Genomic DNA, 57,505 nt, shown 5'->3' on the forward strand with positions numbered 1-57,505 from the left:
AGACTCGCGACCACCGCTAGCACAATAATGCCTAGTACATCGTCGAGTACCGCCGCGCCGATAATAATTTGGCCTTCTCTCGAGCTGAGTTTTTGCATTTCAGCCAGCACCTTGGCAGTAATACCAATGCTGGTGGCGGTGAGCGCTGCCCCGGCGAATACAGCTGGAATGGTGTCGATGCCAAAGATGGCAATTAGCCCAGCTGTACCGGCAGCGAAGGGGGCTACCACTCCGACGACGGCCACCGCCGCCGCCTGGGGGCCAACACGGATGAGTTCTTTCAGGTCTGACTCTAGGCCAATTTCAAACAGCAGAATGATCACCCCTAGCTCAGCTAGGACAGAGATGACCTCACTTTCTCCCTGAAAGACCCGCAGCAGCTCGCTCGGCGTTTGCCCTGTGGTCATACCGACTAGGTTCATCAGCAGCGACTGCGCTTCACCGCCACCTTCGGGAAACACAATCAGGTGCATGGCAGAGACGCCAACGATGACGCCTCCGATCAGCTCTCCCAAAACGGCGGGTAGGTTAATGCGGGCGCACAGCTCGCCGCCGATCTTGGCTGCGAGGTACACCACCACTAGACTTAGCAATACACTGGCTAGCACCAGAGGCTCCACCTCGGCCTCTGGAATCTCTGCCAGCCAGGGGCTGACCGTAGATTTTATCTGGAAAAAATCGATGGGAAGATTGCTAATCAGGCCGCTGCCGATGAGGGCACTCATCCAATTTGCCATGCAGACCGCTACAACTCGTCCCGTCCAATGTACATGAAATTACTTCCGCTGAAGAGTTCACAGGGATCGTTCCCACGACTGTTCTGTCGGAGGAAATAGGTTTTAGGGAAAGACCCGGTGGGCTAGTGAGGGCATTTGGCGACGCACCTGGGAAATGCGATCGGGGTTGATTTCGGCGATCGCAACCCCCTTCTCAACTCCAGCATCGGCCAGCACCATCCCCCAGGGGTCGATGATCATGGCGTGTCCGTGGGACTGACGGCGGGCGTTGTGGAACCCGGTTTGGGCTGGGGCGATCACGTAGCAGGTATTCTCGATGGCGCGGGCTTGCAGCAGAATTTGCCAGTGGTCTTTACCCGTAAATTCGGTAAAGGCAGCAGGGATCACCAGCACCTCAGCCCCTTGCTGCGACAGGTGACGGTACAGCTCTGGAAAACGCACGTCGTAGCACACCGACAGGCCCAAAATGCCAAAGGGTTTAGAGGGAAACACATCGGGCAGCAGGTGGCCAGAAATAACGGTGTTGGACTCGCGGTAGGTGTTGCCGTCGGGCAGGTTGACGTCGAACAGGTGAACTTTTTCGTAGCGCAGCAGCTCTTGGCCCTCGGGGGAGACCAGCAGGGCGGTATTAAAGACTTTGCCTTCTTTAGCGGGAACGGGGTAGCCGCCGCCGATCAGGGTCACCTGGTAACGCTGGGCCATGGTCTTAAGAAACGCTTCGCTGGCCTGGCTAATGGTGTCGGCCTGGGCAATTTTGGCCTCTTCGTTGCCCAAAAACGAAAAATTTTCGGGGAGACTGACCAGTTCGGCCCCCTGGCGCACCGCCAGGTCGATTAGCTCTTCGGCCTGGGCCAAATTTTTGGCCAAGTCTGGCACACTGGTCATCTGTACGGCGGCGGCCCGATACGCTCTCATAAATTACCTGGCTGGAGTTGAAGAAACCTGGAACCGCTGGAGTTCCATGAACTTCAATTTTATTCGCTTGGGGGAACGGTTTGCCCAGTTGCCCCAAAACAGCCGGGGAATTACCGAGAGTTACGGTTCAGTCACCACGGTAATGGTGAGGGACTCTGGCCCAGCGCTGAGAGTGACCGGGGCATTGGTGGGAATCGTAGGGGGCTGGTTGCGCTGCACATTGTGCAGGCTCTCTAGCAGCCAGGGCTGACTATTGGTATCTGGGGCGGCAAGGGTTAAAAACTGGTTGGCATAGACCACCTGGGCCATGGTTAGCGCTGCCCCCGGTTCGGGACGAGGCAAGACCAGGGTGGCGCGATCGCTACCCAACTCCACCGTCGCCAGACCATCGGCAGATTGCCCCACGGTACGAGCGCTAGGGCCGGGAGCAAAGGTAAAAGCGGGTTCGGCGGCGACCAGGGCTGCTTGCAGGGCGCTGGCAGGGGTGGCCGCACTGGGGACAGGGCTGGCTTTGCCGAGGCGATCGCCCGCGATCGCTCGATTGCCCCGATACTCCTCGGCCTTAGCCTTAGCCTGGGCAAAGTTGGCGTCGGTGGCTGGCACAGTCTCTAGGGCGGCGATCGCCTGCTCCCACAGATCGCTCACCCGCTGCCAGTCGGCCTGGGTCTGCGCTGTCTGAGCCTCGACCGCCGCCTGCCAGCCGAGGTCAGTACCCTGCTGCCAGGGTGAAAGGGTGGGCCTGTTGATGGTCTGCTCGGGGACTGGGCCGCTAGCCATCGGTAGGTAGGACATACCGATGATGATGGCGGCAATCGCCCCCACCCCGCCAATACTTTTCGCCAAGGGCGACTTCGCCAGATTGAGCACCATAAAAACCTCGGCCAGGGTAGACCCTTAGTTTTTCAGTGGTGCTCAGGTATTAACCGGGCGATTTTGGCAACATCGGTGCGGGTTCAGGAAACAGGCAAAGGCCAGCGTGCAATCGCCTACAGATAAGGTTCAACCTGCCAACTTGCCAATCTGCCACCCGCCCATTCACGCGTCTTGCAGCTCCAAATTGTGCCCTAGATCAAACAGCTCAAATCGCCCGCTTTTTGGCTAAATAGCAGATTCTCGCGGTAGTCCACCGGGCAGTCGATCACCGCTGGCACATCATCTTCCAATGCCTGCTTCAGGGTGGGGATAAAGTCCTCTGCCGACTCAATCCGGTAGCCCTTTAGCCCCATGGCCTCCGCCAGCTTGACAAAGTCGGGGTTAGTGAAGTGAATATAAGTCGATTCGCCGTAGTAGTTCATCTGCTTCCACTCGATCAGGCCATAGCCGCCGTCGTTAAAGATGATGGTGACAAAGGGCGTGCCCACTCGCAGAGCAGTTTCTAATTCCTGGCAGTTCATCATAAAGCCGCCGTCGCCAGTCACCGCCACCACCTTGCGGTTGGGGTGCACCAGCTTGGCCGCCAGCGCCCCTGGCAGGGCAATGCCCATGGCCGCAAAGCCGTTGGAGATCAGGCAGGTATTGGGCCGCAGGCAGTGATAGTTGCGGGCCATCCACATTTTGTGAGCCCCCACGTCTGAAATCACAATATCCTCGGCGTCAAGCACCTGGCGCAGGTCATAGATCAGCTTTTGGGGCTTGATTGGAAAGCCGTAGTCGTCGGCGTACTGCTCGTAGTCAGCGCGAATTTCGTCGCGAATCTTGAGGCTAGAGGGCTCAGGGCGACCCTGACGCTTCACCCGCTTGAGAATTTCTTCTAGCGAGTCTGAGATATCGCCAATCACTTCGACCTTGGGAATGTAGCTGCTGTCAACTTCGGCGTGGGTGAGGTTGATGTGCAGGATGGGCAGTTTGCCGTCGGGGTTCCACTTCTTGGGCGAATACTCAATCAGGTCGTAGCCCACGGCGATGATTAAATCGGTCTGCTCCATGGCGCAGGTGATGTAGTCGCGCTGCTGCAAACCCAGCGACCACAGCGCCAGCGGGTGGGTGTAGGGAATCACGCCCTTGCCCATGAAGGTGTTGGCGACGGGAATATTCAGCTGGGTGGCAAACTCAGTAAGGGCTTCGCTGGCGCTGGCTCGAATCGCCCCATTGCCCACCAAAATCATCGGGTTGCTGGCCTGGGAAATCGCCACCGCCGCTTGCTGAATGCTCTGCAAGGAGGCGTAGGTTTTCTCCTGGCTGTCTTTGCGCAGGGCAGCCCCGTCAACATCCATTTCGGCGATATTTTCGGGCAGATCGATGTGCACCGCGCCGGGTTTTTCGCTCTGGGCTAGCTTAAAGGCTTTGCGCACAATTTCGGGGGTAATGCTGGGCCGCACAATTTGGGCATTCCACTTGGTAACTGGGGCAAACATGGCCACCAGATCGAGGTACTGGTGCGACTCGATGTGCATGCGATCAGTGCCCACCTGGCCCGTGATCGCCACCAGAGGGGCGCGATCTAGCGTCGCATCGGCCACCCCGGTCATTAGGTTCGTCGCTCCCGGCCCCAAGGTCGAAAGGCACACCCCGGCCTTGCCCGTCAGCCGCCCGTAGACATCGGCCATAAAGGCCGCCCCTTGCTCGTGACGGGTGGTGATGAACTGAATCGACGATCGCTTTAGGGCCTGGAGCAGCTGAAGGTTTTCTTCACCGGGCAGACCAAAAATGTATTCGACGCCTTCGTTCTCAAGGCACTGGACGAGCAGTTCAGCGGTGTTCATAGGGTGGTGTTGGGGGTTAGAGGGTAGGGGGGAAAGGTTGGAAGGTTAGAAAGTTAAAAGGTTAGGAGGTTGAAAAGTTGGAAGGTTGGAATTTCTGAACCTGCAAACCTTCTAACCTGCCAACCTCGGAAAGTGGGGCTACTTAACCCAGACGGTTTTGATGTTGACGAATTCGTGGATGCCATGGCGGCCCAGCTCGCGCCCGTAGCCCGATCGCTTGATGCCGCCAAAGGGCAGGCGCGGGTCAGACTTGACCAATCCATTAATAAAGACTGCCCCAGCCTCTAGCTCGGCCATCAGCCGTTCCTGCTCGGCGGGGTCCTGGCTCCAGGCGCTAGCTCCGAGGCCAAAGGGAATGTCGTTGGCCCGCGCGATCGCCTCATCTAAACTACCCACGCGAAACACCAGGGCCACGGGGCCAAAGAACTCCTCCTGGTCGGCGGGGGTGCCGGGCGGCAGAGCGGCGAGAATGGTGGGCGGGAACCAGTTGCCGTTTTGCAATTTGGCGGGTAGCTGAGCTTTCAGCGCCGCGACATCACCGCCAATCAGCGCGGTGCCTCCCTGGGCCAGGCAGGCCTTGACCTGTTGCTCTAACTCGGCAGCGATGTCGGGGGTGGCCAGGGGGCCAACGGTGACGCCGTCGTCAAGGGGATTGCCCGCCACCAGGGCGGCAAATTTTTCGGTCATGCCCTGCTCAAAGCGCTCGGCAATGGATTCGTGGACAATAAACCGCTTGGCGGCAATGCAGGACTGGCCGGTGTTGAGCATGCGAGCGGTGGCGGCGGTGGCGATCGCACTTTCCAAATCCGCACTGGGCATGACAATAAACGGGTCGCTGCCGCCCAGCTCCAGCACCGTCTTTTTGATCTGCTGACCGCAGGCGGCGGCCAGGCTGGCCCCGGCGGGTTCGCTGCCGGTGAGGGTGGCGGCTTTGATGCGGTCGTCGGTGACGAGTTTGGCGATGCGATCGCCCCCAATCAGCAGCGTCTGAAACGCCCCCTCGGGCAGACCCGCTTTCTGAAAAATCTCCTCAATGGCCAGGGCACACTGGGGCACATTCGAGGCGTGCTTGAGCAGCCCCACATTGCCCGCCATCAGCGCCGGGGCGGCAAAGCGAAACACCTGCCAAAACGGGAAGTTCCAGGGCATTACCGCCAGCACTGGGCCGATCGGCTGATAGCGCACAAAGCTGCGGCTGGCGTCGGTGGTGGCGGGCTCGTCGGCCAAGAACTCGGCCCCGTGGTCGGCGTAGTAGCGGCAGACCAGGGCGCTTTTTTCGACTTCGGCGATCGCCCCGGCCAGGGGCTTGCCCATCTCCAGGGTCATAATTTTGGCGTAGGCCGCCTTGTTGTCGTCGAGCACCTGGGCGGCCTGGCGCAGCCAGGTAGCGCGCTGGTCGAAGGATGTCTGACGATAGGTGGTAAAGGTTTGAGCGGACTGGGCAAGCTTGTGCTCGATTTCGGCCTCGCTCAAGGGTGTAAATTCCTTGAGCACCGCTCCGGTGGCGGGGTTAATACTGGCGATGGGCATGGTTTGACCTCCTGTTGGTCACCTGAGGTCGGTGGTGAGGCCTCGGTCGTTCCTGTTGCCACGGCTACCGCCAACCGCGGCGTAATCACCGCGATTTGCGCAGCAATTCCCCAAGGAATTGCGGGTAGTCTAGCCGGGTCTAAATCTCGACAACCCAGACTAGTTGGCTCATAGAGTGTATTAGCTCTCAGAACGAGCGCAGCTTGGCCACCAACCTCTAAAACTAAGGCTCTCTATAACTGTGCCCTGAAGCACAAAAGCCTACCCCAACATCCTATTACTTCTGCACAAAACATAGTGTTATGTAACGATGACCAAGCACCGCCTGTTTTCAAGCCTTTTGAGCCTCGTCTGGGGTGCTAGCTCGCAGCCAGGGCCAGGGGTTGGCCAAGAGCGCGGTGGCGGCCTCGCGGCCCAGGGGCTGAGAAAATAGGTAGCCCTGACCGCGCCGACAGCCCATGGCCCGCAGCCGGTTGAGCTGGGTTTCGGTTTCAATGCCTTCGGCCACCAAATCCATATTCAGCTTTTGGCCTAGGGCGATAATGGTGTGTACAATCTCGCGATCGTCACCGCTTTGATCCATCCGGCCCACAAAGGACTGATCAATTTTTAGGGTGTCGGTGGGGAAACGATGCAGGTAGCTGAGGGATGAATAGCCGGTGCCGAAGTCGTCGATGGCCAGCTTCAGCCCCAGCTGCTTCAGCCGGTGCATCAGCTCAGTCGCTCCATCCACGTCCCGCATGATCATGCTTTCGGTAATTTCGAGCTGCACTGGGCTGCCAGCCAGGTTAAGCTCGCGCAGGCAAGCTCCAAACTGATCCACCAGGTCTACCTGGTGCAGCTGCCGCCGCGACAGATTAATACTCATGGTGAGGGGATGGTCGGGAAACTGCTGCTGCCAGGCTTTGAGCTGAGTGCAGGCGGCTCGAAAGATCCACTGGCCCAGGTGCACAATCAGCCCAGTTTCTTCGGTGACCTGAATAAACTGCCCCGGCGACACAAACCCCTCCTCGGGGCGGTACCACCGCACTAGCGCCTCAAACCCGGCAATGCGACCACTCTGCAAACAGACGATCGGCTGGTAGTGGAGCAAAAACTCGTTGTTTTCAAAGGCGCTGAGCAGATGGCTCTCTAGCTCTAGGCGGCGCACGGCCTCTTCGTGCATGGTGCTGGCAAACACTTCGTAGCGGTACTCGTTCAGCGCCTTGGCCCGGTACATGGCGGTGTGGGCGTCGCGCAGCAGGTCTTCGGGCGTGGGCGGATGCTCGCTATTGGCCATGGCGACCCCCATGGAGCTGGTCACCGAGAGCCGCCGTCGCGCGATCGAAAATGGCTCTGACAGCTCGGTTTGCAGTCGGTTGAGCCACTGGTCTACGGTGGGCTGGTCGTGCACCGGCAGCAAAAAGGCAAACTCGTCGCCCCCCACCCGCGATAGTTGGGCCGACGCAGGCAAACCCTGTCGCAGCCGCTGGCCTAGGGTTTGCAGCACGCGATCGCCCACAAGGTGCCCAAAGGACTGGTTGATCAGCTTGAAGCGATCGATGTCGAGAAACACTACCGTCACCGCCGTCGCGGGCTTTTGAGACAGCGCCCGCTGCACCTGCAGCAAAAACATGTCGCGCCCCGGCAGCAGGGTGAGCTGGTCGTAGCTGCTGCGGTAGAGCACCTTTTGGGTGAGTACCAGCCCCAGGGCCAGCAGAAAGGCCGCCACGGGTTCTACCGTAGGTACCCACAGCAGGTTGGCCAGGGCGAGGCCGCTCAGACCCCAAATGGCCAAAACCATACCCCCGCTGACCAACAGCAGCAGGCTCGGACGGCGCACTCGCCAGCCCACTACCCCGGCCACCAGAGTCCAGCCCAGCAGCCAGAGAAACTCGCCCCACTGGGGCAAAAAGCGGTAGAGGGCGGGGGTACCTGCGATCGCATCGAGCAGCTGGCTAATGCTCTGGGCATGCACCTCAACCCCGGCCATCACAAACCGGGCCGAATGCTCGTGGCTAAAGGGCGTATAAAACTCATCCTTGAGGCTAGAGGCGGTAGAGCCAATCAGCACAATCTTGCCCCGCACCCAGTCTGGCGGCACCGCCCCGGCCAAGACCTGGGTAATGGTGAGGGTAGGGGCCGGCTCGTAGGCAGTGCGATACTTCATCAGCACTTGAAAGCCCCGGTCGTCAACGTTGGCGTAGCCGCCATCCCTGGCCAATAGGGCCGGAAATTCCGCATCCCCAATGCGCAGCAGATCGTTGTCGCGATCGACTTGAAGCTCCAGGTCAGAATGATAGGCCAGCGCCACCCGCAGCGGAAACGAGTAGGCGGGATTGTCGGGAGTGGCTACGTACAGCAGGTTGCGGCGCAGCACGCCGTCGGGGTCAATGGCGAAGTCATTAAACCCCACCTGGTCGGCAGGCCAGGTGGCCGGAGCGGGCACCTCAATGCCGGTGCCCTGCTTACCCACATTAAAGATGCCAATCACCTGAGGAGACGATTGAAAGGCTTGGGCCAGAGCCGCCTGCCCAGGCATGTCCTGGGGGGTGTTGCGGTACAGGTCGAGCCCCACCACCGCTGGGTCGTAACGCTGCACCTCGGCAATAACATCGGCCACCACCTGGTCAGACAGGGGCCAGCCGTAGGCTTCTAAATCGGCCTCAGTCACCTCTACAATCAGCAGCCGTGGGTCTGAAGCCTGCTGAACCAACAGCCGAGTCAGCAGGTCAAAATTAGTGGTCTCAAGAGTTTGAAATAGCTGTAGCCGCTTGCCCACAGACACAAGCGTCAGGGCGAGCAGGCCAGAGACCAATACGGCTCGGCTACCAAAATTAATCGGTTTAGAAAACTGCGAGGCCCAACGTTGGAGCTGCTGCCTAAACGGCCAGATCCGAGAATGCACCATGGATTAAACCGACAATGGTAGAAGTGGCAATGGCAGGCATTGACTCATAATTCCCTGAATACAGAGATATACAGGGCATAATCGGCGCTATCCGGAAATTGCTGGTGGCTAGAGTGCCTCCACATCCCCCAGTAGAACCGTTGGGCCTGCCGGGCCACAGCCTTTAAGCCATAGTGTCACTGTGTTGGTCGTTAACCCAGTGGGTGCCGCCCCCCCGCCGCTGGCCGGGAAACTCGTCTCGGTTGCCGCTGGCCTGCTGCTCGGCCTCAGCATGGGGCCAGTGAAGCAGTAGCAAACTTAACACACTCAAACCCACTAGTATTGCGGCACCGCTGGGCCAAATAAAGACTCGAATCAGGGTTGCCTTCATAGCTGAAATGGTACCTAAGATGGTGACAGAACTCCTGCCCGCCCATAGGTGAAAGCTCGCTTTAAAGAGCTCTCTACGCTCCAGGGGGCATAGTGTGATTCTTCACGTCTGAGGTTATATTCGATACTTGCATCCCCAGCCTTTCACTGAAGCTTTATGGAGGGGTAAAGCTCAGTCAACCGCCCCTAGGACAGTAGCTGAACTGGCAAGTAGCAGTCGGTCACGCTACCGGCCCTGGCGATTCGCGAAGCGTATAGCCTGCGGCATTCCAGAAACGGGAAGCGCCTTGAGACGAGTATCCCTCTAGGCGGCGGCCCAAGCCGAGCATTAAAAACTTGTTAAGGGAAGTCCCCACCGGACGATTCCACAGATATGCTTGACGCAAGATACCTCCTAACTGCGTCTCCAGCCCCGTCTGACTCCCTCTGTTGGTGTCATTTAGATGGGGCTGCTACTTTGGGAAGCCGCAGAGCTGGCTTTAGACAAAAACCGCTTTTCGGTGAGGACTCGGGGCGATCGCCTCTTCAGATCATCCCTCTGCTTTAGGCTAACCTCTCTGGGCTGAACCTATTCCCAGGGCCAGTCGTACATCCAGACCTCTACGGGATTAGCTGATTCTTCTGCCTACAGTCAGAGATTGCGTACTGCTTATCGGCACACTTTGGCGTAGCCTAAAGCCCATCACTAAAGTGTGATTGCAGATACAAATTTTAAGTGATAGGCTAAAAAACTAATCGCGATCCTGCGAATAGGCCTAAGAATCAGCTTTTTGCCCTAGTTGCTGAGCAAGTGCGGCAGCTAGGGCAGCTGTTTTACCTTGCCCATGGCCCAAGCTTGCGGCTGGCTTCACCCTAGGGTGCGGTTGTTCGAGGCCAGGGGTGTTGCTTTCTGCACACGCGTAAATGACGTTATTTGGACTTTTCTGGGCTGCATTTCTACCGCACCATCTCAATTCACCCGCCCCTATAGCGTTGCAAAGGGCTAGCCCCTATGCAGCCACTGCTCTGCAGCGTCCGGCTACGGTAGATCTAAGCGCCTCACTCTACTCTCCCTTGCATCTGCAAACCACCCTCTACAAGCCCCTTCAGTTGTTTCCCCAGCTGGACTGGCCGCAGGCGGCGGCGGTAGATTGGCATCTCTGGAATGCTACTGCCGCCGTAGCTGTAGTCGGGCAGGGAGCGAACGCCCACAGGGGCAGTGGCATAACCCAGGTTAATCCTACCCCTGTGGCTTGTGGCAGGCTGGCTTCGGCAAACGCCAGCGCCCCAGCCCAAGGGTTTACCATTCGGGTGAAGAATGTAGCGATTGGGCAGGTGCCGTCCCGTCCGGCGGCGGATCAGGTCGCTCGCCAAATCCGCCAGGCGGTGCCTGAACTAGAGGCCAACCCCAACGGGCTGACCCCCAAATTAAGCCAGGCTCTAGCCGCCGCACAGGTCAACGGCAAAACCGTTTTTGAGCTGCCTGGGGCAGTGCCAGACCAGGCTAGTTCAGCCAGTGCATCTGCTCCGAGCCAGGCCGCCCTGCAGGCGATCGCATGGGTAGACAACCTGCGTTTGGCCTTCGGCGGCTCTCCGCTAGAACCCAGTCAAGTGCAAATGGTTGCCCACGGCCTGGGCGAAACCCACCAGACATTTAACGGCACAGCCTCTTGGTATGGCCCCTACTTTCACGGGCGACAGACGGCGACAGGCGAAACCTTTGATCAGCATGACCTGACGGCGGCCCACAAGACATTGCCCTTTGGCACTTACCTCAAGGTGCGCAACCAGCTCAACGGCAAAAGCGTGGTTGTGCGCATTAACGATCGCGGCCCATACATCGGCGATCGCTCCCTCGATCTGTCCTACGCTGCGGCTCAGTGCTTGGGGGGTGACCATGTGGGGTTAATTCCTTACCAGGCGACTATCCTAGCGCCGGGGGTGCCTCAAGCGTGGCGATCGGATGTGGTTGCCACCCTGCCCTAGAGATGCGATTCAATAGATCGGTGGAACAGGGCTCCAACGGAGCGCCCAACCTACATTAGGCTCGCCACTTGAGCAGCTGAGTTTTGACCGGGGTAGCAAACTCGCGGTCTTCAGTCTGGGAGCGTTGGTACTCTTTTTTGAGCTGGTAGTACCACCGGGCCAGGGTGTCAGAGTCTTTGATCAGCCGCAGCACTGACTCATGCTTAAGCCCTTCCTGCTGTTTGATCACCACGTCGCGGTCTTGACCCAAAAATGAGCGAATCATCATTGGCAAAAACGGCTTGAGCAGAGCGCCCCAGGGCAGATCCCAATACAGCTCAAAGGTAACATCGGTTTGGTCGTCGGTGAGGGGGGTAACGGTGGTTAAGTTGACCACCCGGTGCTTTGAGGTCGTGGTTTCTTCAGTGCGCACGCCGGGCAGATAAAAGATGATTTCGTTGTCGGGCACGCCGCCAATTAGCCAGTAGCCGTAGCCCATGTTCTCGCCCATGCGGTGCTTGCGCATGGTGAACCCGTAGGGGGAGGGGTCAAACCACTTGATTTCGTCGCTGAGGGTAGCGCCACGCCACCACCAGGAGCGATGGACAAAGGGCGAGTGGGCCGGATCCATTAGCCCCACTACAGCGTGGTCAATGTAGCAGGGAAACCGCATCGTGTAGGTAACCTGGGGCCGCACGTCGTCGCTAAAGCCGGGCACACGGGGTACATCCAGGCGGGGGGGTTGGGGGCTGGCGCGATCGCTCATATAGACCCAGACGTTGCCCTGGACTTCTTTGACCTCGTAGCTGTTGACGTTAAACCGGCTCAGATCCATCTGCTGATCGGGCATCAGCGAGGGAATCTCGGTGCACTGGCCGTTTTCGTTAAAGCGCCAGCCGTGGTAGCAGCACTCGACTTCGGTGCCGTCGAAACGGCCACAGCTGAGGGGCACGGCCCGGTGAGGACAAATGTCGCGAATGGCAAAGGCTTTGCCCTGACTGGTGCGGCCAAACAGGATCGGCTCATTGAGCAGGGTTTTGGCTACCATCTTGCCCGCCTTCAGCTCGCGGCTGGGCATGGCGTGGTACCAGATGTTGCGCAGCAGGTAGATGTCGTTAACGGCAACCACAGGTCTTCAAGAAGATTAAGGATTGAGGCGACTAATACTGTAGCAGAGGCTTGGTAGTGGCGAAGATCTAGCGTGGGCCAGTTCGGAGTACATTTCGCAAGTAAAACTACTCACAATGTAACCCCATGGAAAACCTAACTGAGCGGCAAGCGTTTGACGCCATGGTGCTGTTTCTAGAACAAGTTTATGAACGCACCGAGTCCGATGATATTGCGGGTCTGCTATCTGACTTAATGCTTGCTGCCGACAATCAAACCTCTGACCCTGCCGCCTGGCAAGACTGGTTGGCGTGCCTTCAGAGGGTTACGCCGGTTCACTTTTCTCAGTAAACCCTTTCTTCAGCTGCAAATGCTTGAAGATTGCCCCAGCTTCACAATCTGCTGAGGCAATCTTTGTCAACTGTAAACTACTCAGTGGCCCTTAACCCACCGCCTGGGGTTCCTGTACCTGCTTGAGCTGTTCGCGCAAGGGCGGGCCTTCGATTACTTCGGCCTCTAGCAGCTGCTGGGCGAGGGTTTCTAGCAATTCCCGGTTTTGCTTGAGAATGTCAAGGGCGCGCTGGTGGCCTTCTTCGACCAGGGATTTTACCTCTTCGTCGATCGCCTTAGCCGTCTCTTCGCTGATGGGGCGACGAGCGTTGGGCATGCCGCCGTCGAGAAAGGCGTTGCGCTGGGCGCGATCGTAGGCGAGGGGGCCAAGCACCTGGCTCATGCCGTAGGTGGTGACCATTTGCTCAGCCAGGTCGGTGGCCCGCTGGAGGTCGTTAGACGCCCCGGTGGTGATGCTGCCGAAGATGATTTCTTCGGCCGATCGCCCGCCGAGCAGGGTGGCAATTTGCCCCTTCAGCTCCGCCTCATCCCGCAGGAATCGGTCTTCGGTGGGCAGTTGCAGGGTATAGCCTAGGGCCGCCATACCGCGCGGCACGATGGAGATTTTCTCTACTTGGTCAGTGCCGGGCATCATCGCGCCGACCAAGGCGTGGCCAACCTCGTGGTAGGCAACGATTTTCTTTTCTTTGTCGTTGAGCACGCGGCTCTTTTTCTCTAGACCGGCAACGACCCGCTCGATCGCCTCGCTAAAGTCTTCTTGCTCCACAATAGTGCTGTTGCGTCGGGCAGCCAGCAGGGCAGCTTCGTTGACCAGGTTAGCCAGGTCGGCTCCGGCGAATCCTGGGGTGCGGGTAGCAGTCGTCTTGAGATCGACGGTGTCGGCCAGCTTTACATCCTTAGCGTGGATTTTGAGGATGGCTTCGCGGCCCTTGAGATCGGGGCGATCGACAAGGACTTGGCGATCGAAGCGACCGGGACGTAGCAGGGCGGGGTCGAGAGTTTCGGGCCGGTTGGTGGCTGCCAGCACGATCACAGTGGTAGCACCCGCGTCAAAGCCGTCCATTTCGGTGAGCAACTGGTTGAGGGTCTGCTCGCGCTCGTCATTGCCGCCGTACATGCCGTTAGAGGAGCGCGATTTGCCGATCGCATCCAGCTCGTCAATAAAAATAATGCAGGGCGACTGTTTCTTGGCCTGATCGAACAGGTCGCGCACGCGGGAAGACCCAACGCCAACGAACAGTTCCACAAACTCAGAGCCCGAAATGCTGAAGAAGGGCACGCCTGCCTCACCGGCAACGGCCTTAGCCATCAGGGTCTTACCCGTTCCCGGCGGCCCAACGAGGAGCACGCCCTTGGGAATTTTGGCCCCCAGGTCGGTGAAGCGCTTGGGCGTCTTGAGAAAATCGACGACTTCCACCAGCTCGGTCTTGGCCTCTTCGACCCCGGCGACATCGTCAAAGGTAATCTTGCCCGCATCGCCATCCACGTAGACCTTGGCCTTGCTTTTGCCAATGGACAGCGCCCCCTGGGGGCCACCGCCATTGCGGGCAATAAAGAACCGCCAAACGCCGATAAAAATTAGCGGCGGAATCACCCAGCTCAGCAGACTGCTAAACCACTGGCCCTTGGGCGGCGGCACGGCAGCAAACTCAACGCCGTTGTCTTCGAGCAGCTGGGGCAGTTGCAGGTCGAAGATGGGGGTAGTGCTATACACATCGCCCGGTTCGCCCGTGGTAAGGTCTTTGACCTGGTAGCGAATTTCGTTTTGGCCCACCGAGGCCCGCACCACCTCTTGCTCTTGGATGCGGTGGATGAACATGCTGTAGGGTTCGCGGGCCGTCTGGCTGCCGAAGAATCCGGAAAACGCAATGTTGAGCAGCAGCAGGCCGGTGGCCGCCCAGAGAACGATGTTGGCGATTTGGCGCGATCGCGGCGGTTGAGGGTCTTTGTTAACAGGCATACTTAAATTTTGGATTGGGGATTTTGGCGGGGCGTTGGCTCTCAAGGCCGGTCTTTGACTATCGCCCTGGCTCAGAGATAACGGTAGGGACGTTGCCGTACAACGCCCCTATTGGGGAATTTGGAGAGCTGCGATCGCGGGCTAGTCAAAGTTGACATCTACCGTGGTGTGGGCCGCGTCGGGGGTGTCGGCCCGCAGACCCGACTGCCGTCTATTGGTCAACCCAGCCAGCACAATCTGCGACAGCGCCCCGATAAACATAGAGGCCACTACAGCGTCGTCAACCACACCCAACACGGGGATGAAGTCGGGAAGAATGTCGATGGGGCTGAGCAGGTACAGCAGAGTCGCGCCCACCATAATCCAGCGATATTTAGGATTTTCGAGGGTGGTTTTGTACCAAGTGTAGAAAGACTGAACTGGGGAACTCATGGGCCAACGGTTGAATGCGATGGCTTTATGGTGCCACGGAACCCCCTGGTTGCTCCGTGGCGGATAGCCGCCCGCTGATGGGGTTGGAGCCGAACCCTACTCCGCTCGCAAATGCCAGGCGCGGGGCTGCAAAAAGGTAGAAAGCCCCGCCACCGAGAGGGTGGTGCCCAGGCCCGAGTGGCCCCGTCCACTCCAGGGCAGGCGGGGGCTAACGCGATCGCAGCAGTTCCAATACGCGCTCCCCGTCTTGATCTGGCGCAAGATCCCCACAGCCCGCTCTCGATCCGTCCCGTACACCGCCGCCGTCAATCCATAAGGAGTATCTTGCATCAGCGCTACGGCTTCCTCATCGCTAGAAACGCGCTGAATGCCAATTACCGGGCCAAAGGTCTCCTCTTGCATAACAGTCATGGTGTGGTTGACCTCGGTGAGCACCGTGGGGGCAAAGTACCAGCCGGGGCGATCGAGCTGCTGCCCGCCGCAGCGCAGCGTAGCACCCTTAGCTACAGCATCCGCCACTTGATCCGCTAAGACATCCAGCTGGGGCTGGCGGCTCACCGGGCCAAGGTAGGTTTCCGCAGCAGCGGGGTCGCCTAGGGTAAAGCCTCGCACTGTCTCCATGAACGCTGCTAAAAATTCGTCATAGATATCGGTATGGACATAGATGCGCTCCACCGCGCAGCAGCTCTGGCCATTGTTGTAGAACGCGCCATCGGCCAAACCTGCCGCCGCTGTTGCCACATTGGCATCGGCGCAGACGTAGGCCGGGTCTTTGCCGCCCAGCTCTAGCTGCACACGAATTAGCTTAGGAGCAGCGGCCACGGCAATTTTCTGCCCCGTCGCGTAGGAGCCCGTGAAGAAAACGCCGTCGATAGGCTGATCCAGCAGGGCGGCTCCGGTCAGTCCGGTACCGATGATAGCCATGAAGATGTCTTGGGGAATGCCGGATTCGTGGAGGAGGGCTGCGATCGCCCCCCCGGTCAGCGTGGCAAACTCCGACGGCTTGTACAACACCGCATTGCCCATCAGCAGCGCCGGAATGAACACGTTACCCCCAACAAAATAGGGATAGTTCCAGGCCGAAATATTCGCGATCACCCCCAGCGGCTCGTAGCCAATTACCTCCTCCAGCGTCCCCATTCCCGGCAGCGCCTCCACTGGCTCGGAATAAACCCGCTCTGGGGCTAGCACCCTAGCGGCATGCTCCACAAAGAAGTCGATCCGACTCGGCACCGCCAGAATTTCGCTACGGGCCTGGGCGATCGGCTTGCCCGTCTCGGAGGTGAGCAGCGCCGCCAACGCGTCTACCCGCTCAATTAACAATGCTCGAAATTGCAGAATGGGCGAGGTGCGATCGGCCAGAGGCAGTACCGCCCACTCTGGCTGCGCCGCCCGCGCTCTGGCATATTTTTCGGCGACGGCGGCGCCATCATCCACCAAAATTTCTTTAATCAATGCCTCGGTAGCAGGGTTGATGATCGAGAGCAGGTCAGCCATAGCAAACGCGATCTTTCGAGAGATTGGGTATTGAGCAATGGACGTGAGATTTTGACCTTGAAGACTGTCGGTTTTGGCCTGGAGTGAATGGTGGGCAGTGCCCACCCTACGGTTGCTTAGACCAATTGCAGAGAAGAACAAGTCACTTGGCAGAACAGAGGTTTAAACCGATGATCGGCTTATCCTTTCCGTGAGGTGAAGGACGGCGGAACGTCCTTCTCGATGGGGGTCTGGGGCCAGCGAAATGGCCCCAGCAGTAGATCTGGCTATCGACCCAGATTGTGCGCCGCAGCAGAGAACTCGCTCAGACATTGCATCGCTGTGCATTGGCAGAGCCTCGCTTTAGCGTTATGCGCCCTACAGGATGGTTAAAACGCATCTTGATAGATAGCGTAGAAATCCTTCTCTGTAACAGGTTTAGGGTTCAACGGATGACAGCCATCCTTGATCGCCACCGACACCAGCGGCCCCAGCCCGTCGGACGTCACCCCCAAAGCCCCCAATGAAGTCGGAATCCCAATCGACTCCGATAGCGCCACAAGCCAATCGACAAACGCTTGCCCATCAGTGGCCTCCGGCTGCACCACCCGCGCCATCCGCAGAAAGCGATCGGGCGCTGCCGACAGGTTAAACCGCATCGCCGCAGGCAGCATGATGCCATTGGCCAAGCCATGGTGGGTGTCATACACCGTAGACAGCGCGTGGGCGCAGGAGTGGGTGACGCCGAGCCCCTTTTGAAATGCGATCGCCCCCATCATCGACGCATTCAGCATCCCCCCCCGTGCCGCCAAGTGCGCCGCAGCCGTCGCCTCGCCAAAGCTCTCCCCCTCCCGCAGCCGCTGAGCAAAGTCCACACAGGCCTTCAAATTCTGCGCCACCAGGTGAATCCCCTCCAGCGCAATGCCGTCGCACAGCGGGTTAAAGCCCTTGGCCAGAAACGCCTCAACCAAATGAGTGAGCGCATCCATACCCGTAGCGGCGGTGATTTTGGTCGGTAGCCCCAGCAGTAGTTCGGGGTCAGCCAGCACCACCTGGGGCAAGAGCTGGGGGTCAAACATAATCTTTTTAGCGTGGGTGTCATCGTCCGAAATCACCGTGCTGCGACCCACTTCGCTGCCAGTGCCCGCCGTGGTAGGGAGCGCGACAATAGGGAGAATCGGCTGATCGATAGGGCGGGTGCTGTTGCCGTCTTCGTAGTCAAAGAGGTGGCCGGGGTGGTTGGCCATGAGGGCGATCGCCTTCGCTACATCCATCGGCGCGCCGCCGCCCACCGCTACAATGCCGTCGGCCCCGTGGGCCTGCCAAGCATCCAACCCAGCTTTAACTTGGGAGACGACGGGATTGCCCCAAACCCCGCTAAAGGTAGCCGCATCAAAGTCTGCAAGGGAGGCTTCTAAATCTGGAAACCAGGGGAGTTGGGCAACATCTTTATCGGTCACGATCAGGACGCGCTGAATTCCTAAGGCGGTGAGTTCAGCGGTGAGTTCGGCCCGCGCCCCTGGCCCAAAGCGAATGCGGGTGGGGAAATTGTAGGTGTGAATAGTAGAAGCCATTCAGAATTTACGTCCTTAAAACCGGGAACCGAGGGTGCATCCGCGCAGCGATGCACCATTGTCTTGGGCTAAAAACTCTGCATGCCCACAAGAATCTTGGGTTAAAGCCAAATCTGCCGCTGGGGGCGTTCCGATTGCCCCCAGGCCCCCTCATCCAGGGCCGTTCCGCCGCCCTGGACTCAACGGAAAGGAGTTACCGATCATCGGTTTAAACCTTTGTTTTGCAAATCAATCTGTTCTGCGCTGCGATTGACCTAGGGCACCGTAGGGTGGGCATTGCCCACCATTTGACTTGGCTACCCACAGATCATTCCTGTCTAGAGACATCACCAGGGCAAACAGCTGTTTGCCCTGGTGATGTCTCTAGATATTCACGTACTGATCCATTTCCCAGGCGGTAATTTGGGCGTTGAAGGCGTTCCATTCCTTTGCCTTCATTTCTAGGAAGGTTTTAGCCCCGAGTGCTCCCATCATGTCCATTAGCAGGGCATCTTGCTTGAGGGCTGCCATGGCCTCGTAGAGGTTGTAAGGCAGGGTTTGCAGGTTGGGGAATTCGTCGCCCCGGGCAAACAGGTTTTCGTCGATGCGCTGGCCGGGGTCAAGCTGCTGCTTGATGCCCTCTAGCCCAGCCGCCAAGATTCCGGCGGTGGCGAGGTAGAGGTTGACGGCACCGTCGATCATGCGGCACTCAAATCGGCCCCGGTCGGGAATACGAATCAGGTGGGAGCGGTTGTTGCCGCCGTAGGAAATGTAGCGGGGGCTCCAGGTGCTGCCGGAGGTGGTGGTGCTGGCCCCCAACCGGCGATAGGAGTTGACCGTGGGGGCACAGAGGGCCGTGAGGCCTTTGCCGTGGGCCAAGACACCGCCCAAAAAGTTGTAGCCAACGGGCGAAAGGCCGCCTGCGTCGGCCCCTTCGGCAAAGACGTTGGTATCGCCCTGCCACAGGCTGTTGTGGACGTGGCCACCGTTGCCGGTGATGTGGCTAAAGGGCTTGGGCATAAAGGTGGCGATGAAGCCTCGCTGCTCGGCCAGGGTTTTGACCATGTATTTGAAGAAGACATGGCGATCGCAGGTCGTCCGCGCATCGCTGTAGGCCCAGTTCAGCTCAAACTGGCCGTTGGCATCTTCGTGGTCGCATTGGTAGGGCTCCCAGCCCAGGTCTTCCATATAGGTGACGACCGTGGAAATCAGATCAAACTGGCGCATCAGGTTGATCTGGTCGTAGCAGGGGCGCTCGGCGGTGTCTTTGGGGTCGGCGATCGCATAGCCTGTCTCGGTTTGCCGCAGCAAAAAGAACTCGGCTTCAACCCCGGTTTTGTGGGTGTAGCCCAGGGCCGCCGCCTGGTCGATCACGCGGTTAAGCATCATCCGGGGCGCGGCGGGGAAGGGTTCGCCCTCAAAGTACACGTCACTGGCCACCCAGCCCACCGTCGGCTCCCAGGGCAGCTGAATCAGCGAGCTGGGGTCGGGCACCACGGCAATTTCTGCCGCCTCTGGCCCCAGCCCCAGGTTCGAGGCAAAGGAGCAGAAAAAGGCACCGTCTTTTTCTACCCCCGCAATTTGGGAGGCGGGCACAAGCTTGGCCCGCGTTCCCCCCAGCAGGTCGGTATAGGACACTAAAAAAAACTTGATGCCGAGGGCCTTGGCCCTTTCTGCCAGGCTCTGCACCTGGGTTAACATGCCGACCATAGAACGACTCCGGACGTTTCAGCCTAGTAAAACAGGCTGACGAAGTCGCTTTTGTAGCTGTAGATACGGCCCTAACTCCCTCCGGTTGCATAGATCAAACTCTGCCGTCCTGCCGACTTGTTTCACCTTAAACGTTCGTAGGGTGTAGGCAGCGTCAGGTGCGAGCCATTTGACATTTGTGGTTAACCCGCACAGAGCGCTGCTCTTTAAATATGGAATTTCGACACCATGAAAAGCGATAAAAACTCAGATCACAATCCCGATGCCAATCCTGATCCGATTACTGGACAGCCCGGTGCCCACCCCGTTGGCACTGGCGTTGGCGCAGCTGGGCTAGGCGTTGTCGGCACTGCCGTGGGCGGTGTGCTTGGCGGGCCAGTAGGGGCTGTTGTCGGCGCTGCCGTGGGCGCAGTGGCAGGTGGCTTAGCGGGCAAAGGCGTCGCCGAGAAAGCCGACCCCACCGTAGAAGATAACTACTGGCGCGAAAATTACAAAAAACGGGACTACGTGGAGTCTGACTATAGCTACGACGACTACAGCCCCGCCTATCGCACCGGCTACGAGGGCTACAGCAACTACGCCCAGCAGGGGCTGACCTACGACGATGCCGAACCTCGGCTGCGAGAAGACTATGAACGCCAGCACAGCGGCAACCGCCTCAGTTGGGATAAAGCTCGCCACGCCAGCCGCGACGCCTGGACTCGCGTTGACAGCAATGCCTCTCGCTACAAAGCGGAAGACGACTACTGGCGGACTAATTTTGCCTCTCGTCCCTACCGCGAGGCAAATTATGAATACGATGACTACAGCCCTGCCTACCGCACAGGCTACGAAGGCTACAACACCTACGCTGGCCAGGGTATGACCTTTAGCCAGGCCGAGCCCCACCTGCGGCAAGACTACGAACGCCGTCACAACGGTCGCCTCGGCTGGGAAAAAGCCAAGCACGCCATCCAAGACGCCTGGCATCGGCTAGAGTCCACTGTCTCTAACGACTCTGATCGTCGGGTTGACGCTGACCGCAGCACCAATGACCCGCGCCGGACTGACAGCACCGCCGGCCTGCTGTAGCCGACCGTAGATAGCCCATTGTCAATAGCGATCGCCAGCCGCCGAGCCAGAATATTGGTTTGGCGGTTAGCGATCGCCCCTACGCCCTAGACTAAGACTGACCGCGATCGCCTCCCCATCCCTAATAGGACAAAGGTCATAACTTTGAGAGAATTATTTGCCAATCTCGAAAAATTCTGAGATAACTTGATATAACAAGTTTCAAGCCCGCTCCCTGGGGGCATCTAGGCAAAGCTTGACGCCTAAAATTCCTGAAAAAGAAGATTTAACCCCGAGCATCTATTTGAAGGCTGGGCCTCATCCATGGATATTCTGGTTGTTCAACATGTCGAAGCTGACCCCGTCGGTATTTTGGGTCGATATTTAGAGGTCAAAGGTGCTTGGCTACACACCTGGCTCGTGCCCCAGAGCCTGACCCCACCCCACGGCCACTACGACGGCATGATTGTGCTCGGCGGCTCGATGAACGCCTGCGAAGACGAAAACTTTCCCCACCTGGCGCGAGTGGTTGAGCTAATTCTCGACTTTCACCGACAGGGCAAGCCAGTGCTGGGCATTTGCCTGGGTGCCCAGCTAATTGCCCGAGCCTTTGGCAGCCGGGTGTACCAAAACGGCGTTCCAGAACTGGGGTTTACGCCGCTGTTTCCGACCGCCGCCGCTGAAGAGCCCTGGCTCCAAGACTACCCCCCCGGAATGCCGATGATGCAGTGGCATTTTGACACCTTTGATCTGCCCGCCGGAGCAACGCTGCTGCTCACCAACAACGTCTGCAAAAACCAGGCTTTTCGCATCGGCAGCCATATCTATGGCCTACAGTTTCACCCCGAAGTTACCCCCCAGGTTGTAATGAACTGGATGGCCTTTAAGACCGAATGGATTGAAACCCACTATCCCCACCTGTTTGAGCACCTGCGGGAACAGCTGGTGCTGTACTGGGTGCAGTCGGCTCAGTTTACTGAAAAGCTAGCCAATGCCTGGTATGACCAGGTGGTGGCCTCGGCCCAGACCGTGGCGCTACTTCAGAGCCGCACCGTTTAAGCCGCGTTAAGCGATCCGCCTTGCCGATAGCAGGAGTGTAATAATTGCTACAGCGCTCTGCCGATGACCTACCCAGCATTTTGGGGCGCTGGCCTAGGTTTGGGGATAGTAGCCAAACCGCACCAAAGATTAAGATTTCCGCTAGCTCAAAATACTTCGGCCAACACCCCAAGAAATACGCATAAAGGCTGAAGAATTACTACGCAGGCCAGTGTGCGCCAATCCAGATCATGGTAAATAATACACATGATCATTCATCTACCACAGCCCATGGCCGATGTCCTCAGCAGGCCTCACCGATGGCAGCGAAAGCTAGCGTTAGGGGGAGTCAGTATTATTGCGGTACTGACCGTGTCTTTTGCTACACAGGCGCTGCCCATCCGGGTAGAGCGGGGGCTGTCGGTGCGCGAGATGCAGGGCGAGGTGACAATCCTGCGCCCTCGCAGCACCGCCCCGGCCCGGTCGGGCGATCGCCTCAGCGAAGTAGGGGATGGGCTGCGGACGGGGTCGCGATCGACCGCCGTCTTAGATGTGGATACCGACGTCGGATCGTTGCAGGTTTCTGAGCGCACCGAGCTGCGCATTCGCACCCTAGAAATGGCCGCCGATGGCGGTCGCATCACCCACCTCAACGTGGCGCGAGGGCAGGTGCGCACCCAGCTGCGTCGCTTTACCCATGAGGGATCTGAGTTTGAGATTGAAACCCCCGCTGGCATCAGCGGCGTGCGCGGCACCGAGTTTGGCGTCAGCGTACAGGAGGATGGTAAAACCGGCATCGCCACCCTCACGGGAGCGGTAGAGACCAGCGCCGCCGGAGCCGCCGTGCCGGTACCTGGGGGCTACCAAAACCTGATCTGGCCCGGCGAGCCCCCCACCGAGCCGGTGCCCCTGCGGGATGACCCCGGTCTGGAATATGAGCGTGTCGTCACCTTTGAAAACAACACCCGCGTTGTGACGCTCACGGGCCGGGTCGATCCGGTCAATACTGTATTTGTCGATGGCGCGCCCCAGCTAGTCGATCGCCAGGGTGAATTTCGCCTGACACGGGTGGCGACGGCCCGGTTGCGAGTCGAGGTTGTAGTGATCACTCCCCTTGGCCGCCAGGAAGTCCATGCGATTTATCTTCTCTAACCGATCTAGGCAGGGGTTAGAATCGCTGCTGTCCTTAAGCCTCGCCAGCCTCATAGTGGCGAGTTTGAGTGCGCTGGGCCTGCTGCTGCCCCTGGTGCAGGCCGAGTATGGGCTGCGCTTTCGGCTGCGGGGGCAGCGCCCCTGGGCCAATCAGGTGGTGCTCATTGCCATTGACGAACCCAGTTTAGCCGCGTTGGGGGCGTTTCCCTGGCCCCGTCGCCGCTACGCTGAGCTGATGCAACGGCTGCAACAGGCTCCGCCCCAGGTGGTGGTGTTTGACCTATTGTTTAGCGAGCCCAGCCCAGACGACGAGATGTTTGCCGAGGCGATCGCCGCCCACCCCGCCGTACTGCTGGCCTCTGCCTGGGATCGCGACGGACGGCCTCTGGGGCCAACCCAACCCCTGGCCGAGGCGGCCCTGGCCAGCGGCCATATTTTGCAGCGCCACCAGGGCGGCCACATCCACAGCGTTGAACCGATGGTGGGTCGCCAGCCCGCCCTGGCCATTGCCACCGCAGAAGCCCTGAGCCTGACCCAGCAGGCCGTTTCTCTGCCGCCCCCAGATCGCCCCCTGTGGGTGAACTGGCCCGGTGCAACCGAGACGCTGACCACCTACTCGTTTGTGGAGGTGCTGGAGGGTCGGGTGCCGCCCCAGGCATTGGAAGGCAAAGTGGTGCTGATTGGGGCCACGGCCCTAGGGCTCGATGACTGGGTGACGCCCTTCAATGCCGACCCGCCGGCCAGCGGGGTGTATTTGCACGGTGCCCTGGTGGATAACCTGCTGGGCCAGCGCTGGCTGATGCCAGCGCCCGGGGGCTGGGCCGCAGCAATTCTCCTGGGGTTGGGGCTTAGCCTCAGGCTACAGCAGCGATTTCAGAACGGAACGCCGCGTGCATCGCTCTGGCGGCAGAGCGCCCTGGTGGGCACGCTGGTGACAGGCTGGTGGGGGGTGGCTCTAGGGCTGCTGGGGGCCAATCTGTGGCTGCCGGTGGTCGGGCCAGGGCTGCTGTTGAGTACGGTGGGCGGGCTTTCCTTGGGCCAGCAGTGGCTGCGGCAAACCCGCTGGCTGCGGCAGATGACGACGGCGTTGCAGCATCGTCACCCGCCTGAGGTGCTGCTGCCCGAGCCCCCAAGCCCCCTAACTGCCCTCGATCAGCCTGACCTGAAGCCAGGCGATCGCCCCTCAGATCTGACCCAACTCGTCGAGCTGACCGAGCAGCTAGGGCGATCGCAGGCGATTCAGGCGGCCATTGCCCGCAGCCTGCCCCTGGGTCTGGTGGCGGCGGCGGCGGATGGCACCCTGTGGTTTGCCAATCCATTAGCTACCGAGTGGTTAGGCCTGGCGGCGGGCGATCGCCTAGCCTTGGCCCTGCCGCCCGACTGGTTTGAGGCCGAAGCCTGGGAGCAGCTATGGGAGCGGGTCTGTGGCGGCCAGGCTGTAACCCACCAGCTGCGCCAGCGGGGCGATCGCTGGTACGAGCTGCGGCTAGAGTCCCTGACTGTCAATGCCAACACCTCCGCCGACTGGCCCCAGGGGGCGATTGTGCTGATCGAAGACATCACCTACCGCCAGCACATGGAAGCCGAGCTGCGGCGGCTCAACGACAATCTAGAAAACCAGGTGCAGGTGCGCACGCGGCAGCTAGAGCAGCTCAACCGATCGCTTCAAGAGCAGATTGCCGAGCGGCAGCAGGCCCAGCACCAGCTGGCCTACGAGGCGCTGCACGACCCGCTCACCGGGCTGCCCAACCGCCGCCAGTTCTTGATTCACCTGGGCGAGCAGTTTGGCCAGCCCGAGCCGGAGCTGTACGCGGTGCTGTTTTTAGACTGCGATCGCTTCAAGCTAATCAACGACTCCTTTGGCCACTGGGTGGGGGATGAGCTGCTGAAGCGGGTGGCCACCATCGTGCAGGAATGCGTGCGCCCCACCGACGTAGTGGCGCGGTTTGGCGGCGACGAGTTCACCATTCTGCTGACGACCCTCGACCAAACAGAGGATGCGATCGCCGTAGCCCAGCGCATTCGCCAGCGGTTTGCTGAGGCGCTGCACATTCAAGAGCATCAGCTCTTTACCAACACCAGCATTGGCATCGTCATTGGCAGCCCCCACTACCACCACCCCGACGAGCTGCTGCGCGACGCCGACACCGCCATGTACCAGGCCAAAATTAACAACCAGGGCTACGCCCTATTTGAGCCGGGCATGCACCTCAATGTGCGCCGCTCGCTCCAGATTGAAACCGCCCTGAGGCTGGCCCTAGAGCGGCAAGAATTTCAGCTTCACTACCAGCCCATTGTCAACCTCACCAGCCAGCAGCTGATGGGCTGCGAGGCGCTGCTGCGTTGGCTGCACCCCGCCCGGGGGCTGCTGTTTCCCGACGATTTTCTTGCCATTGCCGAAAACACGGGCATGATGGCGGCGATTGGGGGCTGGGTGCTGAGGGAAGCCTGCACCCAAATGCAGCGCTGGCGGCGGCGCAGCCTAATCAACGCCGATGCCGTGGTCAGCGTCAACCTCTCGGCCCTTCAGTTTGCCCAGCCCGACTTTCTGGCCCAGGTCGATAGCGCCCTGGGCGACAGTGGCCTACCCGCCGCCAACCTCAAGCTCGAAATCACCGAAACCGTCGTGATTCAAAACCCTGAGCAGGTGGTGCCGATGATTCAAACCCTGCGCGATCGCGGCATTCGTCTCAGCATTGACGACTTTGGCACCGGCTACTCCTCCCTCGGCTACCTGCAACAGCTGCCGGTAGATATTCTCAAAATTGATCGCAGCTTCATCGCCAACATTCACCACAGCCCCCAGCAGTACGGCATCGTCGAAACCATCATTCACCTCGCCACCCACCTCAATATCCAGGTGATCGCCGAAGGCATCGAGCAGTTTCCTCAGCTAGAATCCCTCACCCAGCTGGGCTGTGAATATGGCCAGGGCTTCTTCTTTGCCCGCCCCCTGAGCGTCAGCCAGTTTAGTCAGTACTTGCGCAGCCAAGGCAACGGCGAAGGCGGCTGGTAAACAAGTATCAAACAGGGCAGCAAGACCGGCCTAAGCTCGGGTTTGCTGCCCTGGTGGTTTTGGTGGCAGGGCTGACATCGCGCCTCTGCCTCTGCCTCTGCGGCGGGGTAGTCCATCATGGTTATCGATGGCAATAACGCCGACTATTCGTAGTAGCGATTGTCGAGCCACTGGCGCACGTCTTGCTCAGAATAAAATGAGCGCGTGCGGTTGGTAATGGGGTCGTGGGCAAACCAGACCTGATGACCATTGCGGGTGCTCTGCCAAATGCGCAGTTCTTCGGTGCCGGTGAAGAAGTTCAGCAGGCGATCGCCCAGGGAGCGAAACACCTGGCTTAGGCCTAGGGCACGCGGGGTCGGCTGTACCAGGGTTTCGAGGCGCTGGCGCTGCCGATTGAGTTCTGAGTTGGTGGTACGGGTGGTGCTGTTCATGGTACGTCTCATCTGTGGTGATTACAGCGGGTCGGTCGGTGCTGTGCCAAAGAACTCTGTCAGCCCTGGAAACCAGGGGCCGAGCACAAATGCAAAGGGTCAGAATGCAAAGGCTGAGCCTGACAGTCAGGGTTGCTGTCCTGAGCGTGATGGCAACTGGCCCCGAGGGCTACCGCTGCTGATGTACTCAATCTATCCGGGGCGTCAGTTTGTAACAAAGCATGACGTGAATGGGATCTATGCAAAAAATCGATGGGTCGCTCCTAACCCTACCCGCTAGCCTGGAGTGAGCCTTTAGGTGTGGTGGATGAACCATGAACCTGAGCAAGATCAAGCTTTCGCAGCTACGGGCTTTAGTGGCGATCGCCGAGTGCGGCAACTTCAGCGAAGCGGCCCTGGCGCTGGATGTGACGCAATCGACCATTAGCCATGCGATCGCCACCCTAGAAGACGAGCTGGGTATTACCCTATTGCAGCGCGGTCGTCACGGGGCGCGGCTGACCCCGGTGGGCGATCGCATCACCGCCCACGCCCGCGCCATGCTGGGCCTGCTCGACACCATTGGCAGCGAGGCCAACCAGGCGCGGGGCGTCCAGGGCGGCAGCCTGCGAATTGCATCGTTTCGCAGCGTGGCGACCCATGTGCTGCCAGGGGCGATCGCCCGCCTGCACCGCCGCTACCCCACCATCACCATCAGCGTCCACGAAATGGATGAAGTACACCAGCTCAAGCAGGCACTGGCCAAAGGCGAAGTTGACCTCTGCGTCGCCGAAACCATCGACAGCGACGATGTCGAAAGCCTGCATATCTTTGACGACGACTATGTCGCCCTGCTCCCCCCCGGCTATCGCCCCAAAAGCGGCCAGCTCAGCGTCGATGACATGCGCCAGATGCCCATCATTGGCTCTAGCCACAGCAGCTGCGGCCTGCGCATTCGCACCGTACTGGGTGCCCAAGAACATCCCCTCGAAATTGCCTACTGCATTCGCCACGACTCATCGATGGTGGCCATGGTGCAGCAGGGCCTGGGCATCGCCATTCTGCCCCGCCTCGCCGCCGAACCTGTGCCCCCCGACGTGCAGATTGTCCCAATGCCGTTTCCCATCTCGCGCCCGATCGGGGCCACCATTCTCAAAGACGCCCTGCACACCCCCGCGCTCTATGCCTTTTTAGACGCCCTGCGGGAGGTCGGCGAGTTTAGCCGCGTTCAGGCTGTTTAAAGAATTATTTTTGGGGCCATAGGGAACGGGCAGAATGCCAACAATTAGCCGATTTTATGGGATTGTTGTTTTCATGAACTATAACGATCACCAACCTCCACACTTTCATGCTCGCTACCAAAATCAGGAAATAATTGTTGAAATTGAGACAGGTACAGTTGAGGGAAGAATGTCAAAACGCGCTTTGAGCATGGTGCTAGAGTGGCTGGATCTTCACCAGGCAGAACTCATGGCCAATTGGGAGCTTGCTAGACAAAGGAAGGCTCTAAATGAAATTCAACCTCTGCAATAGGTGGACTTTATTATGTTTCTTCATGTTGTGAATATCGACTATTTAGAAGCTTACAAGCTGAGGCTTATATTTAATGATCACGCTGTTCGAGAAGTTGACCTAGCTAAGGAGCTTTACGGAGAGATCTTTGAACCTCTTAAAGACGTTAATTTTTTTCGACAGGTCTTTCTCAACCCCGAAACCAACACCATCGAATGGCCCAACGGTGCAGACTTCGCCCCAGAATTTCTGTACGACCTTGGACAAAACACCCCCCAGACAGCATGATGCTTATGGGATGAGCCATCTATCGCTAACCCTATGCGCCACCTCTATTTTCTTGTGCCGGGTACGGGCAAGCGCTACCACTGCGGCGGGCTGTTTGCCGAGCTCAAGACCCTCAAGCTAGCCCAGCAAGTCTGCTCCGCCGAGGTGGTCACCTACGACCAGCGTGAGCCCGACACCCTATTTTTGGATGACCTGCTCCAGCAGCCCAATCTCGACAACAGCATTTTTGTAATTAGCTGGGGGTTTCACATCCCTCGGCTGGTGAAGCGGCTGTGGGGCTACCCGGTGGTCTACCATGCCCACAGCAGCGGCTACGGGTTTAATTTGCCGGGCGATATTCCCATCGTCACCGTCAGCCGCAACTCGATGGGCTACTGGGGGCAAAAACGACCGAACGGGCTGATTTTTTACCTGCCTAACCACATTTCGCCCGAGTTCACCAACCAGCAACAGCCCAGGGATATCGACGTGCTAGTGCAGGTACGCAAGTCGTCGGATTACCTACTGAATCAGCTTATCCCAGCTCTGGATAGCCGTTGTAACGTAGTCACGCTGACCGGGTTTGTGGATGACCTGTCGGTGCTGTTTAACCGCAGCAAAGTCTTTCTCTACGACTCGGCAGAATATTGGGCGCTGAGCCGGGTGAGCGAGGGGTTTGGCTTACCGCCCATGGAGGCGATGGCCTGCGGTTGCCAAGTATTTACCAGCATCAACGGGGCATTGGCGGATTACTTGGATCCAGGGTTCAACTGCTACAAGATTGGGGTGTACTCGACGGGGTATGACTGCGATCGCATCCTCACCGCCCTGCAAACCCCCACCCCCCTAGCCATGACCTTGGCAGATCTCGCTCCCTACCGCGCCGATGCCCTGATTCCTCGGCTGGAGGTGATCTTGTCAGACATCAACCAATTTTTCGACCACCGCGCCAAGCACCCCGCCGACATCCCCGACCTCACTAAACCTCGTCTCGCCCGGCTCTGGCTGCAGCGCACCACCGCCAAAGTTCGCAAAAAGCTGAAAGTCCGTTGATCCCCACCTTTGGGTGGGTAGGTTGGCAAAGGCACAGTCACGCGAGACAATAGAATATAGAAACTGTAATATTTGAACCCTAGGCTGTGAACAACGCACCCGTACGCACGGTATCTGACGCCAAGCGCGACTTTTACTCCCACCACACTCGCCCGATTAACTCCATCTACCGGCGCGTGGTAGACGAGTTAATGGTCGAAATGCACCTGCTTTCGGTCAATGCCGATTTTATCTACGACCCGATCTACGCCCTGGGCATTGTTACCACCTTCGATCGCTTCATGGTCGGTTACGAGCCTGAGAGAGATAAAGACTCTATCTTCAACGGCCTATGCCGCTCTATCAACAGCACCCCAGAGCACTACCGTGGCGAGGCCGAAGCGGTCAAAGCCTCCGTTAACGGCATGTCTTTAGACGATCTCAAGGGGCAATTTGAGAACCTCGGCGATGGCGGCGACGGCCTGCGTGGCACCCTGGCGGCGATCGCCCACCGAGAGAAATTTAAGTACAGCCGCCCCTTTGGCATTGGCCTTTACACCCTAGTAGAAGCCGTGGCCCCGGCTGAAGCCCTCAAAGAAAAGGCAGACGTTGAAACCCTCTTCAAAGACCTAGCCGGCAAGCTCAACATCTCCCCCGACAAGCTGCAAAAAGATGTCGAACTCTACCGCAGCAATATGGAGAAGTTTGCCCAGGCCCAGGAAGTGATGAAAGACATGCTGGCCGCCGATCGCAAGAAGCGTGAAGACCGCAAAAAAGCCGCCGAAGCCGAGGCCGAAACCCTCGTCGAGCCCGTAGCCGCTGCCCCCGAGGCCGGCGAATCTGGAGACTCGGCGGAGTAAGCCCTAACCCTGCTAAAAGGCTAAGCCTAGAGTTCTGAGCCTAGATTGCTCTAATCGGCGTCTGGGCTCTTTTTAGCTGGGGGTGAACCGATCGCTGGCGAGCGGTCCCCTAGATGCGGGACTGGGTCTGGCCAGCTTCCCAGCCTAGCAGCAGGGTCTTGCGCGCTGTCCCCCAGCGGTAGCCGCCCCCCTCCCCCGAGGCGCGAATCACCCGATGGCACGGGATCAGGTAACCCACCGGGTTGCGCCCCACGGCATTGCCCACCGCCCGCGCTGCCGTAGGTCGGCCGATCACCCCCGCTAGGCCCTGGTACGTCGTCAGCCCACCCAGGGGAATCTGCAAAAGCGCTCGCCACACCTGAATTTGAAAATTGGTGCCTTTGACTGCCAGCGCCAAGGGGCGATCGGGATCTGGGGTGAAGATGCGCCTGTACTCTCCCGCCATTCCTGACTGGTCGGCCACAAGGGTTGCCCCTGGCCACTCCGCCCGCAGCAGATGCTCCGCCGTCGCCCGATCTGGCGTCTCTAAAAAGTGTAGATTGCAGATGCCCCGAGTGGTCTTGGCTAGCAGACAAGGCCCAAACGGCGTAGTGTGAATGCCGTAGCGAATCTCCAAACCCGCCCCTCCAGCCTTAAACTCGCCCGGCGACATGGCCTCTAGCGTGACAAACAGATCGTGCAAACGACCTGGACTCGACAGGCCCACATCTCCAGTCAAATCCAACAGGCTTTTGGTTTCGGCAATTTTGGCCTTGGCGTAGTCTACCGTTAGGCTTTGCAAAAACCGCTTGGGGCTAATGCCCGCCCACTGGGTAAACAGCCGCTGCAAGTGGTACTCGCTGAGATGCACATGGCGGGCTACGGCAGCCAGGTCGGGCTGGTCGAGATGGTTTTGGCGCAGAAACGCGATCGCCTCAGCAATCTGCCCATAGGTCTCATCGTCGTAGGTTGCAGTTTCCATTACAGCGTTCATAGGACGAGCGGCCACAGTTCAACTACAGTTCCCAATCTACCGATCGCCTTCCTGCCCTACCACCCGTTTCTTGCGGCCTCACCCGCTTACCCCTGCCCTTGCCGCCGATCGATCGCCTTCAGCAGGTGATACAGCATCTCAATTCTCGGCACCGCTGCCCCCGCCGCCTGGGCGGCCTGTAGAGCGTTGCCGTAGATGGCTTCTACCTCCAGGGGGCGGCCCTCGTCAAAGTCAATCTTCATGCTGGTGCGGTAGGGTGTCATCTGCTCGGTATGGGCCAACATCTGGGCAACTAACGCCTGCGGCAAATGCCGGTTTTGACCGGGAGAAAGAGCATCCCCATCGCACCGGGCCGCCTCTAGCACCTCTTCCATTAGCTGCTCGGCCAACTGGCGAATGCTGGGGTCGGCCATCATTTCGGCAGTGGTGGCATTCATCACCACCGACAGCCCGTTGAAAGGAATATTCCACATCAGCTTGCGCCATCGGGCCAGGCGCAGATCCTCCACCTTTTCCACAGCGATGCTGCCCGCTGCAAAGTCTTGCACAGTCTGCTCTAGCAGGGGCGAAATTCCAGCAGGCTGGCGATCGGGGTGATGCTGACCCAGCAACAGGTTGCCGTAGTCGAGGTGGCGAATGGTGCCAGGGCCAACCTTATTGGCGCAAATGATGCACAGCCCGCCCAAAATGGGGCGATCGCCAACCCAGGCCGCCAATTCAGCCTCAATCCCAAAGCCGTTTTGCAGGGTTAAAATAGCCGTCTTTGGTCCCAAAAGAGGCGGCAGTAGGTCTGCCAGCAGAGCATTTTGCGTCGTTTTGAGCCCAATCACCACCACATCGACGTTTGGCATAGTAGGGGTAGTGCGGTGGGCCTGCACCTGGGGCAGGGCAAAATCTCCCGCAATCGACTCAACCGCCAGACCATGACTTACCACATGGTCATAATCGCGGTGCAGCAAGAAGTGCACCTCAGCCCCGCCCTGCTGGAGACGGGCACCATAGTAACCGCCCACCGCTCCAGCGCCGACAATGGCGTAGCGTAGCGACATCAGGCGATCGCAGCTTGTAGACAACCAGTACCCTCTAGATTCTGGCCCACTGCGTTAAAGTCGGCTACCCAGACAACTCGACTGTTCATGGGGAGGGATGACATAGATCCACGCTCTAAATTTTAGAGCATGACCGCCGCCGCCTCAGCGCCAAATCCGGGCAGGGGCAGGCTGGATAGTGTCGTTTGGATGACCTTGTACAGAAGGAGCCTCTAACGCAGCTTCTAGCCGCGCAGCTTTTAGAGACACCTCAGGAAAGCTCAGCTCCAAGGGTTGAGGCAAAAAGTCTAGGGGCTTCATCACCACCAGGGGTGGCGCAAACACGGGCACAGCCAGGGAGCACGGCACCCAACGGCTTTCTACCGGCACTCCCAGCTGACTGCATTGCCCCCCTCGCCGACCCTGCGGAGCATAGAAACGGCAGCGACTACAAGATGACACCCGGCACTGCGCTGATTTCATAGTGGCTTCCTAAAAGCTGCACATAACTCCTACATTTTCACCCGTGAAAAATTGGGCATCATCTACCCTAAGGCCCAAACATCTGGCCTCTACAAGGCTTTGGCTGCTGAAATTATCAAACGCCCTTTAGGTTTTCTTCATATTTGCTTTAGGCGAATTCACAATTATGGGGATGATTAATTCTAAAAACTTTATCGAACGTAAACTCATCAGGGATCAGTCAAAACAGGGGTAATATCCCAGATGACTAGGTAGGAAAATGCCTGATCCGGGTACTGCTGGTGTTGGATTATTTCAGGCATTACTTCCTTAGGACTTGTCCTTCTTTTGATAGAAATTGAGCTGTCGATTGAAGGGCTTAAGGACAATCGCTTTGGTGAAAGACTTGCAGACCAAGGACTGTATCTAGAGGGTTACCCCCCGGCTGTGGCATAATCCTGCCCTATGGGCGAACCGTCTAACCTGCTGCTAAAACTGAGTCGTCGGCTATTTGCTGAGGAGCGCGATCGCGACGCCTTTATAGAGGCCCTGGTCAACCCTCAGCCGTTTCCAGCCGCCATCGTATGGATGCAGCCCCGGCCAGAGGTAGTGCCCTTTGCGATCGCCCTACCCCTACCCTGGCAGCCTACCTGGGTCGATCGCCTCAGCGCTGACCAGCGTCCCGGTCAGCATGCCCTCCACCAGGCCGGAGCCTACTACTGCCTGGATATGGCCTCGGTGTTCTCGGCGGCAGTGTTTAGCGCAGTCGCAACCCCAGCAGAAGCCGTTCTCGATCTCTGCGCCGCCCCAGGGGGCAAAAGCCTGCTGGCCTGGAAAGCCCTAATGCCAACTCATCTCTGGTGCAACGAGGTCGTCCGCAAACGGGTCAGAATCTTGATTGCTAACCTCAAACGCTGCGGTTTGACGGACTCGCTGGTGTTTAACCTCGACCCTCAAACCTTTGCCGAACACCTCCCCCACGCCGCCTCAGTGGTGGTGGTCGATGCGCCCTGTAGCGGCCAGTCGCTCCTAGCCAAAGGCGACCAGGCCCTCGGCTGTTTTCACCCCGTCAACATTAAGAAAAATGCCAGCCGCCAAAAGCGAATTCTGGCCAGTGCCGCGCAAACGGTGGCAGGCGGCGGCTACCTGGCCTACATGACCTGCACCTTCTCCCCCGCCGAAAACGAACAGGTCGTAGAGTGGCTAATCAAAAAGTTTCCTCAGTTCGAGGCAGTAGACGTCCCCGTTTTGGCCGACCATGCTTCACCGCTGGCCACCTTTCCCTGCTATCGCCTTTGGCCCCAGTCGGGGCTAGGGGCTGGCGGCTTCACTGCCTTGCTGCACAACAGAGCGACCTCAACAGAGCCAATCAAGCTGGACTTTCTAACCGCTAAGGGCATGCAAATCTACAGTGTAGAGCGATCGCCCTAACCGGTCTAGTGCCCCACTGCCAGCGCTTTGACCAGGCTCAACCGCCGCTATGCTGAAGATGTACCTATGCAATCATCGTTGGCGACTATGGCGAGTCCTTCCACCCGTCCCGAACCCTCCACCCTAGATGCCATTATTCGTCTGCTCCGCTGGGATAAGCCTACCGGGCGACTAATTTTGATGATTCCAGCCCTGTGGTCGGTGGTGCTAGCTGCCGAGGGTAGACCTCCCCTGCCTTTGGTGGGCGTTATTATTCTCGGCACCCTGGCCACTAGCGCCGCTGGCTGCGTCGTCAATGACCTGTGGGATCGCAACATTGACCCCCACGTGGCCCGCACCCGCAGCCGTCCCCTGGCCGCCCGCGATCTATCTGTGCAGGTGGGCATTGGGGTACTGTTGGTGTCCCTGCTCTGCGCCTACGGTTTGTCGCTCTACCTCAACGCCCTGAGCTTTTGGCTGTGCGTGCTGGCCGTACCGTTTATTTTGTTCTATCCCCTGGCAAAGCGCATGTTTCCGGTGCCCCAGCTAGTGCTGTCTCTCGCCTGGGGGTTTGCGGTGCTGATTCCCTGGGCGGCAGTCACCAACAATTTAGATTTGCCCGTGTGGATTCTCTGGCTGGCCGTGGTGCTGTGGACTCTGAGCTTCGATACCGTCTATGCCATCCCCGATCGCGACGACGATCGCCGCCTGGGCGTCAACTCATCGGCTCTGTTCTTCGGCGACTACACCCCGCAATTCGTTGGCTTCTGCTTCTTGGGCGCATGGCTGCTCTTAATTTGGCTGGGCCTGCTGCTGTTCCTCGCGTTTCCCTACTGGCTAGGGCTAGCTGCGGCGCTAATTGCGTGGTCGCGCCAGTCTCACCTAATCAGCCGCTACAAGCCACCGCTCAAACTCTACGGGCAAATTTTTCGGCAGAATGTCCAGCTTGGCTTTGTGCTGCTCATCGGCATGCTCTTGGGTTCGCTTATATAGCCCCATCCCCATCCCATCTAGATCGTCGGACAGGCATTCCTAACCCCCCACTTCTCTCAGCGCAATCCCCCCAGGACAATCCCTTACCCCCTCCACTCCCCACCCCCTCCACCTACCCGGTCAGGGCTACAATAGTTAATCTAAGAATGCATTCCCCGTTGGAGCGGTTTATGACCACTGCGGCACCCGCCAAAACCCAGTACGAAGCCATTATCGGTCTCGAAACCCACTGTCAGTTGTGCACCGAAACCAAAATTTTCTCCCCAGCCTCTACGGCCTTTGGGGCCGACCCTAACACCTACATTGACCCGATTGTGGTGGGCATGCCGGGGGTGCTGCCGGTGCTCAACCAGCGCGTGCTGGAGTATGCGGTCAAGGCCGGTCTAGCGTTAAATTGCCAAATTGCGCCCTACTCTAAGTTCGATCGCAAGCAGTATTTTTATCCTGACCTGCCCAAAAACTACCAAATTTCTCAGTTCGACCTGCCCATTGCCGAGCACGGCTGGCTTGAGATCGAGCTAATCGACAAAAAAACTAAAGAGGCCACCCGCAAGCGCATCGGCATCACCCGCCTGCACATGGAAGAAGATGCGGGCAAGCTGGTGCATGCGGGCAGTGATAGTCTGGCTGGCTCCACCTACTCTCTGGTTGACTACAACCGAGCTGGCGTCCCCCTGATCGAAATTGTCTCTGAACCCGATATTCGCACTGGCCAAGAAGCCGCTGAGTATGCCCAGGAGCTGCGCCGCATTGTGCGCTACCTGGGCATTAGCGACGGCAACATGCAGGAGGGTTCCCTGCGCTGCGACGTCAACATCTCCGTGCGCCCGGTGGGCCAAGCGGAGTTTGGCACCAAGGTGGAGATCAAAAATATGAACTCCTTCAGCGCCATTCAAAAAGCGATCGAGTACGAAATTGAGCGGCAGACTAAAGCCAACCAGAGCGGCGAGAAAATTATTCAAGAAACTCGCCTGTGGGATGAAAGCGGCCAGCGCACCAAGAGTATGCGCTCCAAGGAAGGCTCCAGCGACTACCGCTACTTTCCTGAACCCGACCTACCGCCCATTGTGGTGTCGGTAGAGCAAAAAGAGAGCTGGCTGGCCGAACTGCCCGAGCTGCCTGCTCAAAAACGCACCCGTTACGAGGCCGAGTTTAACCTCTCGCCCTACGATGCCCGGGTGCTGAGCGACGAGCGCGCCATCACAGAATATTTTGAAGCGGCCATGGCAGCTGGTGCCGACCCCAAACTCACCGCCAACTGGATCACCCAGGACATCGCCGCCTATCTCAACACGGAGCGAGTCTCTATTGATGCGCTGCCCCTCACCCCTGGCGCCCTAGCCGAGCTAGTGCAGTTAATTGCAGCGGGCACCATCAGCAACAAAATTGGTAAAGACCTGCTGCCCGAGCTGCTGACCCAGGGTGGCTCACCCAAAGCTATGGTAGAAGCGCGGGGACTGAGTCAAATTTCTGACCCAGCGCAGATTGAGGCGATGATCGATGAGGTGCTAGCTGCCCATCCTGAAGAGCTTGAGGCCTATCGCGGCGGCAAGAAAAAGCTCCAGGGCTTCTTCGTCGGCCAGCTTATGAAGCGCAGCGGCGGCAGAGTGGATCCAAAATTGAGCAATCAACTGCTCAGCCAAAAGCTAAATCAATGATGGGCGAAAAATTATAGAGGAAATTCAATAAGGGGTCTCACCCCCCATGCATTTTTTGGGCTAGTATGGTACTAGATGCACCCTGATGGTAGGGAGAGCCGTTTGAGCTCTCCTTTTTTTTGCCTATTTTTTGTCTTCCAGCCGTCCCACGGGTGGACACGCTCTTGAAGGTGTAGATAGCTAGTCAATCGCTCTCCCCAGAAGATTTTGGATATGGCGCTGAACCTTTAGCCAGCTATTGCAGGTGAGCAAATCGTTAGGATATTTCGCTGTCAAGAAGTCCTTTGGTGCAGGGACTTGCTTTGATAGGTATCCTAATCAACTGGACATATGCGACAGGTTAGCCTGGAGCTGAGGTTCTAAGGGAAGCTCAGAATCTATCTGCATTGTGCTTAAGGCATCTACTGAAGTGGCAGGGCTGTTGCCGTTACCCCAGACCAACTGCCGACTGCCAGCGGCTAAGACAACGGGCTGAGCACCAACAGCCGTGAGCCAAATAGTGGATATCTGCGGTAGTGCAAGGGCGCGATCGCGGGACGGAGCAGGGTTGATCTCAGCCAGGGCGTGCATTACTCGGGCCGAGTCTCGCAGGGTGTCTGCCTGGGGAAACCACAGCGCTGCGGTAAACCCCTGCTTTACGGCGTAGGCATAGAGCGAAGCCGCTGCCACCACCGCCTGCTCAAAGCTCGCCTCACCCCAGCGCGCGGCGGTATTGAGGGCAATCAGAATTTCTCGGCTGGCGGTTATGCTTTCTAGCTCGCGCACCCGCAGCTCACCGTAGCGGGCGCTAGTGCGCCAGTGGATCAGCCGGGTGGGGTCGCCCCAGCGGTAGGGTCGCAGCGATCGCGTCACTCCCTGGGTGTCGGCCTTAGCTAACGGGTTATAGCGCCAGTGCTGACCCTGGCGTTGGCCAACGGTGTCCAGTAGGGGGCAGCGCTTCAGGGGCAACACTTGGGGATAGACCACCGCTGTGGCAGGAGTAGACACTGTGCGCCGACACCAAAACAAGCCTAGGGGAGCCGCCGTGCGCAGATCTACCGCTGGCCAGCGATAGACGCCCCGCCGCGTGGTCGGTACTGGGTATCGCCAGGTGTGGAGCTGCCCTGGGGGCAGCGTACCCACGGCATGTACCGCTACCACCCCCAGCCGCGCAGGCAGCGGGTCAATCACCTGAAACAGCCCCTTACTCTGGCGTTGGGTGTTGCGTACCTGAAGCTCGATATCTAGCGGCACCCCAGCAGTAACAGGGGCAATGGGCGATCGCGTCACCACTAGCCCTTGCAGGTTCCGGGGCGGCAGCACCGCCGCGATCAGCAACAGCGCCAGCATCACGCCGCTAATCACGTATAGCCAACCGGCGAGAGTGTTAGTTGCCGCCGCAAAAAAGAACAGCGCCAGCCCCAGCAAAATCCAACCCACGTAGGCTGGGTTGACCCAGCGATGCTCTAGCCACTGCGTAAACCGTTTCAAACCTGTTTCCTCTATGTGCGTGCCTGGCGACTCTGCTTCAGCATACCCAGTCAATCCGGCAACCCAGCGTTCTTACAAACCAAAAGCGTCTACACCCTAACGCTCTACCAATGGAGGGCAGGCGAGATGTAGACGCTTTTAGCAAACTACCGACGCAAGGACTGGCGGAATCGCTAACCTAACGCTTTGCCAGCTTCTTAGACAGCTTGCGCAGGCGGATAGATTCTGGGGTAATTTCCACTAGCTCGTCTGGGCCAATGTACTCAAGAGCCCGCTCCAGGCTCATATCCACAGGAGTCTGGAGCTGCACCAGTTCGTCGCCGCCAGCGGCGCGGTGGTTGGTGAGCTGCTTGCTCTTGCAGATATTGAGGTCAAGATCTTGATTGCGGTTGTGCTCACCCACAATCATGCCCTTGTAGACCTTAGTGCCAGGGGTGATGAAGAACATCCCCCGGTCTTCAGCATTCTTGAGAGCGTAGAAGGTGGCTACCCCTTCCTCAAAGGAGATTAACACTCCGTTGCGGCGAGATTCAATTTCACCACAGAGCGGGCGATAGTCTGAGAAGCTGTGGTTCATAATGCCTGCACCGCGGGTCAGACGCATAAACTCACCGCGGAAGCCAATTAGCCCCCGCGCTGGAATCACGAACTCCAGCGTGGCGCGGCCGTCGCCCATCACCCGCATATCTTGCAGCTCGCCCCGGCGCTGGCCCAGACGTTCCATACAGCCACCGACCCCCTCCTCGGGCACGTCGAGCACCAGCAGTTCGTAGGGTTCACAGGGCTGACCGTTAACTTCGCGGTAAATCACCTGGGGCTGAGTCACCTGAAACTCATATCCCTCGCGGCGCATGGTCTCAATCAAAATGCCCAGGTGCAGTTCGCCCCGGCCCGCCACTGAAAAGCGATCGGGAGAATCGGTCGGCTCGACCCGTAGGGCCACGTTGGTCTCAAGCTCGCGCATGAGGCGATCGCGCAGCTGCCGAGAGGTAACAAATGTACCCTCCTGCCCCGCAAAAGGCGAATCGTTAACCACAAAGGTCATCTGTAGGGTAGGCTCATCGACCTTAATCAGCGGCAGCGCCTGGGGGTTAGTGGGGCAGGTGATCGTCTCACCGATGTTGGCATCAGCAAAGCCCGCTACCGCTACAATGTGACCCGCCGAGGCGCTTTCAATTTCAATGCGCCGCAGGCCATCAAAGCCCAATAGTTTGGAGATTTTAGACTTCACCAGGCTGCCGTCTTCTCTGACCAAGGCGGCCTGCTGCCCGGCGTTGATCACTCCATTATGGATTTTGCCAATCACGATGCGGCCCAGGTACTCAGAATAGTCAAGGGTTGTCACCTGAATTTGCAGAGGCTTTTCAGGATCGCCAACCGGGGGCGGCACATGGTCGAGGATGGCCTCGAACATAGGCTTCATGTCTGTGCTCTCATCTTCGATCTTGGTCTTGGCGTAGCCCGAGATTCCTGAGGCAAATAGGTAGGGAAACTCACACTGATCGTCGTCAGCCCCCAGCTCAATAAAGAGATCTAGCACCTTATCTACGGCGCTGTGAGGCTCAGCTTGAGCTCGGTCGATTTTATTGACCACCACAATGGGGCGCAGCCCCTTCTCTAGAGCTTTTTTGAGCACAAACCGAGTCTGGGGCATAGGGCCTTCGTTGGCATCCACAATTAGAATGCAGCCGTCTACCATACCCAGCACCCGCTCCACCTCGCCCCCAAAGTCGGCGTGGCCAGGGGTGTCGATGATATTGATCAACGTTTCACCGTAGTGAACGGCGGTATTCTTCGACAGAATCGTAATGCCCCGCTCCCGCTCTAAATCGTTAGAGTCCATCACGCAGTCAGGTACGGTTTCCCCTTCGCGAAAAATGCCGGACTGCCTGAGCAGGGCATCGACAAGAGTAGTTTTGCCGTGGTCAACGTGGGCAATAATTGCAACGTTGCGAATGGGAAGCGTCATAACTGTGTAAAACCTTGGCGATAATGAGCGGGCAACGAAACTACCCCAGAGCGCCAACCGGAAGGAAGCTCAAGACGAGTTTCGAATATGCAAAAATACTTAACAATTGTAGCTCATTAAACAGACTCCTGACGACAGCCGTCTGCCTAAAATCAGAACACCTAAACGTCAGGCCGTGAAAAAGGGACGCTAGCTAGCGTCCCTTTTTCCTACCGTTGAACAGTTCGATGAAATCCACTAGCTAAACTGCTGTGGGGTGCTACATGGTCATTCCAGCAGCCTGAACCTTCTCGACCTGCTTCTTCTTCAACACCAGCATGATCTGGGTCAGCATTACCGCCGCCACAAAGGCCACTAGACCCTTGATGCGGTTGGGGCTTTGCAGCACGATTTCAGTATCCATCTGACCAAAGCCGCCCACGTTGGGATTGGTGGTCAGGGGTTTACCAACTTCTACGGCATCCCCCTCCGCAACCAGGAGCTCGGGGCCAGCGGGGATGGTTTCGGTTACGGCGTTACCGGCGTCAGCCTGGATGGTGATTTGGTAGCCACCGGCTGCTTGGGGCTCAATCTCGGTGACGGTACCGGTCATCGTGGCGTTGTAAACAGTATTGTTGCTAGCCTGACCGGTGGGGTACACCTGGCCACGGCCACGGTTGCCGCCAACGTGAATTTGGTATTTACCAAAGGAAACCGACTTGTCTTGGCCAGGATCGGGAGCCAGCACGGGGAAGATGATTTCCTGGTACTGCTCGCCGGGCAGGGGGCCGACCAGCACGATGTTTTCCTGGGTATCGCTGTAGGGCAGGAAGTAGGTGCTACCAACTTCTTCCTTTAGCTCTTCAGACATGCGATCGGCAGGTGCAATCTTGAAGCCCTCAGGCAGTACCACTACAGCCCCGACGTTGAGGCCGCCCCGGCTACCGTCGCCCAATACCTGCTGGGTGTTGAGGTCGTAGGGAATTTCGACTTTGAGTTTAAACACAGAGTCGGGCAGAACGGCCTGGGGAACTTCTACTTTTGTGGGCTTAGCCGCCAGGTGGCAGTTGGCACAGACTATGCGGCCCGTGGCTTCGCGGGGGGCTGCATAGTTTTCTTGGGCCCAGAAGGGATACGCCTCGGCGGTCTGGGGAACCGCCAGCCAGCCTGCAAAGACTGTCAGCACGGCGGCGCAAGTGATGGCGAGGGGGCGCAGGCCGTTGATTAACGAAGTGAGTCTATTCATGCGTTCAAAGGTTATGTCAACTGGGGTGATGTCAACGGGGGATGGCGCTGCAGTTGGCCAGAGATCTGGCTCAGCCTAGGACCACCAGGGCGACTCGCCGGTGCGAAAATCGGTTTCAGTCCAATTGCTGAGGGTAACTTTGTCATCGTCGGTGACGTCGGCGTGGGCCAGCGCCAAGGACAGCGGCGCCGGGCCACGGACAACCTTGCCGGTGGCATCGTACTGAGAGCCGTGGCAGGGGCACATGAATTTATTTTCGCTGGCGTTCCAGGGCACTACACAGCCCAGGTGGGTGCAGATTGAGCTGATGCCGTAGCTCTCTAGGGAGCCACTTTCCTGAATGACTAGGTAGGTGGGGTCACCCTTGAGACCCTGCACCAAAACGCGATCGCCGGGGTTGTGGGTAGCGACAAACTGGCTGGCAATCACATCGTTGCCCAGTTCGTTCTTAGCGGTGACTCCGCCCCCACTGCTGCCGCTAGAGGGCGGAATGAAGTATTTAATAACGGGATAGAGCATGCCACCGACGGCCCCAGAGGCGGCCCCCAGCAGCAGCAGGTTCATAAATTGGCGGCGTCCCAAATCGGGGACATCGGCGGTTCCAGAAACTTGCGTCATAATCCAGACTGGTATACCTGTTTCAAATGAATAACAGCTATCAACGGCGGTAGCTGATGCAGGGATCAGCAAGCGGATGCATGACCCGTTACGCTAGCCCGACCAACCCTTTGTGGGGCACCACTTTGGAGCAGTCCCGATGTCGCTGACCACGCTTTTAGCTTTACCAATCGTATTATTGCATCTTGCCGTTCTCAGAAAATCCCTGCCGAAAGTAAAAGCAGGGGAGCGATCGCACCATCCCGATCCCCAAATTGCAGAAAAAGCAGGCATTGGCTAGAAAAAGCGAGGGAAAGGAATCTTGTGGCTTAAAAAGAGCCTTAGATTTTGCAAAATGTTGTCCAGTCCTGTTATCTGCCCATTTTTAGCCAGTGAAGCATTGGTGTAGGGGCGGTTGACCGATAGAGCGTATCGTAAAGAAATGTATATGCAGCAACGGTACTAGAGCAGAGGTAAGGGCGTGACAGGGGCAGATTTACAAGCGCTATTAATAGACAAGTGGGGCTACTCTTTTGACGTTCAGTTTCGGCGCACCCAGGGCAAGATTTTTCTCCAGGTGATGTGGCGCTACCTCGAACAGGTATCGTTTCCCCTCAGCGAAGAGGAGTACCTGGCCCACCTCAATCAGGTCATCCTCTATCTCCACGAGTGGGGACAGGTGGAGTATGTGCAGCAGCAGATTGCCGAGACCCGCGATCGCCCCCGTCTAGGCAAAGCCGTCAGCATTCCTCTACCCCTGGGCGAGCGTGCATCAGAGTGGCTGACCGACGAGTTTTAGCTAGCGCTCGTACAGCTCAATAGGCAGCTGGTCAGGGTCTGGGAAGAAGACAAAGCGCTTGCCGGTCAGCTCATCTAGACGAATCTTTTCCGTCGTCACTCCACAGGCATGGAGATACTGAACCGCCGCCTCTAGGTCATCTACCACCAGCGCTAGATGGCGTAGCCCCTGAGCCTCGGGGCGGGAGGGGCGAGGTGGCGGACTAGGAAAAGAAAACAGCTCGATCTGGGTACCATCCTCCAGACCCAAATCGAGCTTGTAAGACTGGCGCTCGGCTCGGTAGGTCTCCCGCAATACTGCGAACCCCAGCACCTGGGTGTAGAAATGCTTGGATTGAGCGTAATCGCTACAGATAATCGCGATGTGGTGAATACCCTGGCAAAATGGCATAGTTCTGTAAAGCTAAGTTGTCGTTGATAATCGAGGCGTAGCGCCGCTACCGTTATCTCCATAGTTAAGGGAAGCCGATGGCCGATCGCCCCCCGCCCGTACCTAAGTCCAATTCCTCTTCAGCGGAGCTTGCCGTCAGCGCTCAGCCTCTGCCCCCGACTCGGACGGTGAAGCCTTGGTATCAGCAAGACTGGCTGATTTTGGTGGGGTTGTGGCTGGCAGCTGCGATCGCCGACGGCCTCTGGCTGCTCAACGATCAGTCTCCCCCCGCCTGGGATCAGGGCGAACACCTGACCCGCGCCCTTAACTTTTGGCGGGTGCTCCAGCAGCCCGAATGGTTCGACCCAGACTGGTGGACTACCCTGTGGCGGCAGTCGCCGGGCTACCGTGCTCCCTTGGTCTACCTCGCTACAGTGCCGATTTTTAACATTCTAGGGCGTGGTTTTGACCAAGCGGTGGTGGTCAACACGCTATTTGCCGGGCTGTTGATGGGAATTTTGTACGGGCTCGGTCGAGGCCTGTTTGGCCGCACCACTGGGCTATGGGCGGCGGGGCTGAGCCTGACGATTCCTATGCTCTACGCCCTGCGGCTCGACTATTTGCTGGATCTGGGGCTGGTGTCCGCCGTGACCGCCACCTTCGCCAGCCTGACCGGGTGGCGAGGAGCTCAGCCAGCCGCCAGGTGGGGCTGGGCGATCGCCGCCGGGCTAGGGGTAGGGCTCTCCATTTTGGCCAAGCCCACCGCCATTTTGTTTCTGGTAGTGCCCTTCGCGTGGATAGCCCTAGAGTCGATTCTGACCCGGCCCCGTTGGCAGCACCTGGTGCAGTGGGGGCTAGCGGCCGTGGCCGCCTGGATAGTGTGCGGCCCTTGGATCCAGGCCAACTGGCTCACCATCATTACCAATAGTCAGAGCAGCAACGCCAACTGGATCCCCCCAGAACTAGTGCCAGACAGCATTAGCTCAGTTCTTAGTTACTACGCTCGAATGTTGCCGCGCCTAGTGACCTACACCCTGCTCATTGCCGGCGTCTTGGGTGGGGTGACTGGGTTGCTGCTGGCGCGATCGGGCCGGGGAACAGTGGCGACCGATGCTGCCTCCCTGCGCTGGAAGTGGGCCTGGTTGGGCAGCTTTTTGCTGGGCAGCTACGGCATGCTGACCCTATTGCAAAACAAAGATTCGCGCCACATCGCTCCGATGGTACCCGTGCTGGTGCTGGTGCTCACCCGAGGGCTGACCCTGCTGCCGGATCGGGGCGGGCGCTGGCTGCGCTGGGGCTTGGCTGGCCTCATGGTGGGGTGGATGGTAGCGGCAGTACTGCCGGGCACCCCTCCCCCCGCCAGTCGCCTGATGCGAACTCTCTACTCTGGCCCTCCCTGGCCCCATAGGGCGGTTATAGAGACCATCACCACCCAAGCACCCTACCTGCGCTCTACCCTGGGGGTAATTCCCAACACTGCTCAGGTAAACCCGCTGACCTTTGACTTTTACGGGGCGACCCAGGACTTTCGGGTGTACAGTCGCGAACTGGGGTTAAGTTCAGACTTTATGGCGAAGGATGCCCGCTCTGTGCCCTGGATGCTGACCAAAACCGGCAACCAGAGCCCAACTACCGAGGCCAAGCTGGCCCTGGCTGAACTAGTGACGCAAAGCCCAGAGTTTGAGGTGATGCAAGCCTGGCCCCTGCCCGACGGCTCTACATTGTCGCTGCACCACCGGGCCGAGCCCCCCGTAGAAGTAGCCCCTAGCGACCAGGTAGCATCCACGGTTAACCTCATATCCGTTACCCTTCCCGTCGCGGCTGCCCCAGGCCAAACCATCCCGGTAACCTACGAGCTACTAGGGCCTTGGGACGCCCTCCGCCACGGACTGCTGGTACTGAGTTGGCAGTCGGCGGGAAATGATGGCAACACTAGCTGGATCCATGATCACGGTATTGGCCTCGGGCAGCTGTTGGCTGAGCCAGGAGAGGGGCTGGAGGGCTCCTTTACGGTAATTGAACGCCTGGGCATGATTCTGCCAGAGACGCTGGCACCTGGTACTTACACGCTTCGAGCAGAGTACCTCGATCGGCTCACCGGTGCCGCTCAGCCCCTGGCAGGGCCGCAGATAGCCCTGGTGATAGACCCTAGCGCAGCTCCCGTTACTGCCCCAGAGCCTAATTTGGTAGGGGTATTACACCGCCTTAGCCAAAGCTTGGCTCAGGGTGATGTGGATCCAATATTTGCCACCATGGGGCGCATCAACCAGTACGATCCCATCCAAGATTATCTGCCCCAGGCTGAGCTAGCTATGGCCCACCGCCTGACCCAAGCCTCAGAGCAGCTGCCCTGGCTCTATACCCAGGTGATGGCCCAGGTACTACAGCAGGATGATAAGGGGGCGATCGCAACCCTAGAGCAGTTAACGACCCTTACCCCTGACAATATCTATCCCTGGCTGTACAAAGGCTTTGTGCATCTCTATGCGTGGCAGCCCCGACTAGCCGATCGGGCTCTTGATCAGGCGGCTGCGATCGATGCCACACTGCCCGAGCTGCAAATACTGCGGGCCGTCGCGGCACTACAGCAGCTCAACCTGTGGAAAACCTGGCGGTACATTCGCCAGAGTGGCCTTCTCGATTAATTTTTTTAAGGATAATTGCTCAAAAGCTTTTGAAGTTGGAATGCTAGGATTTCCTAGGTGAACATGCTCAGAGGGCCTGATGTGATCCGTTCCGCCACTTTGCCGATGCAAACTCCGTCGCTGCCGCACTTCGGAGACAACAACCGCCTCAAACTTTTTTCTGGCTCGGCCAACGTTGACCTGGCGCGTGAAGTGGCTCGCTACCTAGGGCTAGACCTTGGCCCCATGGTGCGCAAGCGCTTCGCCGACGGTGAGGTTTACATCCAGATTCAAGAGTCGATTCGCGGCTGTGATGTGTACCTGATTCAGCCCACCTGCTATCCGGTGAATGATCACCTGATGGAGCTGCTGATTATGATCGACGCCTGTAGGCGGGCTTCGGCACGACAGATCACCGCTGTGATTCCCTACTACGGCTACGCCCGCGCCGATCGCAAGACCGCCGGGCGCGAGTCAATTACCGCCAAGCTGGTAGCCAACCTGATGACCAAGGCCGGGGCCAGCCGAGTCTTGGCCATCGATCTACATTCCGCCCAAATTCAGGGCTACTTTGATATTCCCTGTGATCATGTCTACGGCACTCCGGTGCTGATCGACTACATCTCCAGCAAGAAGCTGGAAGACCTGGTGGTGGTCTCCCCCGACGTTGGGGGTGTAGCTCGCGCCCGTGCCTTTGCCAAAAAACTCAACGACGCGCCCCTGGCGATTATCGACAAACGCCGCCAGGCCCACAATGTGGCGGAAGTGATGAATGTGGTGGGCGACGTGCGGGGCAAAACCGCCGTGCTGGTGGACGACATGATCGACACCGCTGGCACCATCTGTGAGGGGGCTCGCCTGCTCAAACAAGAGGGAGCACGCCAGGTCTATGCCTGCGCCACCCATGCCGTCTTCTCTCCCCCGGCGGTGGAGCGCCTATCGGTGGGGCTATTTGAGGAAGTGATTGTCACCAACACGATTCCGATGACGGCGACGCGGCAGTTTCCGCAGCTGACGGTGCTGTCGATGGCCAATTTGCTGGGTGAAGCCATCTGGCGCATCCACGAAGAAAGCTCCGTCAGCAGTATGTTTCGCTAGCGGCCGGTCTAGGAGGCAACGGCTTTACGCTGCGCGAATCGCAGCTATAGCGCCGCACAAAAAAGGGGATGTCGTCAGGCATCCCCTTTTTACTGGTCTTTGGGTGCCGCCAAGGTCAACGGTGCAGACTAGGCATCCTCGTCGACAAACTCGGGCTGCCCACTACCTGGAATCGGCCAGTCGGAGTTTTCGCCACCGATGTAGCAGGTTTCGATCACCACGTACTCGCGGTTAAACTGCTCCAGGGTATTGATTAATACGTCGATGGCCAGGGCATCGCTAGTGCCCAGGTCGATCCAGCAGCGAGCCCAAAGCCCCTCGTACTCGACTTCGCCAATGTTGTGCATCACCGAGAGCATGCTGTTGCTCAGCTGGTCTTCGTTGTAGGGGAGATAGCTGATATCAAGGCCCGTATCTTGTACCTGAAGGTTTTCGGCGTTAAAGCCCCCCAGCTTCCCCAAAAAAAACCATGACGAAAAGACTTCGTCGACGTACTGCTGCTCCATGGAGGAGGGCACGGTTTCGAACTTAAGCCAGATCCAAAGGTTAAAGAAGTCGCACTCGCGAAATTCAACCTGCATAGTAAAGCCCCATACTGCCTTATCAGCATAGGGCTTTACCTGCACGAACTTGTGGGGGCTAGGGTGCGTTATTGCGCGATCGCTCGAAGCAGACCTCGCCAGCGGTGCCCTCAGCCTGGCAGGCCTCAAAGGCAATTTGCTGCACCGTTGAGGCGGGCAGCTGATCCGCATAGGTCAGCGCCGACTCGTACAGGGGCAGACTGGCGTCATATTTCTGCTGAAGAAATAGAATCTGTGCCTTCAGATAAATCAAGTCGGGGTTGTTGGGAGCGGCCGTCAGCGCTTTCTCAACCTCGGTCAGGGCTTCGTCATAGCGACCGAGGTCACGCATGCCAATGGCAATGCCCCGGTGGGAGAGATAGGCCGGGCTGCCGTTTTGCAGCCGGGCGATCGCCTGGTCGGGGTTGGCAAAGGGCAGGTTAACCGCTAAAAGCAGATCCATAAAGCCCTTGAGCAAGCTCAGCTCTGGATCGTTGGCGTCAATGCGCTCAGCCGCCTCTAGCTCGCTGAAAACCCGCTGCAGCCGCCGCAGGACAGAGGGGGTGCCTCGGGCAATCCCCTGGGTTTGCAAGACGTGGGCCCCTTCCATAAAAATGCCGACAGCGGTGTAGAGGTGGCCACGCAGAGGGTCAGTTGCTTTAAGGGCTGTGGCTGTTTGCTGGGTTAGACTAGCCTGCTCGGCTAGCTGATCTAAATCCTGATTGAGATAGCCGAGGGCGGCAGCAATGGCGTAGTTCATCGGCTCAGTGGGCTCAGCGGCGATCGCCTGCCCAACCAGTGACTGCGCTGCGGTGTAGTTTCCCTCGTAAAAGAGCGCGTTAAAAACGGCCTCAGTCTTGTCACCAATTTCGTGGGGATCGTTGGGGCGGAACGGATCTCCGGCGTGGGCTGACAGGGGGGCAAGCACTAAAAAGGCTGTGGTGAGCGCCCCGGCAGATACTGCCTTAAGGCGCGAACCAAATCGGGGTGGAGCAAGGCGAGCGTGAAAAACCATGAATGAGTTACCCCTTACGACCTAAACATCAAGACGGGCGAATGTGACTTGGAGGGAGAGATGCCTGCTCGATCAACCATCGTGATAGCTGATGGCCCAATTGTGGCGAATTACTGGGGGGTTTGCGGCAGTAATGTTACAGAAGCTACACTGGCCTAGCTCTACACAAACCGGCCAATGTCTCTACCAATGACAGCCCAGTAGGGCACACTGGAGGAGGTATTGCCTCTCGGTCATTGTACGACCACCGTGGCCATACCGGTTTTCGCAGCATCTGGTTGCCTCGTCTACTGTTTTACTGTGCGGGTGGAATGCTCTATCTTCGCCAACTGACCTATCATCCCCCGGCCAGCCCCAGGGCCATTTTGCAGGATATTTCGCTAGAGCTAGCGCCCCAGCAGCTGGGGCTGATCTATGGGCCGAGCGGGTCGGGCAAGAGTACGCTGCTAGAGCTGATGGCGGGGTTCGCTCAGCCTACGGCGGGGACCATTCAGTGGCGGCAGCAAGATCTCGACCCTGAGTCGCTGCGGCAGCTGGCGGGGCTGGTGTTTCAGTTTCCCGAGCGCCACTTTTGCGGGCACAGCCTGCTAGAAGAACTGCGCCTGGGTCATCCAGAAATGGCCCGCGACCAGATTGAGCAAGCCTTGCGAGCGGTGGGGTTAGACCAGCTGCCGCTCAAGGCCGCGCCCCATGCCCTCAGCGGCGGGCAGCAGCGACGATTGGCTCTGGCGGTACAGCTGATTCGCAAGCCCTATCTGCTGCTGCTAGATGAGCCCACCGCCGGCCTAGACTGGTCGATGCGTCAGCAGATTATTGCGCTGCTCAGGCGGCTTAAGCAAGACTGGACGCTGCTGGTAGTGTCCCACGATGCCGATGAGCTGGCTGGTCTAGCCGATCGCTGCTGGCACCTTGACCACGGCCGTCTGGCCCCAGTGCTCACGACAACCCTTTCGACCACCGTTGGCTAGGTAATTAGGAGTTATGGACGTGTTACCTTTCCACAGCGATCGCTGGCAGAGCACTCTGCACTGGCAGCCGAGCGATCGCCAGCAGCAGCGTTTTCAGCTGCTCTACGACGCCATTTTGGCGGCCAATCAGCAGGTCAACCTGACTCGGATTACAACCCCTGAAGATTTCTGGGAAAAGCATCTCTGGGATTCGCTCCAGGGTGTAGCCCCCTGGCTGGGGGATGGGGTCAGGGCCGACGCGCTCAAGGTGGTGGATATTGGCACCGGGGGTGGCTTCCCTGGCCTGCCCGTGGCGCTGGTGTTTCCCCACTGGGCGATCGCACTGTTAGATGCCACCCGCAAAAAACTTGTCGTTCTCGAAACCGTTTGCGAAACCCTGGGGATCGACAACGTCAGCTTTCTGCCCCAGCGGGCCGAGCAGGTAGGCCACCAGCCCGTTCACCGAGAAGCCTACGACCTGGCCCTGCTGCGAGCCGTTGGCCCAGTCAACCCCTGCGCTGAGTACGCCCTGCCCCTGCTAAAGCTAGGGGGCCAGGCCATCCTCTACCGAGGTCAGTGGTCGGCGGAAGAAGAGGCTGGCCTGACGGCGATTCTGCCGCGTCTGGGCGGCAAGCTGCTGGAGGTGCGATCGCAGACTATGCCCATCACCCAGGGCGTTCGCCACAATGTCATTCTCACCAAGGTAGAACGCACGCCAGACAAGTTTCCGCGCCTGCCGGGGATACCGTCGAAGACGCCGTTGGTGTAGGGAAAATGAGAAGATTAGGGATCTGCTGGAAGCGTGAGTGAGCGGGTGAGAAAGGTGAAAAAGTCAAAATTCAAAGTGCAAAATTTTGAATTCTCAACTTTGAATTTTGAATTCATCCATTCCCTCACCGCCGCCGTGCCTGTAGCTTGCGGTACACATCCTTAATGTCAACCCCGTGATGGGCCAGGGCCACTAGAGTGTGATACATCAGGTCGGCGGCTTCTCCGGCGATCGCATCGGCGTCATCGTCTTTGCAGGCCATCACCACTTCGGCGGCTTCTTCGCCAATTTTTTTGAGAATTTTGTTGTCGCCCCCGGCCAGCAGCTTGCAGGTGTAGGAGTCGGGGTTGGGGTGGTCGCGGCGATCGCAGATCACCCCAAACACCTGAGATAGCGTATCGGCGGGGGGCGCGGCCTTGTGGTCATCTACCTGGTGAAAGCAGCTGCGCTCGCCCGTGTGGCAGGCAATGTCGCCCAGCTGTTCTACGGTGACCAGTAGAGCATCGCTATCGCAGTCGTAGCGAACGGCTTTAATTCGCTGAGTATGGCCAGAAGTCGCCCCTTTGTGCCAAAATTCTTGGCGCGATCGGCTCCAGAACCAGGTTTCACCCGTATTCAGGGTTTTTTGCAGTGATTCGGCATTCATCCAGGCCATCATCAGCACGGTGCCGTCGAGGTGGTCTTGCACAATGGCAGGCACCAGCCCCTGGTCGTTGTAGCGAATGCGATCGACGGGCACAGCGGCGGCAAAGGGCGAAGACGGAGAGGTGACCATGGTACGCGCGGCAAAACATCCTTACCCACTCTAGTATTTCTTTGCCTTCGCCCCGACCCCATGCTTTAGAAAGGGCGAGTCGCTGCGTCTTTATTCAGAAACTGCTCTCATAAACGCCCAACCTGAGGCAAAACACGGATTGAGCCAATTTCCTCTAAATTTTCTGCCAACAAAAGTTAACATAGTAATTAACAAACCTTCAGCTAAGTCCAGTCTGGCTATCTGCCCTGCCCAAGGGCGCTTTGCCTGAGGGCTTGGCCCATTCGACCTACTATCTACAGACGCAGGAGAGAGCTTCATGACTGGATTTATTCGCGGGCTGTTTGGCGGCAAAGCTAAGAACCCCGGAGAATCAGATCGTCCCGTGCGGCGGCAGCCCGCTGCTCAACAGCCCACCATCAAGCAGGTTGGGGGCGCTTATTTCTTGAGCGATGACGATGCCAAGAGCTACGGCAACATTGAGTACATGCGATCGTCTAAAACCGTGCGGCGCACCTACGCAAAAAAGCGGGGTGAAACCGGAGAAAAAGAAAGCATTCGGCAGATTTCGGCGCTAGAGGCCAAACGACTGCAAGAACAGGGCGCATCTGTGCAAAAGATTGCCCCATCTGAAGTTTCTACTCAACCCGCTGTCAAGAAGGATGCTAGCTCTGAGCGCCGCAAGGTCGATACCAGCCTCGACATGTTCCGCAAAATGGCCAAGGACATGAAGAAGTAGTCAGTAGTTATTTCTGGGGCTAAAGCCTTACCAATGAAGCAACGAGGACGTAGCCTAGCTGCGTCCTTTTTTGTGCTCTTTATTTCTGGGTACAGCGGCGGGCGGAGTTTTCTCTCAAGGATGAATTAGCTAGATAGCGCAAAAGTAGGCAACCCGGGGCCATTTTTCGTTACCTTTGGTAAAGATTCGTTTACACCCAGTCCGTTGAAGTCCGCCTTTGGAGCCGCCCATGCTGCGTTTAGAGCACATCAGCAAGATTTATCCCACCGGGGAGGTTCTCAAGGACGTGAACTGGGAGGTGAAGCCGGGCGATCGCATCGGTCTAGTCGGCGTCAACGGTGCGGGCAAATCGACCCAGCTCAAAATCATCACCGGCAAGCTTGAGCCCACCACGGGCACCATTATTCGCCCCGCCGACCTCAAGATCGCCTATCTCTCCCAAGAGTTTGAGGTTGATCCCAGCCACACCGTACGCGACGAATTTTGGGCGGTATTTAAAGAAGCCAACGAGGTGCAGTCGAAGCTGCACCACATTCCCACGCTGATGGAAACCGCCGACCCTGACGAGCTCGACCGGCTAATCCACGAGCTAGACAAACTCCAGCGGCGCTTTGATGCCCTGGGCGGCTACGGGCTAGAGTCGCAGATCGAGAAAATTTTGCCCGAGATGGGCTTTGAGGCGACTGACGGCGATCGCTACGTCAGCGAGTTTAGCGGCGGCTGGCAGATGCGCATGGGCCTGGGCAAAATCTTGCTGCAAGCCCCCGACGTGCTGCTGCTCGACGAGCCCACCAACCACCTCGACCTCGACACCATCGAGTGGCTTGAGGGCTACCTCAAGAAGCTCACCACCCCCATGGTGATCGTTTCCCACGACCGGGAGTTTTTGGATCGCCTCTGTACGCAGATCGTCGAGACCGAGCGCGGCGTTTCGACCACCTACCTGGGCAACTACACCGCCTACCTCACCCAAAAAGAAGAAAGTTTAGCCGCCCAGCTCAGCACCTTTGAGCGCCAGCAAAAAGAAATTGCCAAGCAGCAGGCCTTTGTCGATCGCTTTCGGGCCAGCGCCACCCGCAGCACCCAGGCCAAAAGCCGCGAGAAGCAGCTCGATAAAGTCGAGCGCATCGAGGCCCCCACGGGCAGCGTGCGCACCCTGCACTTCCGCTTTCCCCCCGCTCCCCGCAGCGGGCGTGAGGTGGTGACGATTAGCGATCTCACCCACAACTACGATGAGAAGATTTTGTTTTTGGGGACAAATTTATTGATTGAGCGGGGCGATCGCATCGCTTTCCTCGGCCACAATGGCTCGGGCAAATCGACCCTGCTGCGCATGATCGCTGGCCTTGAAGCCCCCACCGACGGCCAGGTCGAAGTGGGCAACCACAATGTGATCCCCAGCTACTTTGAGCAAAACCAGGCCGAAGCGCTAGATCTCGAAAAAACTGTGATCGCCACCATCCACGACGAAGTGCCCGATTGGACCAACGAAGAGGTGCGCACCCTGCTGGGGCGGTTTTTGTTTACCGGCGATATGGCCTTTAAACAGGTCAAGGCCCTCAGCGGTGGCGAAAAGGCCCGCCTGGCCCTGGCCAAAATGCTGCTGCGCCCCGCCAACCTGATGATGCTCGACGAGCCCACCAACCACCTGGATATTCCCGCTAAAGAGATGCTGGAAGAAGCCCTTCAGCACTACGACGGCACCGTGCTGCTGGTCTCCCACGATCGCTACTTTATCTCCCGCGTGGCCACCAAAATTGTGGAAATTCGCGATGGCGAGCTAAGGCTATACCGGGGCGACTACCACTATTACCTCGACAAGATAGCTGAAGAGGCCGAGGCCGAAAAGCGGGCCGCCCTAGAGGCTGAGAAAAAAGCCAAGGCCGACGCCAAGCGTCAGCAACAGCAGGCCAAACGCAAAGCCGGCGCTACAAAATGACGCAGATGTAGAGTAATATGCAGTTTATAAAAAATTTTCTTAAATTGCACTTTAACCTGGTCATATGCTTGCAGAGCGTATTTAGGCTGGGTCTAGAGTACAGTTTCTAGTTTGTTACGCTGCGAGCATGTCCTCACGGCGTCGAGCTAAACGTATTTGCCCGGCACGACCGCCTCAAGCGCAGTGCTGAATGCTATCTCCAGCGCCGTTCCAGCTCAGATTGGGACCAAATTTCTGGATAGTATGATTGCTGAGACGTTAGTCCAACTCCCAAGGATTCTTACCTATGAGTCAAGCGTCAATCCCGCCGATGGTTTTAATCATTCTCGACGGCTGGGGGTATCGGGAAAACACCGACGGTAACGCTGTCGCCGCCGCAAAAACTCCGATTATGGACAGTCTGTGGGCGGCTTATCCCCGTACCCTAATTCGCACCTCAGGTAAGGATGTCGGTCTACCCGATGGCCAAATGGGCAATTCTGAAGTGGGCCACCTCAATATTGGGGCCGGACGCATCGTGCCCCAAGAACTGGTGCGCATTTCTGATGCGGTAGAAGACGGCACTCTGCAAGAAAATGAGGCGCTGCTAGAGGTGTGTCAGGCAGTGCGCTACCGAAACAGCAAGCTGCACCTGGTGGGGCTGTGCTCAGAGGGGGGCGTGCACTCCCACCTCTCGCACCTGTTTGGGCTGCTGGAGATGGCCAAGGCCCAAGATATTGACGAAGTTTGCATCCATGTCATCACCGATGGTCGCGACACCAAGCCCACCGAAGGCAGAGTGGCGGTACAAAAAATTCAGGACTATGTGGATGGCCTTGGCCTGGGTCGGCTAGTCACCCTCAGCGGTCGCTACTACGCCATGGATCGCGACAACCGCTGGGATCGCGTCGAGAAAGCCTATCGGGTAATGACCGACCCCGGCGAGGGCAACGGCAAAACCGCCATGGAAGCGCTGCTGGAATCCTATGACCAGGAGATCCAGGATGAGTTTGTGGAGCCGGTGCGGCTGGCCCCTGGGGCGATCGCCCCAGAGGACGGCGTGATCTTCTTCAACTTCCGCCCCGATCGCGCTCGCCAGCTGACCCAGGCTCTGGTTGATCCCAATTTTAAGGGCTTTGAACGGGAACTAATTGGGCCACCGAGCTTTGTCACCATGACCCAATACGACCCCGAGATGCCGGTGAAGGTGGCCTTTGCGCCCCAAAACCTGAGCAATATTTTGGGCGAAGTGGTAGCTAACCACGGTCTCAAGCAGTTTCGCACCGCCGAAACCGAAAAGTACGCCCACGTCACCTACTTCTTTAACGGCGGTCTAGAAGAACCCCTAGAGGGCGAAGACCGCGAGCTAGTGTCTAGCCCCATGGTGGCCACCTACGACAAAGCGCCAGCCATGTCGGCGGAGGCCGTGACCAATACCGCCCTAGCCGCCATTAAGAAGGGAATTTATTCTCTAGTGGTGATCAACTACGCCAACCCCGATATGGTGGGCCACACCGGCAAGATGGACTCTACGGTCACGGCCCTCCAGGCCGTTGACTATGAACTGGGCCGATTGATCGACGGAATTGGCAAAGCTGGCGGCACGGCCATTATCATTGCTGACCACGGCAACGCCGAGCTGATGTGGGACGAAAACCACAAGCCCTGGACGGCTCACACCACTAACCCAGTGCCGTTTATTTTGGTCGAAGGCGAAAAGCTCAAGGTGCCCGCCTACGGTGGCGACGTCAACCTGCGCGAGGACGGGCGGCTATCTGACATTGCCCCCACCATTCTGCAAATCTTGGATTTGCCCCAGCCCCAGGAAATGACCGGGCGCTCCATGTTTCTGCCCGCCGATGTCGAGATTCGCAATAACCGTACCCCGGTCAAGCTCTCCCTCTAGGGCTGGCCCAAGGGAGCATCTGGAAGGGCTAGGAGGCTTGGGGTATAGTGAGGAATGGGCCTTTTTTTGAGCAGGTTAGTTTAGGAACGCGATGATAGTCACCACAATTTTGAAAGTTATCTGGATGGTTTCTGCCGTGGGTCTGACGGCTCTGGTGCTGCTGCACAGCCCCAAGGGCGATGGTCTAGGCGGCTTAGGTGGCCAAGCTCAGCTGTTTACCAGCACCAAGAGCGCTGAAACCACCCTCAACCGCGTCACCTGGACATTGACCGTGCTGTTCATGGGTCTGACGGTAGTGCTAAGCGCGGGCTGGCTCGACGTGGCCGCAGCCCCCCCCGCCCTCTAGCAACCTGTGGGTTTCTGGTGGCGAGAGCTGCTCTAAAATCCTTCGGAAATATGAAACAATGCCTCCGGTTCGTCTGAACCGGAGGCATTGTTTTGGTGGGGTTGTCTGTCGGTAAAGCAGGGGATCACCAGTCTCCCGACATCACCGCGAGGGCCTGGCCGGTGGTAGTGACAATATTCAGAGGTAAACTCTGGGCCCTTTCTCGGCGGGGAAACTGCACCAGTTGCAGGCCTGAGCCCACGGGCTCAACTGTGGCCAGGTACTGATCGTCTTGCCATTCAAGCCCCACCAAGCGGTGATGGAGCAGCCACATTTCGGCCAGTTCGCCCTGGTTGATCTGCTCGGGCTGGTCGCCGCTGTAGCAGTCCCAGGTGTCATCAATGGCCGTCCACACCCCAGACAGGTAGAGGGGATCGGTGCGGGCGCTGAGGCCGTAGGTGGTAAACACAAAGATTTCGTGGCTCCACCAGGCCTTAGCGAGGGCCTCCAGGGGATCGCTATCTAGGGCTTCGCCGTAGTAGGGCATGGCCTCTAGCTGCTTAGTTTGGGCGACCTCTGAGGGCCGCTGCCAGTCGGGCAGGTCGGCACAAACCGTCGCGGCGATCGCAGCATCTAAAGCCTGCCCCAACTCCACCGACGAGGCGGCATCATCGGCACCGATCCCCACTTCGGCGAAGGGAATCTCTGCCTGGGCCAGATAGTTAGACAGGGCCGGCGTGGACGAACTGGTGCCCAGCAGACCTGCCTGCAAGGGGCCAGGAGAATGGAACGCCTGGGCCAGGGTCGGTTGGGTAGAGACGGTCAGCAGCCCCGCTGAACCAACACCGAGGGTAAGGAGCAAAGCCGTAGCAAACAGGTGACTCATCGAAGGATAGTTGGGGAATGAGCAGGTAGGGGAGGTCTGGCGCTGGGGCGATCGCCAAAGTAATGAGGCAGGAGTTGCGCTGCCCAGGGTTCAAGAACCCAAGCAGTCGGTCTAGTTCCCGAGTTCCTAGAAGTTAAGGCTCAACCCTGGTAGGCAGGAGCGGGTCACTGGCGGGCTCCATCACTGAAGCAGACCAACGACACTGACCGACGGAGCTTACCTAGCCCATGGCTTAACGCTTAATCACTTGAGGCAAAACCCGACACGTAGGGCGGTGGGGGAAGCACAAGTCATCAACGCGGCTTCATAAACCGTTACTGAGCCGTGGGCAAAGCCCTGAACCAAGGCGGCAGCGCGATCGCGGCAACCCTTTATCTAGCAGGACTTTAGCCTACTACTAAGATAGCGTTTGAACAGCTTTTGGAGCAGAATTTTATCCACTTCTTTGGGATCGGTTGTAGTGGCATAGGTGAATGCTTAGGTCTGCTCAGGGGGAGGTAACGGCGGTGCCTCGGCGGCGCGGGGAACCGCGGGCAGGGGATCGGCAGTATAGACGGGCTTTACCGGCACCAGTTCGAGCTGTCGAGGGCCAGGGGTGGAGGGCTGTACCCCCTGACGACGGCGGCTAGAGATCGCTTCTTCGGTAGTTTCTTCGGCGATGACTTCGTAGAGCACGGCCTGCTTGCTGCCGCTGCCCTTGCGGAGAATGCGCCCCAGCCGCTGCACGTACTCGCGGATTGAGCCGCTGCCGGAGAGCAGAATGGCCACCCGCGCCTCGGGCACGTCTACGCCCTCGTTGAGCACGTGGCTGACCACCAGGGTGGGGTACTCACCGCTGCGAAATCGCTGGAGAATGGCGTGGCGCTCTTTGACCGGCGTCTGGTGAGTAATGGCGGGGATCAAGAACGTCTCGGAAATTTGATAGACCGTGGCGTTGTCGTTGGTGAAGATCAGCGTGCGATCGGGGTGGTGCTGGGCAAGTAAATCGGCTAGCACCC

At 58.3% G+C, this 57,505-nt stretch carries 51 protein-coding genes (2 of these 51 running past the window's edge); 24 read left to right on the top strand and 27 right to left on the bottom strand.

The genetic code is table 11. The features are described 5' to 3' along the window. The 7 genes from VB780_RS18025 to VB780_RS18055 form a co-directional block, all read right to left on the bottom strand. On the bottom strand, positions 1-737 hold the 5' portion of the coding sequence (locus VB780_RS18025) for a cation:proton antiporter (protein WP_323352560.1). The gene continues 715 nt to the left of window position 1, outside the view; the window shows 737 of its 1,452 coding nt (coding positions 1-737); its start codon is at positions 735-737; its stop codon lies beyond the left edge, outside the window. A gap of 102 nt (positions 738-839) precedes the next feature. After that, complete coding sequence (locus VB780_RS18030; RefSeq protein WP_323352561.1) at positions 840-1,652, bottom strand: carbon-nitrogen hydrolase family protein; 813 nt, start codon at positions 1,650-1,652, stop codon at positions 840-842. Between the two features lie 120 nt (positions 1,653-1,772). Beyond that, positions 1,773-2,522, bottom strand: a complete 750-nt coding sequence (locus tag VB780_RS18035; RefSeq protein WP_323352562.1) for a hypothetical protein — start codon at positions 2,520-2,522, stop codon at positions 1,773-1,775. 194 nt (positions 2,523-2,716) lie between these two features. After that, positions 2,717-4,354: an acetolactate synthase large subunit gene (locus tag VB780_RS18040; protein WP_323352563.1), complete on the bottom strand. Its 1,638-nt coding sequence runs from the start codon at positions 4,352-4,354 to the stop codon at positions 2,717-2,719. A 138-nt stretch (positions 4,355-4,492) separates the two neighbouring features. Next, positions 4,493-5,884 (bottom strand): NAD-dependent succinate-semialdehyde dehydrogenase, encoded by a 1,392-nt coding sequence (locus VB780_RS18045; RefSeq protein WP_323352564.1) that lies wholly within the window; start codon positions 5,882-5,884, stop codon positions 4,493-4,495. Between the two features lie 331 nt (positions 5,885-6,215). Further along, the gene (locus VB780_RS18050; protein WP_323352565.1) at positions 6,216-8,774 is read right to left on the bottom strand and encodes an EAL domain-containing protein; all 2,559 of its coding nucleotides are present in this window, start codon (positions 8,772-8,774) and stop codon (positions 6,216-6,218) included. A 163-nt stretch (positions 8,775-8,937) separates the two neighbouring features. Further along, complete coding sequence (locus VB780_RS18055) at positions 8,938-9,144, bottom strand: hypothetical protein (protein ID WP_323352566.1); 207 nt, start codon at positions 9,142-9,144, stop codon at positions 8,938-8,940. Between the two features lie 1,052 nt (positions 9,145-10,196). Between VB780_RS18055 and VB780_RS18060 the strand changes: the two genes are divergently transcribed. Next, entirely contained in the window at positions 10,197-11,108 is a 912-nt protein-coding gene (locus VB780_RS18060; RefSeq protein ID WP_323352567.1) for a septal ring lytic transglycosylase RlpA family protein, read from the top strand. Between the two features lie 55 nt (positions 11,109-11,163). Here VB780_RS18060 and VB780_RS18065 read toward each other — a convergent pair whose 3' ends face one another. After that, positions 11,164-12,216, bottom strand: a complete 1,053-nt coding sequence (locus VB780_RS18065) for an aromatic ring-hydroxylating dioxygenase subunit alpha (RefSeq protein ID WP_323352568.1) — start codon at positions 12,214-12,216, stop codon at positions 11,164-11,166. A gap of 125 nt (positions 12,217-12,341) precedes the next feature. On the opposite strand from VB780_RS18065, the gene VB780_RS18070 reads away from it, so the two are divergent. Further along, positions 12,342-12,545, top strand: coding sequence for a hypothetical protein (locus VB780_RS18070; RefSeq protein WP_323352569.1), 204 nt, complete (start codon positions 12,342-12,344; stop codon positions 12,543-12,545). Positions 12,546-12,636: 91 nt separating this feature from the next. On the opposite strand, the gene ftsH is transcribed toward VB780_RS18070, so the two are convergent. The 5 genes from ftsH to glnT all read right to left on the bottom strand — a co-directional run bounded on the left by ftsH (position 12,637) and on the right by glnT (position 19,676). After that, the gene (ftsH, locus tag VB780_RS18075; protein WP_323352570.1) at positions 12,637-14,505 is read right to left on the bottom strand and encodes an ATP-dependent zinc metalloprotease FtsH; all 1,869 of its coding nucleotides are present in this window, start codon (positions 14,503-14,505) and stop codon (positions 12,637-12,639) included. 141 nt (positions 14,506-14,646) lie between these two features. Continuing rightward, positions 14,647-14,937: a YkvA family protein gene (locus tag VB780_RS18080; protein ID WP_323352571.1), complete on the bottom strand. Its 291-nt coding sequence runs from the start codon at positions 14,935-14,937 to the stop codon at positions 14,647-14,649. A gap of 96 nt (positions 14,938-15,033) precedes the next feature. Beyond that, positions 15,034-16,434: an aldehyde dehydrogenase family protein gene (locus VB780_RS18085; protein WP_323352572.1), complete on the bottom strand. Its 1,401-nt coding sequence runs from the start codon at positions 16,432-16,434 to the stop codon at positions 15,034-15,036. A 368-nt stretch (positions 16,435-16,802) separates the two neighbouring features. Beyond that, entirely contained in the window at positions 16,803-17,987 is a 1,185-nt protein-coding gene (locus tag VB780_RS18090; protein WP_323352573.1) for an iron-containing alcohol dehydrogenase, read from the bottom strand. Positions 17,988-18,350: 363 nt separating this feature from the next. Then, complete coding sequence (gene glnT / locus VB780_RS18095; RefSeq protein ID WP_323352574.1) at positions 18,351-19,676, bottom strand: type III glutamate--ammonia ligase; 1,326 nt, start codon at positions 19,674-19,676, stop codon at positions 18,351-18,353. Between the two features lie 228 nt (positions 19,677-19,904). Between glnT and VB780_RS18100 the strand changes: the two genes are divergently transcribed. From VB780_RS18100 to VB780_RS18115, 4 genes are all read left to right on the top strand, one after another. Further along, positions 19,905-20,747: a hypothetical protein gene (locus tag VB780_RS18100; protein WP_323352575.1), complete on the top strand. Its 843-nt coding sequence runs from the start codon at positions 19,905-19,907 to the stop codon at positions 20,745-20,747. A 303-nt stretch (positions 20,748-21,050) separates the two neighbouring features. Beyond that, positions 21,051-21,785 carry a type 1 glutamine amidotransferase gene (locus VB780_RS18105; RefSeq protein ID WP_323352576.1) on the top strand — a complete coding sequence of 245 codons (735 nt, stop codon included), beginning with the start codon at positions 21,051-21,053 and terminating at the stop codon, positions 21,783-21,785. A 351-nt stretch (positions 21,786-22,136) separates the two neighbouring features. After that, the gene (locus tag VB780_RS18110) at positions 22,137-22,916 is read left to right on the top strand and encodes a FecR family protein (protein ID WP_323352577.1); all 780 of its coding nucleotides are present in this window, start codon (positions 22,137-22,139) and stop codon (positions 22,914-22,916) included. A 55-nt stretch (positions 22,917-22,971) separates the two neighbouring features. Next, entirely contained in the window at positions 22,972-25,932 is a 2,961-nt protein-coding gene (locus VB780_RS18115; protein ID WP_323352578.1) for an EAL domain-containing protein, read from the top strand. A 143-nt stretch (positions 25,933-26,075) separates the two neighbouring features. Here VB780_RS18115 and VB780_RS18120 read toward each other — a convergent pair whose 3' ends face one another. Beyond that, positions 26,076-26,363 (bottom strand): hypothetical protein, encoded by a 288-nt coding sequence (locus tag VB780_RS18120; protein WP_323352579.1) that lies wholly within the window; start codon positions 26,361-26,363, stop codon positions 26,076-26,078. Between the two features lie 314 nt (positions 26,364-26,677). Here VB780_RS18120 and VB780_RS18125 point away from each other — a divergent pair, with 314 nt between their 5' ends. The 5 genes from VB780_RS18125 to psb29 all read left to right on the top strand — a co-directional run bounded on the left by VB780_RS18125 (position 26,678) and on the right by psb29 (position 30,013). Beyond that, positions 26,678-27,583, top strand: coding sequence for a LysR family transcriptional regulator (locus tag VB780_RS18125; protein WP_323352580.1), 906 nt, complete (start codon positions 26,678-26,680; stop codon positions 27,581-27,583). Positions 27,584-27,617: 34 nt separating this feature from the next. Next, positions 27,618-27,875, top strand: a complete 258-nt coding sequence (locus VB780_RS18130; RefSeq protein WP_323352581.1) for a DUF4160 domain-containing protein — start codon at positions 27,618-27,620, stop codon at positions 27,873-27,875. Between the two features lie 12 nt (positions 27,876-27,887). Then, positions 27,888-28,142, top strand: a complete 255-nt coding sequence (locus VB780_RS18135; protein WP_323352582.1) for a DUF2442 domain-containing protein — start codon at positions 27,888-27,890, stop codon at positions 28,140-28,142. 33 nt (positions 28,143-28,175) lie between these two features. Continuing rightward, complete coding sequence (locus VB780_RS18140) at positions 28,176-29,174, top strand: glycosyltransferase (RefSeq protein ID WP_323352583.1); 999 nt, start codon at positions 28,176-28,178, stop codon at positions 29,172-29,174. A gap of 86 nt (positions 29,175-29,260) precedes the next feature. Beyond that, entirely contained in the window at positions 29,261-30,013 is a 753-nt protein-coding gene (gene psb29, locus VB780_RS18145; protein WP_323352584.1) for a photosystem II biogenesis protein Psp29, read from the top strand. Positions 30,014-30,122: 109 nt separating this feature from the next. Here psb29 and VB780_RS18150 read toward each other — a convergent pair whose 3' ends face one another. The 3 genes from VB780_RS18150 to VB780_RS18160 all read right to left on the bottom strand — a co-directional run bounded on the left by VB780_RS18150 (position 30,123) and on the right by VB780_RS18160 (position 32,497). Beyond that, a complete protein-coding gene (locus VB780_RS18150; protein WP_323352585.1) occupies positions 30,123-30,974 on the bottom strand; it encodes a methylated-DNA--[protein]-cysteine S-methyltransferase in 852 nt (283 codons plus the stop codon). Positions 30,975-31,072: 98 nt separating this feature from the next. Further along, positions 31,073-32,059 carry a putative 2-dehydropantoate 2-reductase gene (locus tag VB780_RS18155; protein WP_323352586.1) on the bottom strand — a complete coding sequence of 329 codons (987 nt, stop codon included), beginning with the start codon at positions 32,057-32,059 and terminating at the stop codon, positions 31,073-31,075. A gap of 120 nt (positions 32,060-32,179) precedes the next feature. After that, entirely contained in the window at positions 32,180-32,497 is a 318-nt protein-coding gene (locus tag VB780_RS18160) for a hypothetical protein (RefSeq protein ID WP_323352587.1), read from the bottom strand. A gap of 444 nt (positions 32,498-32,941) precedes the next feature. Between VB780_RS18160 and VB780_RS18165 the strand changes: the two genes are divergently transcribed. The 3 genes from VB780_RS18165 (at position 32,942) to gatB (ending at position 36,537) form a co-directional block, all read left to right on the top strand. Next, the gene (locus tag VB780_RS18165) at positions 32,942-33,907 is read left to right on the top strand and encodes an RsmB/NOP family class I SAM-dependent RNA methyltransferase (protein ID WP_323352588.1); all 966 of its coding nucleotides are present in this window, start codon (positions 32,942-32,944) and stop codon (positions 33,905-33,907) included. Between the two features lie 87 nt (positions 33,908-33,994). Continuing rightward, positions 33,995-34,879 carry a 4-hydroxybenzoate solanesyltransferase gene (locus VB780_RS18170; RefSeq protein WP_323352589.1) on the top strand — a complete coding sequence of 295 codons (885 nt, stop codon included), beginning with the start codon at positions 33,995-33,997 and terminating at the stop codon, positions 34,877-34,879. Positions 34,880-35,049: 170 nt separating this feature from the next. Next, positions 35,050-36,537 carry an Asp-tRNA(Asn)/Glu-tRNA(Gln) amidotransferase subunit GatB gene (gatB, locus tag VB780_RS18175; RefSeq protein ID WP_323352590.1) on the top strand — a complete coding sequence of 496 codons (1,488 nt, stop codon included), beginning with the start codon at positions 35,050-35,052 and terminating at the stop codon, positions 36,535-36,537. A gap of 318 nt (positions 36,538-36,855) precedes the next feature. On the opposite strand, the gene VB780_RS18180 is transcribed toward gatB, so the two are convergent. The 4 genes from VB780_RS18180 to petC all read right to left on the bottom strand — a co-directional run bounded on the left by VB780_RS18180 (position 36,856) and on the right by petC (position 41,819). After that, entirely contained in the window at positions 36,856-38,007 is a 1,152-nt protein-coding gene (locus tag VB780_RS18180) for a DUF58 domain-containing protein (protein WP_323352591.1), read from the bottom strand. 178 nt (positions 38,008-38,185) lie between these two features. Beyond that, the gene (typA, locus tag VB780_RS18185) at positions 38,186-39,976 is read right to left on the bottom strand and encodes a translational GTPase TypA (protein WP_323352592.1); all 1,791 of its coding nucleotides are present in this window, start codon (positions 39,974-39,976) and stop codon (positions 38,186-38,188) included. Positions 39,977-40,235: 259 nt separating this feature from the next. Further along, positions 40,236-41,201 (bottom strand): cytochrome f, encoded by a 966-nt coding sequence (gene petA, locus VB780_RS18190; RefSeq protein WP_323352593.1) that lies wholly within the window; start codon positions 41,199-41,201, stop codon positions 40,236-40,238. Between the two features lie 75 nt (positions 41,202-41,276). Then, complete coding sequence (petC, locus tag VB780_RS18195) at positions 41,277-41,819, bottom strand: cytochrome b6-f complex iron-sulfur subunit (protein ID WP_323352594.1); 543 nt, start codon at positions 41,817-41,819, stop codon at positions 41,277-41,279. 139 nt (positions 41,820-41,958) lie between these two features. Between petC and VB780_RS18200 the strand changes: the two genes are divergently transcribed. Together VB780_RS18200 and VB780_RS18205 are read left to right on the top strand one after the other, a co-directional pair. Continuing rightward, entirely contained in the window at positions 41,959-42,099 is a 141-nt protein-coding gene (locus VB780_RS18200; RefSeq protein WP_323352595.1) for a hypothetical protein, read from the top strand. A 180-nt stretch (positions 42,100-42,279) separates the two neighbouring features. Next, on the top strand, positions 42,280-42,597 hold the full coding sequence (locus VB780_RS18205; RefSeq protein WP_323352596.1) for a DUF3067 family protein: 318 nt from the start codon (positions 42,280-42,282) through the stop codon (positions 42,595-42,597). Here the strand turns inward: VB780_RS18205 and VB780_RS18210 are convergent, their stop codons facing one another. Continuing rightward, positions 42,598-42,987, bottom strand: coding sequence for a VOC family protein (locus tag VB780_RS18210; protein ID WP_323352597.1), 390 nt, complete (start codon positions 42,985-42,987; stop codon positions 42,598-42,600). 77 nt (positions 42,988-43,064) lie between these two features. Here VB780_RS18210 and VB780_RS18215 point away from each other — a divergent pair, with 77 nt between their 5' ends. Continuing rightward, entirely contained in the window at positions 43,065-45,611 is a 2,547-nt protein-coding gene (locus VB780_RS18215; protein ID WP_323352598.1) for a glycosyltransferase family 39 protein, read from the top strand. A gap of 105 nt (positions 45,612-45,716) precedes the next feature. Next, on the top strand, positions 45,717-46,688 hold the full coding sequence (locus tag VB780_RS18220) for a ribose-phosphate pyrophosphokinase (protein WP_416349244.1): 972 nt from the start codon (positions 45,717-45,719) through the stop codon (positions 46,686-46,688). 128 nt (positions 46,689-46,816) lie between these two features. Here VB780_RS18220 and VB780_RS18225 read toward each other — a convergent pair whose 3' ends face one another. Both VB780_RS18225 and VB780_RS18230 read right to left on the bottom strand, forming a co-directional pair. Next, on the bottom strand, positions 46,817-47,269 hold the full coding sequence (locus VB780_RS18225; RefSeq protein WP_323352599.1) for a DUF3531 family protein: 453 nt from the start codon (positions 47,267-47,269) through the stop codon (positions 46,817-46,819). A gap of 58 nt (positions 47,270-47,327) precedes the next feature. Further along, positions 47,328-48,263 (bottom strand): Sll0314/Alr1548 family TPR repeat-containing protein, encoded by a 936-nt coding sequence (locus tag VB780_RS18230; RefSeq protein WP_323352600.1) that lies wholly within the window; start codon positions 48,261-48,263, stop codon positions 47,328-47,330. Positions 48,264-48,574: 311 nt separating this feature from the next. Between VB780_RS18230 and VB780_RS18235 the strand changes: the two genes are divergently transcribed. Together VB780_RS18235 and rsmG are read left to right on the top strand one after the other, a co-directional pair. Further along, entirely contained in the window at positions 48,575-49,231 is a 657-nt protein-coding gene (locus tag VB780_RS18235; protein ID WP_323352601.1) for an energy-coupling factor ABC transporter ATP-binding protein, read from the top strand. Between the two features lie 13 nt (positions 49,232-49,244). Further along, a complete protein-coding gene (gene rsmG / locus VB780_RS18240) occupies positions 49,245-49,979 on the top strand; it encodes a 16S rRNA (guanine(527)-N(7))-methyltransferase RsmG (RefSeq protein WP_323352602.1) in 735 nt (244 codons plus the stop codon). A 124-nt stretch (positions 49,980-50,103) separates the two neighbouring features. Here the strand turns inward: rsmG and hisIE are convergent, their stop codons facing one another. Next, positions 50,104-50,754 (bottom strand): bifunctional phosphoribosyl-AMP cyclohydrolase/phosphoribosyl-ATP diphosphatase HisIE, encoded by a 651-nt coding sequence (hisIE, locus tag VB780_RS18245; protein WP_323352603.1) that lies wholly within the window; start codon positions 50,752-50,754, stop codon positions 50,104-50,106. 298 nt (positions 50,755-51,052) lie between these two features. Here hisIE and VB780_RS18250 point away from each other — a divergent pair, with 298 nt between their 5' ends. From VB780_RS18250 to secG, 4 genes are all read left to right on the top strand, one after another. Then, positions 51,053-51,472, top strand: coding sequence for a hypothetical protein (locus VB780_RS18250; RefSeq protein ID WP_323352604.1), 420 nt, complete (start codon positions 51,053-51,055; stop codon positions 51,470-51,472). 229 nt (positions 51,473-51,701) lie between these two features. Next, a complete protein-coding gene (locus tag VB780_RS18255) occupies positions 51,702-53,411 on the top strand; it encodes an ABC-F family ATP-binding cassette domain-containing protein (RefSeq protein WP_323352605.1) in 1,710 nt (569 codons plus the stop codon). Positions 53,412-53,697: 286 nt separating this feature from the next. Continuing rightward, a complete protein-coding gene (gpmI, locus tag VB780_RS18260; RefSeq protein ID WP_323352606.1) occupies positions 53,698-55,296 on the top strand; it encodes a 2,3-bisphosphoglycerate-independent phosphoglycerate mutase in 1,599 nt (532 codons plus the stop codon). Between the two features lie 91 nt (positions 55,297-55,387). Continuing rightward, a complete protein-coding gene (secG, locus tag VB780_RS18265; protein WP_323352607.1) occupies positions 55,388-55,642 on the top strand; it encodes a preprotein translocase subunit SecG in 255 nt (84 codons plus the stop codon). A 124-nt stretch (positions 55,643-55,766) separates the two neighbouring features. Here the strand turns inward: secG and VB780_RS18270 are convergent, their stop codons facing one another. Next, complete coding sequence (locus VB780_RS18270) at positions 55,767-56,507, bottom strand: hypothetical protein (protein ID WP_323352608.1); 741 nt, start codon at positions 56,505-56,507, stop codon at positions 55,767-55,769. A 477-nt stretch (positions 56,508-56,984) separates the two neighbouring features. Then, positions 56,985-57,505 carry the 3' end of a DEAD/DEAH box helicase family protein gene (locus tag VB780_RS18275; RefSeq protein ID WP_323352609.1) on the bottom strand. 973 nt of this gene lie beyond the right edge of the window, so 521 of the gene's 1,494 nt are visible here — the last part of the coding sequence; the start codon falls outside the window, past its right edge — the gene reads right to left on this strand; it ends in the stop codon at positions 56,985-56,987.

Source organism: Leptolyngbya sp. CCNP1308 (assembly GCF_034932455.1).
In the GTDB taxonomy this organism is placed as follows: Bacteria; Cyanobacteriota; Cyanobacteriia; order Phormidesmidales; family Phormidesmidaceae; genus Nodosilinea.

Coding starts and splice junctions, on each gene's coding strand:
- VB780_RS18030 (WP_323352561.1), bottom strand. CDS start 1,652: ATGAGAGCGTATCGGGCCGCCGCCGTACAGATGACCAGTGTGCCAGAC.
- VB780_RS18035 (WP_323352562.1), bottom strand. CDS start 2,522: ATGGTGCTCAATCTGGCGAAGTCGCCCTTGGCGAAAAGTATTGGCGGG.
- VB780_RS18040 (WP_323352563.1), bottom strand. CDS start 4,354: ATGAACACCGCTGAACTGCTCGTCCAGTGCCTTGAGAACGAAGGCGTC.
- VB780_RS18045 (WP_323352564.1), bottom strand. CDS start 5,884: ATGCCCATCGCCAGTATTAACCCCGCCACCGGAGCGGTGCTCAAGGAA.
- VB780_RS18050 (WP_323352565.1), bottom strand. CDS start 8,774: ATGGTGCATTCTCGGATCTGGCCGTTTAGGCAGCAGCTCCAACGTTGG.
- VB780_RS18055 (WP_323352566.1), bottom strand. CDS start 9,144: ATGAAGGCAACCCTGATTCGAGTCTTTATTTGGCCCAGCGGTGCCGCA.
- VB780_RS18070 (WP_323352569.1), top strand. CDS start 12,342: ATGGAAAACCTAACTGAGCGGCAAGCGTTTGACGCCATGGTGCTGTTT.
- ftsH (WP_323352570.1), bottom strand. CDS start 14,505: ATGCCTGTTAACAAAGACCCTCAACCGCCGCGATCGCGCCAAATCGCC.
- VB780_RS18080 (WP_323352571.1), bottom strand. CDS start 14,937: ATGAGTTCCCCAGTTCAGTCTTTCTACACTTGGTACAAAACCACCCTC.
- VB780_RS18085 (WP_323352572.1), bottom strand. CDS start 16,434: ATGGCTGACCTGCTCTCGATCATCAACCCTGCTACCGAGGCATTGATT.
- VB780_RS18090 (WP_323352573.1), bottom strand. CDS start 17,987: ATGGCTTCTACTATTCACACCTACAATTTCCCCACCCGCATTCGCTTT.
- glnT (WP_323352574.1), bottom strand. CDS start 19,676: ATGGTCGGCATGTTAACCCAGGTGCAGAGCCTGGCAGAAAGGGCCAAG.
- VB780_RS18100 (WP_323352575.1), top strand. CDS start 19,905: ATGAAAAGCGATAAAAACTCAGATCACAATCCCGATGCCAATCCTGAT.
- VB780_RS18105 (WP_323352576.1), top strand. CDS start 21,051: ATGGATATTCTGGTTGTTCAACATGTCGAAGCTGACCCCGTCGGTATT.
- VB780_RS18120 (WP_323352579.1), bottom strand. CDS start 26,363: ATGAACAGCACCACCCGTACCACCAACTCAGAACTCAATCGGCAGCGC.
- VB780_RS18125 (WP_323352580.1), top strand. CDS start 26,678: ATGAACCTGAGCAAGATCAAGCTTTCGCAGCTACGGGCTTTAGTGGCG.
- VB780_RS18130 (WP_323352581.1), top strand. CDS start 27,618: ATGCCAACAATTAGCCGATTTTATGGGATTGTTGTTTTCATGAACTAT.
- VB780_RS18135 (WP_323352582.1), top strand. CDS start 27,888: ATGTTTCTTCATGTTGTGAATATCGACTATTTAGAAGCTTACAAGCTG.
- VB780_RS18140 (WP_323352583.1), top strand. CDS start 28,176: ATGCGCCACCTCTATTTTCTTGTGCCGGGTACGGGCAAGCGCTACCAC.
- VB780_RS18150 (WP_323352585.1), bottom strand. CDS start 30,974: ATGGAAACTGCAACCTACGACGATGAGACCTATGGGCAGATTGCTGAG.
- VB780_RS18160 (WP_323352587.1), bottom strand. CDS start 32,497: ATGAAATCAGCGCAGTGCCGGGTGTCATCTTGTAGTCGCTGCCGTTTC.
- VB780_RS18165 (WP_323352588.1), top strand. CDS start 32,942: ATGGGCGAACCGTCTAACCTGCTGCTAAAACTGAGTCGTCGGCTATTT.
- VB780_RS18170 (WP_323352589.1), top strand. CDS start 33,995: ATGGCGAGTCCTTCCACCCGTCCCGAACCCTCCACCCTAGATGCCATT.
- gatB (WP_323352590.1), top strand. CDS start 35,050: ATGACCACTGCGGCACCCGCCAAAACCCAGTACGAAGCCATTATCGGT.
- typA (WP_323352592.1), bottom strand. CDS start 39,976: ATGACGCTTCCCATTCGCAACGTTGCAATTATTGCCCACGTTGACCAC.
- petA (WP_323352593.1), bottom strand. CDS start 41,201: ATGAATAGACTCACTTCGTTAATCAACGGCCTGCGCCCCCTCGCCATC.
- petC (WP_323352594.1), bottom strand. CDS start 41,819: ATGACGCAAGTTTCTGGAACCGCCGATGTCCCCGATTTGGGACGCCGC.
- VB780_RS18200 (WP_323352595.1), top strand. CDS start 41,959: ATGTCGCTGACCACGCTTTTAGCTTTACCAATCGTATTATTGCATCTT.
- VB780_RS18210 (WP_323352597.1), bottom strand. CDS start 42,987: ATGCCATTTTGCCAGGGTATTCACCACATCGCGATTATCTGTAGCGAT.
- VB780_RS18215 (WP_323352598.1), top strand. CDS start 43,065: ATGGCCGATCGCCCCCCGCCCGTACCTAAGTCCAATTCCTCTTCAGCG.
- VB780_RS18220 (WP_416349244.1), top strand. CDS start 45,717: ATGCAAACTCCGTCGCTGCCGCACTTCGGAGACAACAACCGCCTCAAA.
- VB780_RS18225 (WP_323352599.1), bottom strand. CDS start 47,269: ATGCAGGTTGAATTTCGCGAGTGCGACTTCTTTAACCTTTGGATCTGG.
- VB780_RS18230 (WP_323352600.1), bottom strand. CDS start 48,263: ATGGTTTTTCACGCTCGCCTTGCTCCACCCCGATTTGGTTCGCGCCTT.
- VB780_RS18235 (WP_323352601.1), top strand. CDS start 48,575: ATGCTCTATCTTCGCCAACTGACCTATCATCCCCCGGCCAGCCCCAGG.
- rsmG (WP_323352602.1), top strand. CDS start 49,245: ATGGACGTGTTACCTTTCCACAGCGATCGCTGGCAGAGCACTCTGCAC.
- hisIE (WP_323352603.1), bottom strand. CDS start 50,754: ATGGTCACCTCTCCGTCTTCGCCCTTTGCCGCCGCTGTGCCCGTCGAT.
- VB780_RS18250 (WP_323352604.1), top strand. CDS start 51,053: ATGACTGGATTTATTCGCGGGCTGTTTGGCGGCAAAGCTAAGAACCCC.
- VB780_RS18255 (WP_323352605.1), top strand. CDS start 51,702: ATGCTGCGTTTAGAGCACATCAGCAAGATTTATCCCACCGGGGAGGTT.
- gpmI (WP_323352606.1), top strand. CDS start 53,698: ATGAGTCAAGCGTCAATCCCGCCGATGGTTTTAATCATTCTCGACGGC.
- secG (WP_323352607.1), top strand. CDS start 55,388: ATGATAGTCACCACAATTTTGAAAGTTATCTGGATGGTTTCTGCCGTG.
- VB780_RS18270 (WP_323352608.1), bottom strand. CDS start 56,507: ATGAGTCACCTGTTTGCTACGGCTTTGCTCCTTACCCTCGGTGTTGGT.